General features: G+C 72.7%; 49 protein-coding genes (1 of these 49 cut by a window edge). 9 read left to right on the top strand and 40 right to left on the bottom strand.

Going from position 1 to position 56,616, the window contains the following annotated elements; genetic code table 11:
- Positions 1-642, top strand: the 3' portion of a protein-coding gene (locus tag AC069X_RS16370; protein WP_478729198.1) for a PucR family transcriptional regulator. It extends 585 nt beyond the left edge of the window; the window shows 642 of its 1,227 coding nt (coding positions 586-1,227); the start codon falls outside the window, past its left edge; the stop codon is at positions 640-642.
- Here the strand turns inward: AC069X_RS16370 and AC069X_RS16365 are convergent.
- The 8 genes from AC069X_RS16365 to AC069X_RS16330 all read right to left on the bottom strand — a co-directional run bounded on the left by AC069X_RS16365 (position 617) and on the right by AC069X_RS16330 (position 11,777).
- Positions 617-1,180 (bottom strand): RDD family protein, encoded by a 564-nt coding sequence (locus AC069X_RS16365; protein WP_478729196.1) that lies wholly within the window; start codon positions 1,178-1,180, stop codon positions 617-619. The genes AC069X_RS16370 and AC069X_RS16365 overlap by 26 nt on opposite strands.
- A 7-nt stretch (positions 1,181-1,187) precedes the next feature.
- Positions 1,188-1,796 (bottom strand): TetR/AcrR family transcriptional regulator, encoded by a 609-nt coding sequence (locus AC069X_RS16360; RefSeq protein WP_478729194.1) that lies wholly within the window; start codon positions 1,794-1,796, stop codon positions 1,188-1,190.
- A gap of 172 nt (positions 1,797-1,968) precedes the next feature.
- A complete protein-coding gene (gene serA, locus AC069X_RS16355) occupies positions 1,969-3,558 on the bottom strand; it encodes a phosphoglycerate dehydrogenase (RefSeq protein WP_478729192.1) in 1,590 nt (529 codons plus the stop codon).
- Positions 3,559-3,853: 295 nt separating this feature from the next.
- Positions 3,854-4,855, bottom strand: a complete 1,002-nt coding sequence (gene ilvC, locus AC069X_RS16350; RefSeq protein ID WP_478729190.1) for a ketol-acid reductoisomerase — start codon at positions 4,853-4,855, stop codon at positions 3,854-3,856.
- Between the two features lie 126 nt (positions 4,856-4,981).
- Positions 4,982-5,506 (bottom strand): acetolactate synthase small subunit, encoded by a 525-nt coding sequence (gene ilvN, locus AC069X_RS16345; protein ID WP_007266740.1) that lies wholly within the window; start codon positions 5,504-5,506, stop codon positions 4,982-4,984.
- A 32-nt stretch (positions 5,507-5,538) separates the two neighbouring features.
- Positions 5,539-7,425, bottom strand: coding sequence for an acetolactate synthase large subunit (locus tag AC069X_RS16340; protein ID WP_478729188.1), 1,887 nt, complete (start codon positions 7,423-7,425; stop codon positions 5,539-5,541).
- A gap of 227 nt (positions 7,426-7,652) precedes the next feature.
- Positions 7,653-10,523, bottom strand: coding sequence for a putative bifunctional diguanylate cyclase/phosphodiesterase (locus tag AC069X_RS16335; RefSeq protein WP_478729186.1), 2,871 nt, complete (start codon positions 10,521-10,523; stop codon positions 7,653-7,655).
- Positions 10,524-10,829: 306 nt separating this feature from the next.
- A complete protein-coding gene (locus AC069X_RS16330; RefSeq protein ID WP_478729184.1) occupies positions 10,830-11,777 on the bottom strand; it encodes a 2-hydroxyacid dehydrogenase in 948 nt (315 codons plus the stop codon).
- Between the two features lie 84 nt (positions 11,778-11,861).
- Between AC069X_RS16330 and AC069X_RS16325 the strand changes: the two genes are divergently transcribed.
- The 3 genes from AC069X_RS16325 (at position 11,862) to AC069X_RS16315 (ending at position 14,579) form a co-directional block, all read left to right on the top strand.
- A complete protein-coding gene (locus tag AC069X_RS16325) occupies positions 11,862-12,869 on the top strand; it encodes an aldo/keto reductase (protein ID WP_478729182.1) in 1,008 nt (335 codons plus the stop codon).
- A 181-nt stretch (positions 12,870-13,050) separates the two neighbouring features.
- Positions 13,051-14,298, top strand: a complete 1,248-nt coding sequence (locus AC069X_RS16320; protein ID WP_478729180.1) for a PQQ-dependent sugar dehydrogenase — start codon at positions 13,051-13,053, stop codon at positions 14,296-14,298.
- Positions 14,299-14,348: 50 nt separating this feature from the next.
- The gene (locus AC069X_RS16315; protein WP_478729272.1) at positions 14,349-14,579 is read left to right on the top strand and encodes a DUF6191 domain-containing protein; all 231 of its coding nucleotides are present in this window, start codon (positions 14,349-14,351) and stop codon (positions 14,577-14,579) included.
- On the opposite strand, the gene AC069X_RS16310 is transcribed toward AC069X_RS16315, so the two are convergent.
- The 6 genes from AC069X_RS16310 to AC069X_RS16285 all read right to left on the bottom strand — a co-directional run bounded on the left by AC069X_RS16310 (position 14,576) and on the right by AC069X_RS16285 (position 22,229).
- Positions 14,576-17,650, bottom strand: a complete 3,075-nt coding sequence (locus AC069X_RS16310) for a helix-turn-helix transcriptional regulator (RefSeq protein ID WP_478729271.1) — start codon at positions 17,648-17,650, stop codon at positions 14,576-14,578. The two genes, AC069X_RS16315 and AC069X_RS16310, sit on opposite strands and share 4 nt — an antisense overlap.
- An 80-nt stretch (positions 17,651-17,730) precedes the next feature.
- Positions 17,731-17,898 (bottom strand): hypothetical protein, encoded by a 168-nt coding sequence (locus AC069X_RS16305; protein ID WP_478729178.1) that lies wholly within the window; start codon positions 17,896-17,898, stop codon positions 17,731-17,733.
- 189 nt (positions 17,899-18,087) lie between these two features.
- A complete protein-coding gene (locus AC069X_RS16300; RefSeq protein ID WP_478729176.1) occupies positions 18,088-18,708 on the bottom strand; it encodes a hypothetical protein in 621 nt (206 codons plus the stop codon).
- Positions 18,709-18,811: 103 nt separating this feature from the next.
- A complete protein-coding gene (locus tag AC069X_RS16295) occupies positions 18,812-19,366 on the bottom strand; it encodes a GNAT family N-acetyltransferase (RefSeq protein WP_478729174.1) in 555 nt (184 codons plus the stop codon).
- A 27-nt stretch (positions 19,367-19,393) separates the two neighbouring features.
- Entirely contained in the window at positions 19,394-21,628 is a 2,235-nt protein-coding gene (locus tag AC069X_RS16290) for an MMPL family transporter (RefSeq protein WP_478729172.1), read from the bottom strand.
- 208 nt (positions 21,629-21,836) lie between these two features.
- Positions 21,837-22,229, bottom strand: coding sequence for a cupin domain-containing protein (locus tag AC069X_RS16285; RefSeq protein WP_478729170.1), 393 nt, complete (start codon positions 22,227-22,229; stop codon positions 21,837-21,839).
- 61 nt (positions 22,230-22,290) lie between these two features.
- Between AC069X_RS16285 and AC069X_RS16280 the strand changes: the two genes are divergently transcribed.
- Positions 22,291-23,103 carry a GNAT family N-acetyltransferase gene (locus AC069X_RS16280; protein WP_478729270.1) on the top strand — a complete coding sequence of 271 codons (813 nt, stop codon included), beginning with the start codon at positions 22,291-22,293 and terminating at the stop codon, positions 23,101-23,103.
- Between the two features lie 16 nt (positions 23,104-23,119).
- On the opposite strand, the gene AC069X_RS16275 is transcribed toward AC069X_RS16280, so the two are convergent.
- Positions 23,120-23,854 (bottom strand): siderophore-interacting protein, encoded by a 735-nt coding sequence (locus tag AC069X_RS16275; protein WP_478729168.1) that lies wholly within the window; start codon positions 23,852-23,854, stop codon positions 23,120-23,122.
- A 72-nt stretch (positions 23,855-23,926) separates the two neighbouring features.
- Between AC069X_RS16275 and AC069X_RS16270 the strand changes: the two genes are divergently transcribed.
- A complete protein-coding gene (locus tag AC069X_RS16270) occupies positions 23,927-26,062 on the top strand; it encodes a penicillin acylase family protein (protein ID WP_478729166.1) in 2,136 nt (711 codons plus the stop codon).
- Positions 26,059-26,670 carry a GNAT family N-acetyltransferase gene (locus AC069X_RS16265; protein ID WP_478729164.1) on the top strand — a complete coding sequence of 204 codons (612 nt, stop codon included), beginning with the start codon at positions 26,059-26,061 and terminating at the stop codon, positions 26,668-26,670. The genes AC069X_RS16270 and AC069X_RS16265 overlap by 4 nt, the downstream gene beginning before the upstream one ends.
- Here the strand turns inward: AC069X_RS16265 and AC069X_RS16260 are convergent.
- The 13 genes from AC069X_RS16260 to AC069X_RS16200 form a co-directional block, all read right to left on the bottom strand.
- Entirely contained in the window at positions 26,648-27,457 is an 810-nt protein-coding gene (locus AC069X_RS16260) for an alpha/beta fold hydrolase (RefSeq protein ID WP_478729162.1), read from the bottom strand. The two genes, AC069X_RS16265 and AC069X_RS16260, sit on opposite strands and share 23 nt — an antisense overlap.
- 68 nt (positions 27,458-27,525) lie before the next feature.
- Complete coding sequence (locus AC069X_RS16255; RefSeq protein ID WP_478729269.1) at positions 27,526-28,119, bottom strand: isochorismatase family protein; 594 nt, start codon at positions 28,117-28,119, stop codon at positions 27,526-27,528.
- Positions 28,120-28,293: 174 nt separating this feature from the next.
- Positions 28,294-29,286: a GlxA family transcriptional regulator gene (locus AC069X_RS16250; RefSeq protein WP_478729160.1), complete on the bottom strand. Its 993-nt coding sequence runs from the start codon at positions 29,284-29,286 to the stop codon at positions 28,294-28,296.
- A 136-nt stretch (positions 29,287-29,422) separates the two neighbouring features.
- A complete protein-coding gene (gene gatB, locus AC069X_RS16245; protein ID WP_478729159.1) occupies positions 29,423-30,934 on the bottom strand; it encodes an Asp-tRNA(Asn)/Glu-tRNA(Gln) amidotransferase subunit GatB in 1,512 nt (503 codons plus the stop codon).
- A 16-nt stretch (positions 30,935-30,950) separates the two neighbouring features.
- Positions 30,951-31,130, bottom strand: coding sequence for a hypothetical protein (locus tag AC069X_RS16240; protein WP_478729268.1), 180 nt, complete (start codon positions 31,128-31,130; stop codon positions 30,951-30,953).
- A gap of 62 nt (positions 31,131-31,192) precedes the next feature.
- Positions 31,193-32,692 carry an Asp-tRNA(Asn)/Glu-tRNA(Gln) amidotransferase subunit GatA gene (gene gatA, locus AC069X_RS16235; RefSeq protein WP_478729157.1) on the bottom strand — a complete coding sequence of 500 codons (1,500 nt, stop codon included), beginning with the start codon at positions 32,690-32,692 and terminating at the stop codon, positions 31,193-31,195.
- 5 nt (positions 32,693-32,697) lie between these two features.
- Positions 32,698-32,994: an Asp-tRNA(Asn)/Glu-tRNA(Gln) amidotransferase subunit GatC gene (gatC, locus tag AC069X_RS16230; RefSeq protein ID WP_007266718.1), complete on the bottom strand. Its 297-nt coding sequence runs from the start codon at positions 32,992-32,994 to the stop codon at positions 32,698-32,700.
- A 212-nt stretch (positions 32,995-33,206) separates the two neighbouring features.
- Entirely contained in the window at positions 33,207-35,405 is a 2,199-nt protein-coding gene (locus AC069X_RS16225) for a putative bifunctional diguanylate cyclase/phosphodiesterase (protein ID WP_478729155.1), read from the bottom strand.
- Positions 35,406-35,788: 383 nt separating this feature from the next.
- On the bottom strand, positions 35,789-38,029 hold the full coding sequence (gene ligA / locus AC069X_RS16220) for an NAD-dependent DNA ligase LigA (protein ID WP_478729153.1): 2,241 nt from the start codon (positions 38,027-38,029) through the stop codon (positions 35,789-35,791).
- Between the two features lie 31 nt (positions 38,030-38,060).
- A complete protein-coding gene (locus AC069X_RS16215; RefSeq protein WP_478729151.1) occupies positions 38,061-39,044 on the bottom strand; it encodes a methionine synthase in 984 nt (327 codons plus the stop codon).
- Positions 39,041-39,730, bottom strand: coding sequence for an SDR family oxidoreductase (locus AC069X_RS16210; protein ID WP_478729149.1), 690 nt, complete (start codon positions 39,728-39,730; stop codon positions 39,041-39,043). Before AC069X_RS16210 ends, AC069X_RS16215 begins: the two co-directional genes overlap by 4 nt.
- 66 nt (positions 39,731-39,796) lie before the next feature.
- The gene (locus AC069X_RS16205; protein ID WP_478729147.1) at positions 39,797-40,141 is read right to left on the bottom strand and encodes a DUF1330 domain-containing protein; all 345 of its coding nucleotides are present in this window, start codon (positions 40,139-40,141) and stop codon (positions 39,797-39,799) included.
- A gap of 88 nt (positions 40,142-40,229) precedes the next feature.
- A complete protein-coding gene (locus AC069X_RS16200) occupies positions 40,230-41,261 on the bottom strand; it encodes a GlxA family transcriptional regulator (protein WP_478729145.1) in 1,032 nt (343 codons plus the stop codon).
- 125 nt (positions 41,262-41,386) lie between these two features.
- Between AC069X_RS16200 and AC069X_RS16195 the strand changes: the two genes are divergently transcribed.
- Positions 41,387-42,310, top strand: a complete 924-nt coding sequence (locus AC069X_RS16195) for an NADP-dependent oxidoreductase (protein WP_478729143.1) — start codon at positions 41,387-41,389, stop codon at positions 42,308-42,310.
- 43 nt (positions 42,311-42,353) lie between these two features.
- Here AC069X_RS16195 and mnmA read toward each other — a convergent pair whose 3' ends face one another.
- Positions 42,354-43,487 carry a tRNA 2-thiouridine(34) synthase MnmA gene (gene mnmA, locus AC069X_RS16190; protein ID WP_478729141.1) on the bottom strand — a complete coding sequence of 378 codons (1,134 nt, stop codon included), beginning with the start codon at positions 43,485-43,487 and terminating at the stop codon, positions 42,354-42,356.
- Between the two features lie 68 nt (positions 43,488-43,555).
- On the opposite strand from mnmA, the gene AC069X_RS16185 reads away from it, so the two are divergent.
- The gene (locus tag AC069X_RS16185; RefSeq protein ID WP_478729139.1) at positions 43,556-44,221 is read left to right on the top strand and encodes an N-acetylmuramoyl-L-alanine amidase; all 666 of its coding nucleotides are present in this window, start codon (positions 43,556-43,558) and stop codon (positions 44,219-44,221) included.
- On the opposite strand, the gene AC069X_RS16180 is transcribed toward AC069X_RS16185, so the two are convergent.
- The 11 genes from AC069X_RS16180 to AC069X_RS16130 all read right to left on the bottom strand — a co-directional run bounded on the left by AC069X_RS16180 (position 44,214) and on the right by AC069X_RS16130 (position 56,457).
- Entirely contained in the window at positions 44,214-45,377 is a 1,164-nt protein-coding gene (locus AC069X_RS16180) for a cysteine desulfurase family protein (RefSeq protein ID WP_478729137.1), read from the bottom strand. The two genes, AC069X_RS16185 and AC069X_RS16180, sit on opposite strands and share 8 nt — an antisense overlap.
- Positions 45,378-45,486: 109 nt before the next feature.
- Positions 45,487-46,338: a thioesterase family protein gene (locus AC069X_RS16175; protein ID WP_478729135.1), complete on the bottom strand. Its 852-nt coding sequence runs from the start codon at positions 46,336-46,338 to the stop codon at positions 45,487-45,489.
- 59 nt (positions 46,339-46,397) lie between these two features.
- On the bottom strand, positions 46,398-47,054 hold the full coding sequence (locus AC069X_RS16170) for a trimeric intracellular cation channel family protein (protein ID WP_469110986.1): 657 nt from the start codon (positions 47,052-47,054) through the stop codon (positions 46,398-46,400).
- Between the two features lie 225 nt (positions 47,055-47,279).
- Entirely contained in the window at positions 47,280-48,326 is a 1,047-nt protein-coding gene (locus AC069X_RS16165) for an ABC transporter ATP-binding protein (RefSeq protein WP_478729133.1), read from the bottom strand.
- Positions 48,327-48,331: 5 nt separating this feature from the next.
- Positions 48,332-49,393: an ABC transporter ATP-binding protein gene (locus AC069X_RS16160; protein ID WP_478729267.1), complete on the bottom strand. Its 1,062-nt coding sequence runs from the start codon at positions 49,391-49,393 to the stop codon at positions 48,332-48,334.
- Positions 49,394-49,422: 29 nt separating this feature from the next.
- Positions 49,423-50,424 (bottom strand): ABC transporter permease, encoded by a 1,002-nt coding sequence (locus AC069X_RS16155; RefSeq protein ID WP_478729131.1) that lies wholly within the window; start codon positions 50,422-50,424, stop codon positions 49,423-49,425.
- A 208-nt stretch (positions 50,425-50,632) separates the two neighbouring features.
- Positions 50,633-52,342 carry an ABC transporter substrate-binding protein gene (locus tag AC069X_RS16150; protein WP_478729266.1) on the bottom strand — a complete coding sequence of 570 codons (1,710 nt, stop codon included), beginning with the start codon at positions 52,340-52,342 and terminating at the stop codon, positions 50,633-50,635.
- Positions 52,343-52,436: 94 nt separating this feature from the next.
- Positions 52,437-53,429 (bottom strand): ABC transporter permease, encoded by a 993-nt coding sequence (locus tag AC069X_RS16145; RefSeq protein ID WP_478729129.1) that lies wholly within the window; start codon positions 53,427-53,429, stop codon positions 52,437-52,439.
- A 631-nt stretch (positions 53,430-54,060) separates the two neighbouring features.
- Positions 54,061-54,801, bottom strand: a complete 741-nt coding sequence (locus AC069X_RS16140) for an enhanced serine sensitivity protein SseB C-terminal domain-containing protein (RefSeq protein ID WP_478729127.1) — start codon at positions 54,799-54,801, stop codon at positions 54,061-54,063.
- 62 nt (positions 54,802-54,863) lie between these two features.
- Positions 54,864-55,598, bottom strand: a complete 735-nt coding sequence (locus AC069X_RS16135) for an enhanced serine sensitivity protein SseB (RefSeq protein ID WP_478729125.1) — start codon at positions 55,596-55,598, stop codon at positions 54,864-54,866.
- A gap of 199 nt (positions 55,599-55,797) precedes the next feature.
- Positions 55,798-56,457: an AAA family ATPase gene (locus tag AC069X_RS16130; RefSeq protein WP_478729264.1), complete on the bottom strand. Its 660-nt coding sequence runs from the start codon at positions 56,455-56,457 to the stop codon at positions 55,798-55,800.
- Positions 56,458-56,616 lie beyond the last annotated feature (159 nt).

Genomic DNA, 56,616 nt, shown 5'->3' with positions numbered 1-56,616 from the left:
GGGGCGGCGGCGGTGTGCGTGGTTCCGGCCGGGGTCCCCGACCCCGACCGGGCGGGGAGCGGCCCCGGGCCCGGTGCCGGGCGGGGCCCGGGCGCGCTCGCGGTACTGGTCCGGCTGCGGTCCGGGGACGCGCTGGCTCCGGCCCTGGCGGCGGTGGGGCGGCTGCTGCCGCGCGCGCCGGCTCCGGGGTCGCCCGGCGCCCGGGGTCCCGCCGGGGCGGGCCACGCCGTCACCGCCGGGCTCTCCGACCCGGTCCGGGCCCTCTCGGAGCTGCCCGCCGCCTGGGCGCAGGCCACCGCCGCCGCGCGGGCGGCCGCCGGGCAGCCGGAGCTCGGGCCGGTGGCCCAGTGGGGCGGGATCGGGCCGTACCGGATGCTGGCCGCGCTGGGCGGGGGGCCGGCGGACGACCCGGCGACGCGGGCCCTGCTGGGTCCCGCCCACCGGGAACTGGCCCGTACGGCCGAGGTGTTCCTCGACTGCGCGGGGCAGGCGGGCCGCGCGGCGGCGGAGCTGGGCATCCACCGCCAGACCCTGTACTACCGGCTGGGGCGGGTGGAACAGCTGACGGGGCTCGACCTGGACGCGGGCGAGGACCGGCTGCTGCTGCACATGGCGCTCAAGGCCGCGCGCCTGCGGGCCTGAGCGCCGTTCCAGCGGGGGTTCGGCGGCGGTGGACCACCGCGCTGCCGACGGCCTTGTCGTGGATGCCGAGGGCGTCGGGGCTGAGCGCCATGGAGGACGCGTTCGCCACGCTCAGCACGGGGATGCCGGTGACCACCAGGTTCGTGAGGTGGCGGACCACGGCCCGGCCGTAGGGGAGGCGCCCTCCCCCGCGGGCCACGACCTCCAGGCCCATCACCCTCTTGCCCGGCGTCGCCCCCCGGCGCGAGACGCACAGCGGCGAGTACAGCAGCAGGAAGGCCGCCGTCCAGGCGGCCGCCGCGGCCTGCCAGGCGGTACGGGCCTCCGCGTCGGGGACGGCGAGCGCGCCGAGCACCCGGTCGAACCCGAGGAGCGGTACCACCACCGCCACGATGCCGATGGCCAGGTCCACCGCCGTGGCGGCGCCGCGCCGGACGATCCCGGCCGGGGAGCCGGGCAGCGGCCGGGCGTCCGGGGCGCGGCCCACGGGCGGCAGGGGGGCGAGGTCGCCCCCGCCGGACAGGAATCCCGTACCCATCGCGCGCCTACTCCCCCGCCGGGCCGGCGGCTCCGGCCCGTGCGGCCGCCGTCAGCCCCTCCGCGATCCGGCGGAGCCCTTCGGTGAACTCCTCGGCGGAGGCGGCGGTGCCGGGGTCGAGCAGCCACTGGATCATCAGGCCGTTGAGCAGTGCCTGGCAGACGGAGCCGAGGGTCCGCTCGTCGCGTTCGGTGAGCTCCTCCTCCGGGGTGCCGGTGAGGAGCGAGATCAGGCCCCGGCGGCCCTCGGCCTGGGAGGCGGCGAGCATCCCGCGCAGCTTCGGCAGCCGTTCGCCGCTGAGCGCGACCTCCATGCTGGCCGCCCAGACGGGGGCCGAGGTGTCGTGCTGGGCGAGGACCCCTTCCCACATGGCGCGCAGGCGCTCCAGGGAGCCGTCCTCACCGGGCATGCCGTCCTGGAAGGCCGTTTCGCCCCACTGCTGCATCAGGGCGATGAACGCCTGGGTGAGCAGGGCGTCCTTGGAGCCGTAGTGGTAGCCGATGGAGGCCAGGTTCGTGCCGGAGGCGCCGACGATGTCGCGCGCGGTGGTGCGTACGAACCCCTTCTCGACCAGGCACTTCTTGGCGCCTTCGAGCAGATCCTCTTTGTGTCCCATGGCCGTCACCGTAACAAGGCGGCCGTCCTGGGCGAAGGTCCCGGCCGCATGCTTTATACATCCGTCATATACGGGCGTTCACGGTGCTCGCCCGCGCCTCGGACGGGGGGGCGGGGGGCACGCGGAAGGGCCCGGGGCTGACGCCCCGGGCCCTTCCGGCGGTGTGCGGCGGTCAGACCAGGTTGACCGTACGGGCCGAGGCGGCGCCGATCTCCGCCGAGATGGCCGCGAGGACGTCCACCGGGACCTCCGCGTCGACGGTGAGGACGACGAGGGCCTCGCCGCCCTCCTCGGCGCGGGCGACCTGCATGCCCGCGATGTTCAGGCCGGCCTCGCCGAGCAGCTGGCCGACCTTGCCGACCACGCCCGGGCGGTCGGTGTAGCGCAGCACGATCATGTGGTCGGCCAGGGCCAGGTCCACGTCGTACTCGCCCACGCCCACGATCTTCTGAAGGTGCTTCGGGCCCGCCAGGGTGCCGGAGACCGACACCTCCTGACCGTCCGACAGGGTGCCGCGGACGGTCACCACGTTGCGGTGGTCCGGGGACTCCGAGCTGGTGGTCAGGCGGACCTCGACGCCGCGCTCCTGCGCGAACAGCGGGGCGTTGACGTAGGAGACCGTCTCGTCGACGACGTCCTCGAACACGCCCTTGAGGGCGGAGAGCTCCAGCACCTTGACGTCGTGCTGGGTGATCTCGCCGCAGACCTCCACGTCGAGGCGGACCGCGACCTCGCCCGCGAGGGCGGTGAAGATGCGGCCGAGCTTCTCGGCGAGCGGCAGACCGGGGCGCACGTCCTCGGCGATGACACCGCCCTGGACGTTGACCGCGTCCGGCACGAGCTCGCCGGCGAGCGCGAGGCGCACCGACTTGGCGACCGCGATGCCGGCCTTCTCCTGGGCCTCGTCCGTGGACGCGCCGAGGTGCGGGGTGCAGACGACCTGGTCGAGCTCGAAGAGCGGGGAGTCCGTGCAGGGCTCCTTCGCGTACACGTCGAGGCCGGCGCCGGCGACGCGGCCCTCCTTGATGGCCGAGTACAGCGCGGCCTCGTCGACGATCCCGCCGCGCGCGGCGTTGACGATGCGGACGGACGGCTTGACCTTGTGCAGGGCCTCGTCCCCGATGAGACCGACGGTCTCGGGGGTCTTGGGCAGGTGCACGGTGATGAAGTCGGCGACCTCCAGCAGCTCGTCCAGCGTCAGCATCTTGACGCCCATCTGGGCGGCGCGCGCGGGCTGTACGTAGGGGTCGTACGCGACGACCTTCATGCCGAAGGCCGACATGCGCTGGGCGACCAGGACGCCGATGCGGCCGAGGCCGACGACGCCCAGGGTCTTCTCGCTGAGCTCGACGCCCGTGTACTTGTTGCGCTTCCACTCGCCGTTCTTCAGCGCGGTGTTGGCCTGCGCGATGTTGCGGGCGGTGGCGACGAGGAGGCCGCAGGCCAGCTCGGCGGCGGTGACGATGTTGGAGGTCGGGGCGTTCACGACCATCACGCCGGCCTTGGTGGCGGCGGAGACGTCGACGTTGTCGAGACCGACACCGGCGCGGGCGACGACCTTCAGCTTCTTGGCGGCGGCGATGGCCTCGGCGTCCACCTTCGTGGCGGAGCGGACGAGGATCGCGTCGACCTCGGCGATCGCGGGGAGCAGCTCGGCGCGGTCGGCGCCGTTGACGTGCCGGATCTCGAAGTCCGGACCGAGCGCGTCCACCGTGGCGGGCGACAGCTCTTCGGCGATGAGTACGACAGGTTTCGAGCTCACGTGGGTCCTCACAAGTCCAGTGCGGACGGCCGTCCCGACGGCCGCAGGCGGTGGAGGGGGTAGCCGCGTGGAAGACGCACGACACTGTGGGCCTGACGCGTTGTGTTGAGCAGTGTAGTGGCGGATCGGGTGCGGATTTCCGCCTGTACGGAAGGATCACCCGTCCGGGATTGGCCGGGGTGGACAATCCGTCCTGTCCCAGGGCTACATTCCGGCGGTCTCCGGCCGGAGCCGGAGCGGAGGCGCATGTGCGGCGGGGCCGGGACGCACCGTCCCGGCCCCGCCGTTCACGAGATCAGCTCTCGTCGCTGTCGACCCAGCTCATCAGCTTGCGCAGCTTCTTGCCGGTGGTCTCCAGCAGGTGCTCGGAGTCCGCCTTCTTGTACTCGTTGTACTTCGGCAGGCCGGCCTTGTACTCGGCCATCCACTCCTCGGCGAACTTGCCGCTCTGGATCTCCTCGAGGACCTTCTTCATCTCGGCCTTGGTGGCGTCGGTGATGACGCGCGGACCGGTGATGTAGTCGCCCCACTCGGCGGTCTCGGAGACCGACCAGCGCATCTTCTCCAGGCCGCCCTCGTACATGAGGTCGACGATGAGCTTCAGCTCGTGCAGGCACTCGAAGTAGGCGATCTCCGGCTGGTAGCCGGCCTCGGTCAGGGTCTCGAAACCGGCCTTGACCAGAGCGGAGGCGCCACCGCAGAGGACGGCCTGCTCACCGAACAGGTCGGTCTCGGTCTCCTCGGTGAAGGTGGTCTTGATGACGCCGGCGCGGGTGCCGCCGATGCCGGCCGCGTAGGAGAGCGCCAGGGCGAAGGCGTTGCCCGAGAAGTCCTGCTCGACGGCGGCGATGCACGGAACGCCGCGGCCCTCCTCGTACTGGCGGCGGACCAGGTGGCCCGGGCCCTTCGGGGCGACCAGGGCGACGTCCACGTTGGCCGGGGGCTTGATGAAGCCGTAGCGGACGTTGAAGCCGTGGCCGAAGAAGAGCGCGTCGCCCTCCTGGAGGTGGTCCTTGATGGACGCCTCGTAGATCTCGGCCTGGAGCGGGTCCGGGGTCAGGATCATGATGACGTTGGCCCACTCGGCGGCCTCCGCCACGGAGACGACCTTCAGGCCCTGGTCCTCGGCCTTGGCCTTGGAGCTGGAGCCCTCCTTGAGGCCGACGACGACGTCGACGCCGGAGTCACGGAGCGACAGCGCGTGGGCGTGGCCCTGGCTGCCGTAACCGATGACCGCGACCTTGCGGCCCTGGATGATGGACAGGTCGGCGTCGTTCTCGTAGAACAGCTCGGCCACTGGGATATCTCCTTGGTGCGCTGGTGTTGCTCCCACCGTACGGCGGGGAACGGAATAAGAGTTTCTCGGTCTCGCTATGCGGGCCGGCGTGTCAGCCGCCGCGTCCTGAACCGGATGTCGCGGAGGTCAGGCGCTGCGTTCGAGCGAACGCAGGCTGCGGTCCGTGATGGACCGTCCGCCACGCCCTATGGCGATGGTGCCCGACTGGACCAGTTCCTTGATGCCGAAGGGCTCCAGCATCTTGAGCATGGCGCCGAGCTTGTCGGCGCCGCCGGTGGCCTCGATGGTGACGGCCTCCGGGGAGACGTCGACGGTCTTGGCGCGGAACAGCTGGACGATCTCGACGATCTGCGAGCGGGTCTCGTTGTCGGCGCGGACCTTCACCAGGACGAGTTCGCGCTCGATGGCGTTCGACGGCTCCAGCTCGACGATCTTGAGCACGTTGACCAGCTTGTTGAGCTGCTTGGTCACCTGCTCCAGCGGGAGGTCCTCGACGTTCACCACGATGGTGATGCGGGAGATGTCGGGGTGCTCGGTGACGCCGACCGCGAGGGAGTCGATGTTGAACCCGCGGCGGGAGAACAGCGCGGCGATCCGGGCGAGGATGCCGGGCGTGTTCTCGACCAGGACGGAGAGCGTGTGCTTGGACATGTGAGTCGTTCTCTCTCTCAGGCTCTCTCGGCTCAGTCGTCTTCGTTGTCGCCGAAGTCGGGACGGACGCCCCGGGCTGCCATGACCTCGTCGTTGGAGGTGCCGGCGGCGACCATCGGCCACACCATGGCGTCCTCGTGGACGATGAAGTCGACCACGACCGGACGGTCGTTGATCGCGTTGGCCTCGGCGATGACCTTGTCCAGGTCGGCCGGGTCCTCGCAGCGCAGGGCGACGCAGCCCATGGCCTCGGACAGCTTGACGAAGTCCGGGACGCGGGTGCCCATGCGGGGCGAGGAGGACTCGCCGAGCTGGGAGCCCACGGTGTCGTGGCCCGTCTCGCCCGCGTGCAGGACCGTGTTCGAGTACCGCTGGTTGTAGAACAGGGTCTGCCACTGGCGGACCATGCCCAGCGCGCCGTTGTTGATGATCGCGATCTTGATCGGGATGTTGTTCAGCGCGCAGGTGGCCAGTTCCTGATTGGTCATCTGGAAGCAGCCGTCGCCGTCGATCGCCCAGACCGTGCGGTCCGGCATGCCGACCTTGGCCCCCATCGCGGCGGGGACCGCGTAGCCCATGGTTCCGGCGCCGCCGGAGTTCAGCCAGGTGCGGGGCTCCTCGTAGTTGACGAAGTGCGAGGCCCACATCTGGTGCTGGCCGACGCCGGCCGCGTAGATGGTGCCCTTCGGCGCCAGCTGACCGATCCGCTCGATGACCTGCTGCGGCGAGAGGCTGCCGTCCTCGGGCAGGTCGTAGCCCAGCGGGTAGGTCTCGCGCCAGCGGTTGAGGTCCTTCCACCAGGCGGTGTAGTCGCCGGTGTTGCCCTCGCCGGCCTCGGCCTGGACGGCCTGGATCAGGTCGGCGATGACCTCGCGGGCGTCACCGACGATCGGGACGTCGACGGCGCGGTTCTTGCCGATCTCGGCCGGGTCGATGTCCGCGTGGATGACCTTGGCGAAGGGGGCGAAGCTGTCCAGCTTGCCGGTGACGCGGTCGTCGAAGCGGGTGCCGAGCGCGATCAGCAGGTCCGACTTCTGGAGCGCGGTCACGGCGGTGACGGAACCGTGCATGCCGGGCATGCCGACATTCTGCGGGTGGCTGTCGGGGATGGAGCCCAGGGCCATCAGGGTGGTGACGACCGGGACGCCGGTGAGCTCGGCGAGGACCTTCAGCTCGGCGGTGGCGCCGGCCTTCATGACTCCGCCGCCGACGTAGAGGACCGGCCGCTTGGCGGCGGCGATCATCTTCGCGGCCTCGCGGATCTGCTTGGCGTGCGGCTTGGTGACCGGCCGGTAGCCGGGGAGGTCCTGGCTGGGCGGCCACGAGAAGGTGGTCTTCGCCTGCAGGGCGTCCTTGGCGATGTCGACCAGGACCGGGCCGGGACGGCCGGTGGAGGCGATGTGGAAGGCCTCGGCGATGGTCTTGGCGATGTCCTCGGCCCTGGTCACCAGGAAGTTGTGCTTGGTGATCGGCATCGTGATGCCGACGATGTCCGCCTCCTGGAAGGCGTCGGTGCCGATCGCCTTGGAGGAGACCTGGCCCGTGATCGCGACGAGCGGGACGGAGTCCATGTGCGCGTCGGCGATCGGGGTGACCAGGTTGGTGGCGCCCGGGCCGGAAGTGGCCATGCACACGCCGACCTTGCCGGTGGCCTGGGCGTAGCCGGTGGCGGCGTGGCCGGCTCCCTGCTCGTGGCGGACCAGGATGTGACGGACCTTCTTGCTGTCCATCATCGGGTCGTACGCCGGGAGGATGCAGCCGCCCGGGATACCGAAGACGGTGTCGCACCCCACCTCTTCGAGAGAGCGGATGAGGGACTGGGCGCCCGTGACGTGCTCAACTGCGGCGGACTGCTGTCCGCCCGTACGGGGCCGCGGCTGCGGATGGTGGGCCCCGGAGGCCTGCTCGGTCATCGGCATTCTCTTCTCGAAGCTGAGGGTTTTACGAGGAGCGGGGGTGCTCCGGATCCGGTCCGGATGCGTGTGCCAGTGCAACAAAAAACCCCTCGTGCCGGGTGGCAAGCGAGGGGAGCGCGTCGGTGGTGTCGAGCGGGGACATGCAGGCCCCAGCTTCAGCCGACGCGCTTTCCAAGTACGAGAATTCGGGTGCGCATGGCATTGACCCTCCCTCCGGCGGGAGGTGGATGTCAAGCGGGTGGGACGGGCGTCTCATTATTTGAGCCTCTATGGATGACCATCGAGCCACCGGACGAGCCACCGGCCAAGGCCGGCTGGGCCGTACCGCCCGGTACTGGGAACGTACCTCTCACGAGCGCCCGCCGCAGCCTGTATTCGTCGAGCGGTCCGGAGAAGGCCGCTCCCTGGCCGTGGGTGCACCCCATCGCCCGCAGTGCGAGCACCTGCTCGGGGAGGTCCACGCCGTCGGCCACGGACTGCATGCCCAGGTCGTTTGCGATCCGCAACAATCCGGCCGTGATCTTGTGCAGCCTGGCCGATTCGACCACGCCTTCGACCAGACCCCGGTCCAGCTTCAGCAGGTCCACCGGGAGCCGGCGCAGGGCGCTGATGGCCGCGTAGCCGCTGCCGAAGCCGTCCAGGGCGATCCGTACACCGAGCCGGTGCAGGGCCGTCAGACGGCGCTCCAGCTCGTCGAAGGGCACTCTGGGGTCGGAGGCGGCCAGTTCCAGGACCAGGGCCCCGGAGGGCAGGCCGTGCCGGGTCAGGAGGGCCTCCACGCTGCCCCCGGGCACCGAGCGGTCCAGCAGCCGCTGGGCGGTCATCCGGACGGCCACTGGTACGTCGTGCCCGGCCCGGTGGCGCTCGGCGGCCCGCTCCACGGCCTCCTCCAGGAGCCAACGGCCCAGTTCGGCCGTACGGGAGCCGTCCGCCCCGGGCGGACCGCCCTCGCTGTGCTCGGCCACCCGGAGGAACTCGGCCGGGGTGAAGAGGATGCCCTGGGCGGAGCGCCAGCGGGCCTGGGCGGCGACGGCCGTGACCTCCCCGGTGGCCAGGGAGACCACGGGCTGGTGCAGCAGGGCGAACTCGCCCTCGTGCAGCGCGGTCCGCAGCCGTCCGGCCAGCTCGGCCTTGCGTACGACCTCGGCCTGCATCTGGGGGGCGTACAGCTCGACCCGGTCCTTGCCGCCGGCCTTGGCCCGGTACATCGCGAGATCCGCGTTGCGCATCAGGTCCGAAGGGGTGATGCCGGGGTCGGCGAAGGCGACGCCGATGCTCGCGGCCACCCGGACCTCGCTCCCGGCGATGCGGTACGGCTGGGAGAGGGTGGCGCGGAGCCGGTCGGCGATGTCGTGGACCTGGTACTCGCGGGCGCCGCGGTCCCGGCTGCCGTCGCCGAGGATCAGCGCGGCGAACTCGTCGCCGCCGAGCCGGGCGGCGGTGTCCCCGGCCCGTACGGCGTCCTGGAGCCGGCGGGCGGCCTCGACGAGCAGTTCGTCGCCGGCCTGGTGGCCGATGGTGTCGTTGACGGCCTTGAAGCCGTCGAGGTCGATGAAGAGCACGGCGGTGCTGTGGTCCCCGGCCCGGCGGCCGGTGAGGGCCTGGCGGACCCGGCGGGTGAACAGGGCCCGGTTGGGCAGGTCGGTCAGCGGGTCGTGCTCGGCGCTGTGCTGGAGCTGGGCCTGGAGGCGGACCCGCTCGGTGACGTCACGGCTGTTGAGGATGAGGCCGCCCTGGTGGCGGTTGACCGTGGACTCCACGTTCAGCCACTCGCCGCCGCCCGACTTGAACCGGCACTCGATGCGGGTGGTGGGCTCCTCGCCGGGCGGGGCGGCCAGGAAGCGGCGTACCTCGTGGACCACGCGGCCGAGGTCATCGGGGTGGATCAGGGAGGCGAGCTCGGTGCCGACCAGTTCCTCCGCCTCGCGTCCGTAGACCCCGGCGGCGGCGGGGCTGACGTAGCGCAGGGTCCCCGTGGGCGCGGCGATCATGATGACGTCGCTGGAGCCCTGGACCAGGGACCGGAAGTGGTTCTCCTTCTGGGCCAGTTCCTGGGTGAGCGCGATGTTGTCGAGGAGCATGATGCCCTGCCGGATGACGAGGGCGAGGACGACGGTGCAGCCGGTGAAGACGACCATCCGGTCCACCTTCCGGCCGTCCACGACGTTGTACAGGATGCCGAGGGTGCAGACGGCGGCCGCGAGGTACGGCGTGAGCGCGGGCAGGGAGCCGGTGATGGGGCGGCTGTGCGGGCGGTCGGGGCGCGGCGGACCGGAGCGCGGAACGGGTTCGGTCCGGCGGGCGCCCCAGGGGGCGTAGGCGAGCAGCAGGGAGCCCGCGAACCAGCCGGCGTCGAGGATCTCGCCCGACTTGTAACTGGTGTTGAGCAGCGGCGAGGTGAAGAGCGCGTCGCTCAGGACGGTCAGTGCGAGGGCCGCGATCGCCGTGTTGACCGCCGAGCGGTTGTTGGCCGAGCGCCGGAAGTGCAGCACCAGGACCGTGGAGACCAGCGCGATGTCGAGGAGCGGGTACGCGAGCATGAGCGCGGCGTGCAGGACGCTGCCCGGGGCGCCCGACTGGGCGGTGCGGGCGGCGCTGGCGAGGGCCAGGCTCCAGGACAGGGTCAGCAGGGAGCCGCCGATGAGCCAGGAGTCGAGGCCGAGGCAGACCCATCCGGCGCGGGTGACCGGTCGTTTGGCCAGGACGAGCAGGCCGACGATGGCGGCGGGGGCGAAGCAGAGGAAGGCGAAGTCGGCGAGCGAGGACTCGGGGACCTCCTCGTCGAGGACCACCTCGTACCAGCCCCAGACGGCGTTCCCCACGGCCCCCATCAGCGAAGAGAAGGCGAACATCAGCCAGGCGGGGCGTTCTCGCCGGCCGATCGCGCGGGCGTAGTGGTAGCAGGAGGCGGCGGCCAGTAATCCGGCGGCGCTGAGCCCGAAGTCGCCCATGATCTTGGCGAGTTCGCCCGAGCCCCAGCCGAGGGCGGCGCCGACGGCGTAGCCGCCGCAGACCACTGCGAGGAGGAGCTGCGCCGCGAGGCCCCGGCCGCCGCCCGTGACGGGCTGGCGGGTCAGGAGCGCCGCCCCCGGGGCGCTCACCGGTGCCCCTCGCCGGCTGGTTCCGGCGCAGTCCAGTCTCGGCAGCGTCGCCTCCGGCGGCCCTGCCGGAGCGGATCCTTCGTCCATTGGCCGTGCATCGCCCGTCGCCCCCCAAAGTGTCCGATCACTCCCCAGCGCCAGACGTACGTGGCGCAGCCCCTTGTTCCGGACGATACACCACTTTCGTCACTCAGCGACATAGCTCCTCTACGCTCAGTCACCAAGAGGGGGGTCGTGGCCACCGGTCGCGTGCGGGTGATCACCCTGCGTGAGCGGCCGGGCGGCTCCCCGCTGCCGGGGGCCGCCTCAGTCCTTGGTGAGCACGATGTTGTGGACCTCTTCACCGGCGGCGAAACGGGTGAGCTGCCGGGCCACGAGCCGCTTCGCCCTCGGCTCGAACGCGGAGCTGCTGCCGCCCACATGAGGGGTGATCAGGACGTTCGGGGCGTGCCAGAGGGGGTGGCCGGCCGGCAGCGGCTCCGGGTCCGTGACGTCGAGCGCGGCGCGCAGCCGGCCCTGCTCCAGCTCGGCCAGCAGGGCCCCGGTGTCGACGACCGGGCCGCGCGAGACGTTCACGAGCAGGGCGCCGTCCTTCATCCGGCCGAGGAAGGCGGCGTCCGCCAGCCCCCGGGTCGTCTCGGTCAGCGGGGTGGTGAGGACCACCACGTCCGCGTCCGGGAGCAGGGCGGGGAGGTCGGCGAGGGCGTGGACCGGACCGTGCGGGGCGGTGCGGGCGGAGCGGGCGACGCGGGTGATCCGCCCGCACTCGAAGGGGACGAGCCGGTCCTCGACGGCCGTGCCGATCGCCCCGTAGCCGACGATCAGGACGGACTTGTCGGCGAGGGCGTCGTAGAAGCCGCCGCGCCACTCCTCGCGGTCCTGGCCGCGCACCATGCCGGGGATCCCGCGCAGGGAGGCGAGCACGAGGGTGAGGGCGAGCTCGGCGGTGCTGGCCTCGTGGACGCCGCGGGCGTTGCACAGCCGTACGCCCGGGCGGAGGTCACCGAGGCCGGGCAGGACGTGGTCGATGCCGGCGGTGAGCGTCTGCACCACCCTCAGGGCGGGCATCGCCGCGAGCGGGCGCAGCGTCACCGCCTGGGACTTCATGTACGGGGTGACGTAGAAGACGCAGTCGGCCGGGTCGGCCGGAAAGGTGTCCTCGCCGTCCCACTGGCGGTAGCGGAAGGAGTCGGGGAGGCCGTCGATCTCTCCGGGCGGGAAGGGGAGCCAGACGTCCCCGGTCGTTGCAGTCATGATCGCGAGGCTATGCCAAGGGAACTGGATCAAGCCGTTAGTTTGAAGGCCGGACCGGGACCGGGCCGGGAGGGGGACGCAGGGGTGGAGCACAGGTCGATCGGGTCGGGACCGCTGACGGTGGGCGCCATAGGGCTCGGCTGCATGCCGATGAGCTGGGCCTACGCGCCTTCGCGGCGGCGGGGTGAGGAGTCGCTGCGCACCCTGCACACGGCGCTGGACCTGGGGGCGAACCTGCTGGACACGGCCGATCTGTACGGGCCGTTCACCAACGAGCTGGTGCTGGGGCGGGTGCTGCGGGAGCGGCGTTCCGAGGCCTTCGTGTCCGCCAAGGTGGGGCTGCGGGCGGGTGAGGGGCACGTGGTGGCCGACGGGCGGCCGGGGTACGTCCGGCGGGCGTGCGACGCCTCGCTGCGGCGGCTGCGGACCGACGTCATAGACCTGTACCAGTTGCACCGGGTGGATCCGGAGGTGCCGGTGGAGGAGACCTGGGGGGCCATGGCGGAGCTGGTCCAGGCCGGGAAGGTGCGGGCGCTGGGGTTCTGCGCGCTGGGCGCGGGGGCCGGGCCGGGCGCGGGGCGGCGCGGGGACCGGGGGTACCGCGCGACGCTCCGGCAGCTGGACCGGGTGCAGCAGGTGTTCCCGGTGACGGCGGTGCAGGCGGAGCTGTCGGTGTGGTCGCCGGAGGCGGCGTGGCAGCTGCTGCCGTGGTGTGCGGCGCGGGGGGTGGGGGTGCTGGCGGCGATGCCGCTGGGCAGCGGGTTCCTGACCGGGACGCTGACGCCGGGGGAGGGTTTCGAGGAGGCCGACGTGCGGGCGCGGCACCCGCGGTTCACGGCGCACGCGATGGCCTCCAACCAGGTGCTGGTGGCGGGGCTGCGGCGGGTGGCCGGGCGGCACGGGCCCGGGGTCACGGCGGCGCAGGTGGCGCTGGCGTGGGTGCTGGCGCAGGGGCCGCACGTGGTGCCGGTGCCGGGGGCGGAGCGGGCCCGGTGGGCGGCGGAGAACGCCCGGGCGGCGGAGGTGCGGCTGACGGCCGGGGAGCTGGCCGAGATAGCGGCGCTGCCGGCGGCGGTGGGAGCCTGGGACTAGAGCCCCCGTCCCGGGCTTCCCCCCGAGGTCCACTCGATCGGGTGTACGAGGGATGGAACTTCGGGACCGTCCGGGTCTGTTGGGTCTGGTGAAGGGCAGGACTGGAGGACACGGGACACGGACGCGGACGGTCGGCCGGCCGGTCGGCCGGCCGGTCGGTCGCTCGGAGGGGAGCGGGATCATGCGGTACGGACAGTTCCACAGGGGCGGGGCGCAGGCCTTCGAGGCGGCGCCGGGGTACGGGGGCGGGCGCGCGCGGCGCCCTGGGGTGCTGGCGGCGCTCGCACTGGCGGGGTGCGGAGCCCTGCTGGCGGCGGGCTGTTCCCCGTCGGCCGGCGGAGGGCCCGGGCCGGGCGGCTCCCCATCGGGCTCACCACCGGCGGGAGCGGCGTCCCCGGGGGCCTCGGGGCGGCCGGAGGAGTCGGGGCCGCCCGCGAAGGGGTCGGTGACGGTGACCGGCGAGGCGGCCAAGGGGCTGGAGTCCCCCTGGGGCGTGGCACCGCTGCCCGGCGGGGACCTGCTGGTCGCCTCCCGGGACAAGGGCACCATCAGCCGGGTGCGGGCGGACACGGGCGCGGTGACACAGATCGGCCGGGTCCCCGGGGTGGCCCCCGGCGGGGAGGGCGGGCTACTGGGTCTCGCGCTGTCCCCGTCCTTCGCCTCGGACCGGATGGTCTACGCGTACTTCACGACGGAGTCCGACAACCGCATCGCCCGGATGCGCTACGACGAGACGAGACCGGCCGGGCAGCAACTGGGGGCGCCCGACACGGTGTTCCGGGGCATCCCCAAGGGGCTCATCCACAACGGCGGCCGGATCGCCTTCGGCCCGGACCGGATGCTGTACGCCGGGACGGGCGAGACCGGGGACACGGGGCTGGCCCAGGACAAGAAATCACTGGGCGGGAAGATCCTGCGGATGACACCGGACGGACAGCCGGTGCACGGCAATCCCGAGGCCGACTCGGTCGTCTACTCCTACGGCCACCGCAATGTGCAGGGGCTCGCCTGGGACAAGGACAAGCGGCTGTGGGCGGCAGAGTTCGGCCAGCGCGCCTGGGACGAGCTGAACCTCATCGAGCCGGGGGGCAACTACGGCTGGCCGGAGGCGGAGGGCAAGGCGGGCAAGGCGGGCTTCCGTGAACCGGTCGCCGTGTGGAAGACGGACGAGGCCTCGCCGAGCGGGATCGCCTGGGCGGAGGGCTCGATCTGGATGGCCGGGCTGAAGGGCGAGCGGCTGTGGAGGATCCCGCTGAAGGGCACCGCTCCGGCGGCGGAGCCGGAGGCCTTCCTCCAGGGGAAGTACGGCCGGCTGCGCACGGTGGTGCCGCTCGGCGGGGACGGACTGCTGCTGGTCACGAGCGAGACGGACGGGCGCGGCTCGCCGGAGGCGGGCGACGACAGGATCCTGAGACTGACGGTGCGGTGACCTGAGAGGCCCCGAGAGGGGCGGAAGGCTGGGAGGGCGCGGTGTTCAACATGATCGAGGAGCTGTTCAACCCGGGGCGCAGGCACACGGACGAGGAGAAGAAGCGCCTGGAGCTGTCCCGGACCGACGTCGGTGACGGCGACCCGGGGCGGGGGCCCATAGACCTCGACTCCGGCAAGGTGCTCATACGCCCCGCCGGGGACCCCGGGGAGACCGGGGAGACCGGGGAGACCGGAGCCCCCGGGGACCCCGGCGCCGGGGGCTCGGCCGGCGGGGCTTAGGGACGGCCCGCCCGGGCTGCGGGGGGCGCCCCGGCGGCCTGGGCGAGCGGGGCGGTGAAGAGGCGCAGCCGGTGGGCGAGGGCCGCGGCCTCGCCCCGGCCGGCGACCCCGAGCTTGGCCAGGATGTTCGAGACGTGCACGCTGGCCGTCTTCGGGGAGATGAAGAGTTCCTCCGCTATCTGCCGGTTGGTGCTGCCGGTGGCGACTAGGCGCAGGACGTCCCGCTCACGGCTGGTCAGGCCCAGGGCCTCCATGGGGTCGGAGTCCGGTGCCGGTGCGGCCGGGTGGGACTCCTCGGCGGTCAGCGGGAGCCGGGCGCGCTGTGCGAGCAGGGCCAGGTCCTCGCGGAGCCGTCGGGCGCCGAGCCGGTCGGCGGCGGCGTGGGCGTCGCGGAGCAGGTCGGCGGCCGTCTCGCGGTCCCCGCCGGAGACGAGCAGGGCTTCGGCGAGGCGGTGGCGGGCCCGGGCGAGGACGTACGGGCGCTGGAGGGGGCGTACGGCCGCTTCGACCTCGGTCCAGTCGGCGACGGTGTCGCGGGCCTGGGCGCGCAGCAGCTCGGCCTCCAGGTACCGGGCGTGCGCGAGCCAGACCGGGGCCGGGGTGGCCAGGGTGCGGGCGGCGGTGCGCAGGACGTCCAGGGCGGCGTCGCGGCCGGCGTCGGCCACCGGCAGGCCCCGGGCGTCGGCCTCGGCGGAGGCGGAGGCCAGCAGCAGGGGCCAGGCGTAGCGGTGGTGGCCGAGCGGGAAGCCGTGGGCGACGGCCTCGGCGGTCTCGGCGCGGACGTCGGCGATGCGGCCCTCCGCCTCGGCGACGCCGATGGCCAGCCGGTAGAGCGGGAGCCGGTGCTGGGGCTGGCTGTCGTGGGTGCCGAAGTGGGCGTGGGCGGCGGCGATCTGCTGGGCGGCTTCGGTGAGTTCGCCGCGGGCCAGGGCCAGGTAGGCCAGGCGCGCGGAGGCGGAGCCGCGCGGTGCGGCGCTCTGGCCGACGCGCAGGGTACGGCGGGCGGCTTCGGCGGCCTCGTCCCAGCGGCCCAGGCTGTACAGGCTCTCGGCCATGTTCCCGCAGACCCAGGCCTCGGTGTCCAGGAGCCGGGACCTGCTGACGAGTTCGACCCCTTGTTCGGCCAGTTCCACGGCTTCGCGGGACCGGCCCATGGATTCGAGTTGAGAGGTGATGTTGACATGTGCGCGGCCCGCTACCACGGTGAATCCGAGGTCGGTGGCGCGGTCCTTGACCGCGTGCAGTTCGGCGAGGCCGGTGGTGCCGTCGCCGGAGTCGATGAGCAGACAGCCGTAGGTGATCCGGGCGTTGAGCTCGGTCTCCTCGGCGCCGATCATCCGGGCGTACTCGACGGCCCGTTCGGCGGCGGCGAGGTTGCCGGGGCCCGGGTTGTGGAGCATGCCCCAGCCCGCGGCCCGGACGAGGACGTCGGCGTGCACCTGGGACGGGGGCAGCCCCTTGACCAGTTCCTGGGCGGTGGCGATCTCCTCCCAGCCGTCACCCCGGCCGAGGTTGGCGACGAGGCGGGAGCGCTCGGTCCAGAACCAGGCGGCGCGCAGGGGGTCGTCTCCGTCCTCCTCCAGGGTCCGCAGGGCCAGCTTGGTGAGTTTCAGGGCGCGTTCGCGTTCGCCGCCGAAGCGTGCGGCGACGGTGGCCTCGGCGAGCAGGTCGAGGCGCTGGAGCGGGGTGGTGGCCGGGTCGCAGCCGCAGGGCGGGTAGACCTCGGTGTAGTCGGCGGGGCGCAGTTCGGCGCGGACCTCGTCGGGGACGCTGTCCCACAGGTCCATGGCCCGTTCCAGCAGGCTGAGCTGCTCGGAGTAGGCGTGCCGGCGGCGGGCGGTGACGGAGGCGGCGAGGACGGCGGGCAGGGCCTTGGCGGGGTCGTTCGCGGCGTACCAGTAGTTGGCCAGCCGGATGACCCGCTCCTCGGCGCGGACCAGGGATCCGTCGGTCTCCATGGCCTCGGCGTAGCGGCGGTTGACGCGGGCGCGCTCGCCGGGCAGCAGGTCGTCGCTGACGGCCTCGCGGACCAGGGAGTGGCGGAAGCGGTAGCCGTCCCCGTCGGCGGAGGCGAGGAGGATGTTGGCCCCGACGGCGGCCCTGAGGGCCTCGATCAGTTCGTCCTCGCCGAGCTGGACGACGGCGCGCAGCAGGGCGTATTCGACGGTGGAACCGCCCTCGGCGACGATGCGCACCACGCGCTGGGCGGCGTCGGGCAGCACTTCGACGCGGACGAGCAGCAGGTCGCGCAGGGATTCGGTGAGGCCGGTGCGGCAGCCGCTCTCCCGGGAGGCGACGAGTTCCTCGACGAAGAAGGCGTTGCCGTCGGAGCGGTCGAAGACCGATTCGACGAAGCTCTCCTCGGGCCGCGAGGCGAGGATCCCGGCGAGCTGGCGGCGCACCTCGGCGCGGTTGAAGCGGGCCAGTTCGATGCGGTGGACGGTGCGGAGCCGGTCGAGTTCGGCGAGCAGCGGGCGCAGCGGGTGGCGGCGGTGGATGTCGTCGGCCCGGTAGGTGGCGACGAGGACGAGCCTGCCCCGGGCGAGGGTGCGGAAGAGGTAGGCGAGCAGGTGCCGGGTGGAGGTGTCCGCCCAGTGGAGGTCTTCCAGGACGAGGACGACGGTGCGGTCGGCGGCGAGCCGTTCGAGCATCCTGGCGGTGAGCTCGAAGAGCCGCGCGGTGCTCTCCTCGTCGTGGGGGCCCCGTGGGGTCTCGCCGAGTTCGGGGAGGATGCGGGCGAGTTCGTCCTCCTGTCCGGCCGCGGCCGCCGCCAGCTCGTCGGGGAGCAGGCGCAGGAGGGTGCGCAGGGCAGTCGAGAAGGGGGCGAAGGGAAGTCCCTCCGCCCCGATCTCCACGCAGCCTCCGACGGCCACCACGGCTCCGCGGCGGGCGGCCTCCGTGAGGAACTCCTCGGTCAGGCGGGTCTTGCCGACGCCGGCCTCTCCTCCGATGAGCAGGGCTTGCGGCTCCTGGTCCGCGGCGCACGCAAGGGCGTCCACGAGTGCGGCCAGTTCGTCGGCTCGGCCGACGAACACCGGGCTGACAGATCTGGTCTCCACGCCGCCGAGCATCGCACACGGGTCCGGCCCGGCGGCAGTCGTTATCGGTGTGCTCGTCATCTCGCGTCGGTCCACGTGGTCCGCGGCGCGGGTTACGCGGCGCGGGTGAACAGGCTCCGGTGTCCCCTCACCGTCCTCTCGGATTCCTGGCCGCGAGAGGAGGCGCGGGAGGCCTTCTTGGCCTCCTGGGCGATCCGGTACAGCTCGGCCTCGCGGATGAGGTCGGCGCGGCGGGCGGTGGCGATCTCGTACTCGAACATCTCGTTCTCCCTGGTCGCTCTTCTCGGGCACCTCGTTCGGTGTGATCCAAGATTCGCCTCCCAGAGGGGTGCGGCACATGGGGCTCATGCCGGATCTCCGCGGTGCCGGGGGCCTTAGGCCGGGGGCCGGGGACCCTGAGGCGGCCTGGGGCGGCCTAAGACCGGGCGGGAGATCCCGTAAGGCGGTGCCTACTCGGCTGCCGTGGGGAGGGGGAAGAGGAGGTCGAAGTACATGAGGCCGAAGAGCAGGACGCCGAGCAGGCCGAGGGCGACGGCGGCCCAGGAGACGGAGCGGACCCAGGCGGGGTGGACCCTGCCGGGGGCGCCGAAGGCGGGGCGGGCGAGGACGAAGGCGGCGAGGAGGAGGGCGAGGGTGGACAGGACGCCGTTGACGAGGGCGGTCATGTGCCAGGCGTCGGCGTACAGGGCGGCGATCTTCTCCTTGGCCGTGGTGGCGCTGACCGACTCGATCTGGCCGATGAGCGTCTGGCGCTCGGCGGCGACGCGGGAGACCCAGCTGCCGCTGAGGGCGACGAGGCCCAGGCCCGCGGCGACGACGGCGGAGGCGGCGGCACCGACGCCGGTGCTCTGCTCGGGGAGCTCCGCGCCGAGGTCCTCGTCGACGGCTCCGTCCTCGTCGGCGGCGTCCTCGTCGGCGGCGGCCGTGGCGGCCTCGGCCGTGTCGGCCGTCGTCTCGTCGCGGTCTGCGGCGGGGGCGGCTGCCGGGGTGGGAGCGGCGGCCGGGTTGTCCCCGGGGGTGTCCGCGTCCGCGTCGGGGGCGGCCGGGACGGGGGTCTTCGTGGTGTCCATGCCGGGCACCGTAGGCGGCGTTTCTGAGAGGTTCCTGAGAGGTCTCGGGAGGCTGCGCCGCCGGTGGGCCGCGGGCCCCGGGCGGGGCCCGCGGCGGTGGGGGTCACGGCTGGCGGGAGGCGGTCCGTTCGTGGGCGAGGACGGCCCAGACCTCGGTGTCCTGGCGCACGCCGCGGTGGAGGTGGTTCTGCCGCATGACGCCGTCGCGGGTGAGCCCGAGGCGTCGGGCGGCGGCGATGCTCTTCTCGTTGCCGGCGGCGACGTGCCATTCCACGCGGTGCATGCCGCGGACGTCGAAGGCCCAGTCGATCAGGATCCGGCAGGCCTTGGTGACGAGGCCCCGGCCGGCCGCGGCGGGCTCCAGCCAGCAGCCGACCTCGCAGGTGCCGGCGTCGGCGTCGAAGGTGCGGAAGAGGACCCCGCCGACGAGGGTGCCGTCGACCCGGATGCCGTAGAGGCGGGCGCCGTCCCGGGCGGCCTCCTCCGCCTTGGAACCGAGCAGGTGCCGCGCCGATTCGAGGTCGGTGACCCGGTCCGGCAGGCTGATGAACTCGCCGATGAACGCGCGGCCCCGGTCCATGTGCGCCAGGAACTCCTCGGCGTGCCAGACCTCCAGCGGGAACAGCTGGGCGTCGTCGGCCAGGTCTATCGCGAACATGAGTGCTTCCTTACGGCTCGTGACCGGTCAGCGGGACGTGCGGGCCGGTTCGGCGTGGTCGGCGTCCGGCCGCTGCGACGGAAGTGTCGCACGGGGCGTGGCGTGTTCCGGCGGCTCGATGCTGATGCGGGGGAGCCTGCGGTCCAGCCAGGCGGGGATCCACCAGTTCGCGCCGCCGAGCATGTGCATGAGCGCGGGGACGAGCAGGGTGCGCAGCACGAAGGCGTCGAGGGCCACGGCCGCGGCGAGGGCGATGCCGAACATGGCGATGAGGCGGTCTCCGCTGAGCACGAAGGCCAGGAAGACGGAGATCATGATGACGGCCGCCGAGTTGATCACGCGGCTGGTCTCGGCGAGGCCCACGCGGACGGCCCGCCGGTTGTCGCCGGTCTCCAGCCATTCCTCGTACATCCGGCTGACGAGGAAGACCTGGTAGTCCATGGACAGTCCGAAGAGCACGGACACCATGATCACCGGCAGGAAGGGCTCGATCGGGCCGGCGCTGCCCAGCCCCATCGGCTCGCTCCCCCAGCCCCACTGGAAGATCACGACGACGACGCCGAAGGAGGAGGCGACGGCCGCGACGTTCATGGCGGCGGCCTTGAGCGGGATGCCTATGGACCGGAAGGCGAGCAGCAGCAGGACGCAGCCGAGGGCGATGACCACCCCGACGAAGAGCGGCAGCTTGCCGACGATCACCTCGGCGAAGTCGTCGTAGCCGGCCGTCACCCCGCCCACGTGGACGTCCATGGAGCTGCCGTGCGCGGCGCGCGGGATGACCTCGCCGCGCAGGGTGTCGACCAGTTCGCTCGTGGCCCGGGACTGCGGCGCGAAGTCCGGTACGACCGTCAGGACGGCGGTGTCCCCGCTGCGGTTGAGGACGGCGGGGCCGGCGGAGGCGACGCCGTCGGTGGTGCGCAGGGCATCGGCGAGGCGCTCGACGGCGACGCGGTCCCCGGCCCCGTCGAGGCGGGCGACGACGGTGAGCGGTCCGTTCGTGCCGGGCCCGAAGCCGTCGGCCAGCAGGTCGTAGGCCTTGCGGGTGGTGGAGGTGGCCGGGTTGTTGCCCTGGTCGGAGGTGCCGAGGTGGAGCGAGAGGGTCGGCAGCGCGAGCACCGCCATCACCAGGGTCGCGGCCAGTCCGAGCAGTTTGGGGCGCCGTTCGACGAAGGCCGACCAGCGGGCGGCGAAGCCGGTGGGCGTCTGGGGCCGGGGGCCTTCGGCGGCGAGCCTGCGCCGTTCGCGGCGCGAGAGGGCCCGTATGCCGATGTAGGAGAGGAGGGCGGGCAGCAGGGTGACGGAGGCCGCCACGGTCAGGATCACGGTGAGGGACGCGGCTATCGCGACCCCGGTGAGGAAGTTCAGCCGCAGGACGAGCATGCCGAGCAGCGCGATGCAGACGGTGGCTCCGGCGAAGACGACGGCCCGGCCGGTGGTGGCGACGGCGCCGGCGGCGGCTTCCTCTACGGTGAGGCCGCCGGCCAGGCCCTTGCGGTGCCGGGTGACGATGAACAGGGCGTAGTCGATGCCGACCCCGAGGCCGACGAGGGTGCCCAGCATCGGGGCGAAGTCGGCGACGGGCATGGCGTGCCCGAGGAGGGTGATGCCGAAGTAGGCGCTGCCGACGCTGACGAGGGCGGTCGCGATGGGCAGGAGGCTCGCGGCGAGGGAGCCGAAGGCGAGGAAGAGGACCACGGCGGCGATGGCGACGCCGATGACCTCGGCGAGGTGCGCGGTGGGCGCCTCGGTGAGCCCGATGGCGCGGCCGCCGAGTTCGACCTGGAGGCCGTCGGCCTGGGTGGCGGCGTTCTTCGCGGTGTCGACGACTGCCTTGGCCTGGGCCTTGGGTACGGAGTCGGCCGGCCGGTCGAAGGTGACCACGGCGTAGGCGGTGCGGCCGTCGGGGCTGATCCGGGCGGCGGCGGCCGGGCCGGGTCCGTAGGGGCCGGCGACCGAGGCCACCCCGGGGAGGGCCGCGACGGCGTCCAGGGCGCGGGTCATGCGCTGTTCTATGTCCGGGGTGCGTGCCGTCCGGTGGTCCGGGGCCCGCCACACGATGGTGTCGGTGTCGCCGCCCTGTCCGTGGAACCCTTCGCGCAGGAGGGCGTGGGCCTTGGCGGACTCGGTGCCGGGGACCTCGTAGTCGTTGGAGAACGCGGTCCCGGCGGCTCCGGCCGCCGCGGCGGTCCCGCCGAGGGCGAGCAGCCAGATCAGGACGGTGACCAGACGGTGCCGCAGGCACCACCGTGCGATTGCTGCCAACGGACGTGCTCCCTGGTGGTTCGGATCTTCACCGGGAGGTGGCCCGACGCAAAGAACTCATGAACTCGTGGACTTGTGAAGGTGCGGCCGCGAGGTCCACCGCGGCCGGGGTGGTCTACACCTCGATTGACACGATTCCACCCTTTCGTGATCGTTGGCTGGTTTCGTGTTGATCGTCACAGCCTTGCGGCGAGATGCGGGACCTTGGTCACTGGTGCGCGGGGACGGAGGGCTCGTCGGCCCGGTATCCGGGGACCGAGGGCCAGCGCACGGTGAGCACCACCGTGTCCTCCTCCGCGTACCAGGAGTGGTCGACCCCGCGCCCCCAGACCACGTAGTCGCCCTGTTCGGCGAGGACGACGGTGCGGCCGGGGAACTCCAGCCGGAACCGGCCGCTGATGAGCACCTGGAGGGCGGTGCGCCGTTCGCCGGTCACCCAGCGGTCGCGTTCCTCGCCCTTGGGGTGGACCCCCCACTTGATCTCGACGTCCTCGCTGTGGCGGGGATCGCCGGGATTCTTGAAGTGGCCGAGGAGCCAGCCCCGGTCGGCGGCGGCGTCGGGGGTGGCCTTGCCGGTGTAGATGGCGGAGTCGTCGTTCACGGGACGAGGCTAATCCAGTTGTATGCACGGCCGGACAGCTGGTCAGGTGACCCCCATGACGATGGATCCCGATGAACTCCTGAAGGTGCGCGACCGGTACGACCGGGAGATGCGGCGCGACGCCCGGCCCGACTCCTCCCACGCGCGGGTGGAACGGGTGGGCCCGGTGGTACGCCAGACCGTGCCGGGGCTCGGCTGGAACGGCGTGCTCTGGTCGGACCTCGACGAGGACACCGCGGACGCGGAGATCGCGGCGCAGGTGGCCCACTTCGGCGCGCGCGGGGACGAGGAGGGCGGGCCGGAGTTCGAGTGGAAGCTGTACTCCCACGACCGCCCGGCGGACCTCGGGGACCGGCTGCTGGCGGCCGGGTTCGTGCCGGAGCCGCCGGAGACGCTGCTGGTGGGCCGGACGGCCGACCTCGCCGCCCTGCCGGTGGAGCCGCCCGAGGGAATCACCCTGCGGGTGGTCACGGACGAGGCCGGGGTCGATCTGATGATGGAGGTCCACCGGCGGGCCTTCGGGACCGAGCGGCCCCGGATCCGGGAGCAGATGCTGCGGCTGGTGCTGGACGAGCCGGAGACGATCGAGGCCGTGGTGGCGATGGCCGGGGACGTCCCGGTCAGCGCGGCCCGGATGGAGATGCGGCCCGGCAGTGCCTTCGCCGGACTCTGGGGCGGTGGCACCGACCCGCAGTGGCGCGGCCGCGGCATCTACCGCCTGCTGGTGGCCCACCGCGCCCGCGTGGCCCGGGAGCTCGGGATCCCGTACCTCCAGGTGGACGCGTCCGACGACAGCCGCCCGATCCTGGAGCGCCTGGGCTTCGGCGTCCTCGGGGTGACGACCCCGTACGTCTGGCCCGGCCGCACCGCCTGACGCGCCGCGAGTCCTCTCAGCTCGCGCGCCAGTACCCCAGGCTGTTCACCCGCTGCCTGGGCAGGCCCAGGTCCTTCCTGAGGTACGCCGTCAGGCCGCGGGTGGTGGCCGTGTCGCAGGCCAGCCAGACGTACGCGGCGGCCGGGTCCGGGCCCAGCAGCTCCGGCAGTTCGGCCCTGACCCGGTCGGCCAGCGCGCTGCCGTCCCGGGCCACCCGGCGGATGTCGTGCCGGCCCGCCTCGGCCCGTACCGGCAGGTCCGCGTCGGAGGCGTGCTGGGTCTCGAACCAGACGGTGGCCGGGGTCCGCGGATAGGCGTCCAGCAGGGAGTTGACGGCCGGCAGCGAGGCCGGGTCGCCGATCACGAGCAGCCGCTCCGGCTCCGGGTCCGGGGCGCTGAAGCCGGTGCCCTGGACGGTGGCCTCCAGGGTGTCCCCCGGCCGGGCCGAGCGTGCCCACCGGCTGGCCAGCCCGTCGTGCAGGGCGAACTCGAAGGCGAAGGTCCCGGCGGCCGGGTCGGGGTCGACCAGCGTGTAGGCCCGCTGGTGCGGACGGCCGCCGCCCTGGAACCAGACCCGGACCCACATGGTCGGGTGCAGGGAATCGCCCGCGGCCGCCAGGAGGCCGCCGTCGGTGAAGCGGACCCGCCGGAAGTGCTCCGTGACCTCCTCGGCCCCCGTGACCGTGAACGTGAAGTCCTTGCCGCGCAGCAGCTTGAGGACCACGCCCTCCCAGCCCTTGCCGACCGCCATGTCCGCCCCTTCCCCCGACGCCCTTATAGTTAGGCCAGCCTAACCTAAGACGCCTGGGGAAAAGTGAGCAGCGTGACTACAGAGCCCTACGAGGTCTACCGCGACAGCTGGGGGATCCCGCACCTGCGCGCCTCCGACCCTATCCGCCTCGCCTACGCCCAGGGCCGCGTCACCGCCCTCGACCGGGCCTGGCAGCTCGAGGTCGAGCGGCACCGCGCGCAGGGCTCCAGCGCCGCGTTCCTCGGCGCCGACTGCGTCCCCTGGGACCGCTTCGCCCGCCAGGCCCGCCTCGACGACACCGCCCGCCGCTGCCACGAGGCCCTCGACCCCGAGACCGCCGCCTGGCTCCGCGCCTACGTCGACGGCGTCAACGCCGGGCTCGCCGAAGGCGCCTCCCGCGACGAGCGCTTCGCCCGCACCGGCCACATCCCCACGCCGTGGGAGCCCTGGGTCCCGCTCTCCGTCTGGATCGCCACCCACATCCTCTTCGCGGGCTTCGCCACCAAGCTCTGGCGCGAGCGCGTCGCCTCCGTCCTGGGAGACGGGGCCGCCACCCTCTTCGCGACCGACGGCCCCGGCACCGCCGGCAGCAACGGCTGGCTCGTCCCGGGCGACCGGACCACCACCGGTGCGGCGATCATCGCGGGCGACCCGCACCGCTTCATCGAAGACCCGGGCGTCTACCAGCAGATGCGCATCTCCTGCCCCGAGTACGACGTGCTCGGCCTCGCCGTCCCCGGGGTCCCCGGCCTCGCCCACTTCGGCCACGCCGGCGGTGTCGCCTGGGCCATCACCAACGCCATGGCCGACTACCAGGACCTCTACGCCGAGCGGCTGCGCCCCACCCCGGACGGCCTGGAGGCGCTGGGCCCCGACGGCGTCTGGGAGCCCGTCGCGCGCCACACCGAGACCATCGCGGTGGCCGGCGGCGATGACGTCGAGGTCGAGGTCCTGGAGACCGCGCGCGGCCCGGTCGTCGTCCGGGAGCACGCGGAGGGCGCGCAGAACCCGGAGGGCGCTGAGGGCGCTGAGGGCGCTGAGGGCGCCGGGAACGCGTCGGGCCTCGTCCCCGCGGGCGCCGACGCCCTCTCCCTGCGCTACCCGCCGCGCGTCCGCCGCGACCTCGGCTTCGCCGCACTGCCCGCCCTGCTGCGTGCCCGTACCGTCGCCGACGTCGACCGCGCCCTCGACGGCTGGGCCGAGCCGGTCAACGTCGTCCACGCCGCCGACTCCGAAGGCGGCCTGCTGCACCGGGTCGCGGGAGCCGTACCCCTGCGCGAGGCCGCGAACCGGCTCCGGCCGGTGCCCGCCTGGGACGCACGGCACGCCTGGCGGGGCTGGGCGCCCACCCCCGCCGAGCCGGTGCAGGGCTTCGCCGTCATGGCGAACGCGCGCGGCATCGCCTCCCCCCTCGGCGTGGAGTTCGCGCCCCCGCACCGCGCCGACCGGATCCGGGAGCTGCTCAGCGGCTCGGCGGACTGGTCCCCGAAGGCCATGGCCGACGTACACCGCGACACCTACCTGGGCTCAGCCGGACCCCTGCTCGCGCTGCTGCCCGCCCCGGACGGCCTCTCCCCCGCCGCCGCCCGGCTCCGCGAACGCCTCCTGGCCTGGGACCGGCACATGGACGCCGACAGCACCGACGCCGCCGTCTTCGCCGCCTTCCGGACCGCGACCGTACGCCGGTTCGCCGCCGATCCCGTCTTCGCGGGCCTGGCCCCGGCCCCCGCCGGCCCGGAGGTGTTCCACCCCTGGCTGTACCTGCTGCCGCGCGTCGGCTACGCCCTCGAAGGCCTGCTGACCACCCCGCTCCTGCCCGGACTCGACCGCGCCGCGCACGTGCGCGCCGCCCTGGAGGAGACGGCCGCCGCCGACGCCCCCGACACCCCGTGGTCGCGGCTGCACGTCCTCGCCCCCTGGTCGGCGCTGCCGGATCCGGACGCCGAGTGGCCGGGCCTGGGCGGGGACCACGACTGCGTCAACGCCACCTCCTCCGTGCCCGGTTTCACCGACCTCGCGGCCCGCGCCTCCGCGGCCCGCTACGTCTGGGACCTGGCCCGCCGCGAGGACAGCCTCTGGGCGGTCCCGCTGGGCGCGGACGGCGTCTCCGGCTCCCCCCACCACCGCGACCAGCTCCCCCTCTGGGCGCGCTGCGAACTCGTACCCGTCGTCACCGACTGGGCCCGCCTCACCAAGGAATCCGCATGATCACCGGCTCCCCCGCCCCCGCCCCCGCCCGTACGCCCGTCCACACCCAGCAGGTCGAGGGCTTCGGGACGGTCACGATCACCCCCGTCGACCCCGCCGCCGACTCCGCGCTGATCCACAGCTGGGTCACCGAGGAGCGGGCACGCTTCTGGGGCATGGCCGAGGCCAGCCGCGAACTGGTCCAGGAGATCTACGAGGACGTCGACCGGCGCACCACCCACCACGCGTTCATGGTCGCCCGCGACGGAGAGCCGGTCGCGCTCTTCCAGACGTACGAGTGCTCCGAGGACCGGGTCAGCGAGTGCTACGAGGCCCGGCCCGGGGACGTCGGCGTGCACCTGCTGATCGGCCCCAGCCAGGGCGGGGTCCAGCACGGCTTCACCGGATCCCTGATGACGGCCTTCATCACCTACGTCTTCTCCGACCCGGCCGTCCGGCGCGTCGTCGCCGAGCCGGACGCCCGCAACGCCAAGGCCATCGGCCTGCTGGAGCGGACCGGCTTCGTGCTCGGCCCGGAGGTCGAGCTTCCGGAGATCGACCTGCCCGAGGTCCACCTCCCGGCCAAGCCGGCCCGCCTGGCCTTCCTCAGCGCGCCGGCCGCCCGCTGAGGAACTCCGTGACCAGCGACGCCCACTCCGCCGGGCGCTCGGCGAACGGAAGGTGCCCGGTGGGCAGTTCCGCGCGCCGCGCGTCCGGCAGGGCGTCCGCCAGCTCCCGCTGGAGGGCGGGCGGCACGAGCCGGTCCAGGGTCGTCTCGACGACCAGGACCGGTACGCCGATCCCCGCGAGTTCCGCGCGCAGGTCCATGCCCTTGATCAGCGCGGCCTGGGCCCAGCCCCCGGGCGTCACCGAGGACGCGGTCCCCCGCACCGCGTCCTCCAGCTGCTCGGCACTCAGCGCCTCCAGCTGCTCCTGACCGAGCACCAGCGGTACGAGGAGCCGCGCGAGCAGCTCGTTCTCTCCGCGCCGGCCCAGCTCGGACCACATCTCCCCCAGCAGCCCGAACGCGTGGCCGGCCCGCGCGAAGGCCGCGGTGAGCACGAGCGCGCTCACCCGCTCCGGGTACCGGGTGGCGACCCTGACGGCCACGCTCCCGCCGAGGGAGTAGCCGAGCACGGCGAACCGCTCCAGCCCCTCGGCGTCGGCGGCGGCCATGAGCTGGTCGGCCAGCTCGTCGAGGCTCAGCGGCCCCTCCGCCTCCGGGGTGTCCCCGGCGCCCGGGTAGTCGACGCCGACGACGCTGTGCCGGGCGGCGAGGGCGTCCAGCAGCGGCCCGAAGTTGGCCTCCACCGACCCGCCCGCTCCGTGGGCGAGCAGCAGGCCGGGGCCGCCGCTCCCGGTGCGGGCGGTGCGGGCGTAGTGGGCGCGGCGCACCCCGGACGTGATCGCGGACATGAGGATCCCCCGTTTCTTTTCGTAGCGGTCGCTACAGAAAGAAACCTACCCGATTTGACTAGCGACCGCTACAGAAGGTCGTCCACCCCGGGCACCACCAGGCCGAAGAGGTCGCCGACCGTGGTCAGCGCGGCGGCCTGGAGGGCGGCGGCGGGCAGGACCGAGCCGTCCGGGGCGGCCAGGGGACGGGTGGCGGTGGCCTCGGCGACCACGGTGGGACGGTAGCCGCGGTAGAAGGCCCCCTCGGCGGTGAAGGTGACGCACATGTGCGTCATGAACCCGGCCAGCACCAGGTCCTTGCCGCTGCCCGCGCCGCATCCGAGGCCGGTCAGGACCTTCTCCAGCTCGGTGGCGTGGAAGGCGTTGGGGGCCCGCTTGACCACCACCGCCTCACCTCCGGCCGGGGCGACCTCGTCGCTGATGGCGCCGATGCGGGCGCGGATGTCGTACGGGGTGCCCTCGCCGCCGTCGTTGACGACGTGGACCACCGGCGCACCGGCGGCACGGGCGTGCTCCAGCAGCCGGGCGCCCGCCGCGAGCGCCTCCTCGGCGCCGTCCAGGGCCATCACGCCGGTGCGGTAGGTGTTCTGGAAATCGATCATCACCAGAACGGAGTCCGCCAGCCGGGCCGGACGCCCCTCCAGCCCGCTCACCTCGCGCAGCGTCGCGGAAGCGGCGCTCGCGGCGGCACCCGCGCCCGCGCTCCCGCTCCCGCTCCCGTTCGTGCTCGTGTTCGTGTTCGTGTTCGCGCTCATGAGAAACCTTCCAAAAGGGAGAAATTGCATGGAAGAAGGCATGGCAAGGCCGCCCTTCCTCCTCCAACGGGTCGGTGCGGCTCAGCCGGCCTGCGTACGGAACCGGCGGCGGTAGGCCGCCGGGGTCGTCGCGAGCTGCCGGCGGAAGGCCCGGTGCAGGGTCTCCGCCGAGCCGAGACCGGCGGCGGCCGCGACCTGGTCGAGCGGGCTGTCGGTGGTCTCCAGCACCCGCCGGGCCACCTCGATGCGGGCCGCTTCGACGTAGGCGGCGGGACTGGTGCCGGTCTCCTGGGTGAAGACGCGGGCGAAGTGCCGCTCGCTCAGGCACATCCGGGCCGCGAGGGCGGGGGCGGACAGGTCCGCGTCGAGGTGGTCGGCGATCCACAGCCGAAGGTCGTCGATGTCCCGCCGCCCGGCGGCCGGCCGGCTGAGCGGAACCGAGAACTGGCTCTGGCCGCCCTGCCGCTTGAGGTACATCACCAGCTGCCGGGCCACCGCCAGCGCGGCCTGCTCGCCCAGGTCCTCCGCGACCAGGGCCAGCGCCAGGTCCAGACAGGCGCTGATCCCCGCCCCGGTCCAGAGCCGGCCGCGGTCGGTCCGTACGAAGATCGGATCGGGGTCGACCGCGACCTCCGGGTGGTCGGCCGCCAGCTGCGCGGCCGTCGACCAGTGCGTGGTCGCCGTACGCCCGTCCAGCAGCCCCGCCGCCGCCAGCAGGTGCGCCCCCACGCACACCGACGCCACCCGCCGGGCGTGCGGGGCGGTCTCCCGCACCCACGCCACGACGGAGTCCTCGATCCGGGCGACGGGCCCGGACTCGGTCATGTCGACCGCGCCGGGCACCAGCAGGGTGTCCACCCGCCCGCCGACCTCCCCGAAGGCGACGTCGGTGAGCAGCCGCACCCCGGCCGAGGTCCGCACCGGCCCGGCGACGGGCCCCGCGAGGAGGACCTCGTAGCCGGCCCGCCCGCCGGTCTCCCGGTTGGCCAGGGCGAAGACCTCGGCCGGACCGGTGACGTCGAGGAGGTCGACATCGGGGAAGACCGCGATGACGACCCGGTGCGAAGTGGGCATGCACCCATCCTCACGTGACCCCCGCATGGCGGCAATGACGATTCCCCGTCACATCCGGACACGCCCCGGCGGGCCCGGGCACGGCGAAGGCCCCGCACCGGATTCCGGTGCGGGGCCTTCGTCGGGAACCGGTGGCTCAGCCCTCGACGCCGAGGCGTTCCAGGATGAGCTCCTTGACGCGCGCCGCGTCGGCCTGGCCGCGGGTGGTCTTCATGACCGCGCCGACCAGGGCGCCCACGGCGGCGATCTTGCCGCCGCGGATCTTGTCGGCGATGGCCGCGTTGCCCGCGATGGCCTCGTCCACGGCCGCGCCGAGCGCGCCCTCGTCCGAGACGACCTTCAGGCCGCGCTTGTCGACGACCTCGTCCGGGGTGCCCTCGCCGGCGAGGACGCCCTCGATGACCTGACGGGCCAGCTTGTCGTTCAGGTCGCCGGCCGCGACGAGCGCCGCGATCCGGGCCACCTGGGCCGGGGTGATCGGCAGCTCGTCGACCGAGACGCCCTGCTCGTTGGCGTTGCGGGCCAGCTCGCCCATCCACCACTTGCGCGCGGCGGCCGAGTCGGCGCCCTCCTCGATGGTGGCGACGATGGAGTCCACGGCGCCCGCGTTGAGGATGGACTGCATGTCGTGCTCGCTGACGCCCCACTCCTCGCGGAGACGGTTGCGGCGCACGCGCGGCATCTCGGGCAGACCGGCGCGCAGCTCCTCGACCCACTCACGGGCCGGGGCGACGGGGACCAGGTCGGGCTCCGGGAAGTACCGGTAGTCCTCGGCGTTGTCCTTGATGCGGCCGGCCGTGGTGGAGCCGTCCTCCTCGTGGAAGTGCCGGGTCTCCTGCACGATCGAGCCGCCGGAGGACAGCACCGCCGCGTGCCGCTGGATCTCGAAGCGCGCGGCGCGCTCGACGGAACGCAGCGAGTTGACGTTCTTGGTCTCCGAGCGGGTGCCGAATTCCTTCGTCCCGTTGGGGCGCAGCGACAGGTTCACGTCGCAGCGCATCTGGCCCTTGTCCATGCGGGCCTCGGAGACGCCGAGCGCCTTGATGACCTCGCGCAGCTCGGCCACGTACGCCTTGGCGACCTCGGGGGCCCGCTCGCCCGCGCCCTCGATCGGCTTGGTGACGATCTCGATGAGCGGGATGCCGGCGCGGTTGTAGTCCAGCAGGGAGTGGGACGCGCCGTGGATGCGGCCGGTGGCGCCGCCGACGTGCAGCGACTTGCCGGTGTCCTCCTCCATGTGGGCGCGCTCGATCTCCACGCGGAAGACCTCGCCGTCCTCCAGCTGGACGTCCAGGTAGCCGTTGAAGGCGATGGGCTCGTCGTACTGGGAGGTCTGGAAGTTCTTCGGCATGTCCGGATAGAAGTAGTTCTTCCGGGCGAAGCGGCACCACTCGGCGATCTCGCAGTTCAGCGCGAGACCGATCTTGACGGCGGACTCGACGCCGATCGCGTTGACGACCGGGAGGGAGCCGGGCAGACCGAGGCAGGTCGGGCAGGTCTGCGAGTTGGGCTCGGCGCCCAGCTCGGTGGAACAGCCGCAGAACATCTTGGTCTTGGTGCCGAGCTCGACATGGACCTCAAGGCCCATGACGGGGTCGTACGACGCGAGGGCGTCCTCGTACGACAGCAGTTCGGTGAAGGTGGTCACGGTGAAACTTTCCCTCTCAGCCCAGCAGGACGTCGTCGTCGCCGAGGCGCTTCAGCTCGCGGTACAGGATCGCGAGGCCGGTGACGATGGCGGCTGCGGATACGACGGCGTCGACGAGCTGGAGCGTGTCCTGCTCGGTGCGGGCCTTGCGGACCTGCTTGATCACGCTGATGGCACCGAAGGCGGTGGTGCCCATCGACAGGTACGTCCCGGTCCTGGACTTCTTGAAGCCCTTGGCCTTGGACAGTGCACTGGAACTCACAGCGACGGAGCCTCCTCAAGCAGCGGGTGGCCCCAGCGCTCGACGAAGGCGGCCTCGACGGCGGCACCGACCTTGTACAGGCGGTCGTCCTTCATCGCCGGGGCGATGATCTGCAGTCCGACCGGCAGGCCGTCCTCCGGTGCCAGGCCGCAGGGCAGCGACATGGCGGAGTTGCCGGCCAGGTTGGTCGGGATGGTGCACAGGTCCGCGAGGTACATCGCCAGCGGGTCGTCGGTGCGCTCACCGATGGCGAAGGCGGTGGTCGGGGTCGTCGGGGAGACGATCACGTCGACCTGCTCGAAGGACTTCTCGAAGTCCTTCGTGATGAGCGTGCGGACCTTCTGGGCGGAGCCGTAGTACGCGTCGTAGTAGCCGGAGCTGAGCGCGTACGTGCCGAGGATGATGCGGCGCTTGACCTCGTCGCCGAAGCCGGCCTCGCGGGTCAGGGCGGTGACGTCCTCGGCGGACTTCGTGCCGTCGTCGCCGACGCGCAGGCCGTAGCGCATGGCGTCGAAGCGGGCCAGGTTGGAGGAGGCCTCGGACGGCGCGATCAGGTAGTACGCGGCCATGGCGAGGTCGAAGGACGGGCAGTCCAGCTCGACGATCTCGGCGCCGAGCTCCTTGAGGAGCTCCACCGACTCGTTGAAGCGCTGCACGACACCGGCCTGGTAGCCCTCGCCGGCGAACTGCTTGACGACACCGACGCGCATGCCGGCGACGGAGCCGTTGCGGGCGGCCTCGACGACCGGCGGGACCGGGGCGTCGATGGAGGTGGAGTCGAGCGGGTCGTGGCCGGCGATGACCTCGTGGAGGAGGGCCGCGTCCAGGACCGTACGGGCGCACGGGCCGCCCTGGTCGAGGGAAGAGGAGAAGGCCACCATGCCGTAGCGGGAGACGCCGCCGTAGGTGGGCTTCACGCCGACGGTGCCGGTGACGGCGGCGGGCTGGCGGATGGAGCCGCCGGTGTCCGTGCCGATGGCCAGCGGGGCCTGGAAGGCGGCCAGCGCGGCCGCGGAGCCGCCGCCGGAGCCGCCGGGGATCCGGGTGAGGTCCCAGGGGTTGCCGGTGGGGCCGAAGGCGCTGTTCTCGGTGGAGGACCCCATGGCGAATTCGTCCATGTTGGTCTTGCCGATGATGACGACGCCGGCTTCCTTCAGCTTGCGCGTCAGGGTGGCGTCGTACGGCGGGATCCAGCCCTCGAGGATCTTCGAACCGACGGTGGTCGGGACCCCGACGGTGGTGAAGATGTCCTTGAGCGCGAGCGGGACGCCGGCCAGCGGGCCGAGCTTCTCGCCGGCCGCCCGCTTGGCGTCCACGGCGCGGGCCTGCTCCAGGGCGCCCTCGCGGTCGACGTGCAGGAAGGCGTTGACCTTCTCGTCCGTCGCCTCGATGCGCGCGAGGTGGGCCTCGGTGACCTCGACGGCCGTGAGCTCGCCGGAGGCGATCTTCTCGGCGGTCTGGGCGGCCGTGAGCTTGATGATGTTGGTGTCAGCCATGGTGATTAGTCCTCCCCCAGGATCTGCGGCACCTTGAAACGCTGCTGCTCCTGGGCGGGAGCACCGGAAAGCGCCTGCTCGGGGGTGAGCGAGGGACGGACCTCGTCCGCGCGCATGACGTTCGTCAGCGGCAGCGGGTGGGAGGTCGGCGGGACGTCTTGGTCGGCGACCTCGGAAACGCGGGCGACCGCGCCGATGATGTCGTCGAGCTGTCCGGCGAAGTGGTCGAGCTCTTCGCTCTTCAGTTCCAGACGTGCCAGCCGAGCGAGGTGGGCGACCTCCTCGCGCGTGATGCCAGGCATGCAGCGATCCTCTGGGGTTGGAAATGTGGGCGTAGCCCCAATCCTAGAGGTCGCCGTTGCCCCGCATCGCACCAGATATTCATCCCCGCTTCCGCGGGGAGCGGAGCCGGCCGGCGAACCGGTCGGGCCCGTCGCTGGGATCAGCCCCTCGGGCGGCGGGGAGCACGGCGCTCGGCGCACGCGGAATCACCCGGCGCCACGCCCCCGACGGGTCACTGGGCCGGGGTTTCGGCGGCGGCCGCCGCGGCGAGCTCCGCCGTGATGTCGGCCGGGCGGCGCCAGCCGCGCTCGCCGCGGGCCAGCAGCCAGGCGGTGGCCTCCTGCGGGGGCATCGCGGCGGCGACCAGCCAGCCCTGGACGGCGTCGCAGCCCAGGTCCCGCAGGCGCTCCCAGGTCTCGTCGTCCTCCACGCCCTCGGCGACGACCAGCAGGCCCAGGGAGTGCGCGAGGTCGACCGTGCAGCGGACGATCTCCGCGTCCTGGGCGTCCACGGCCAGCCGTGCCACGAACGAGCGGTCGATCTTCAGCTCGCTCACGGGCAGCCGGCGCAGGTGCACCAGCGAGGAGTAGCCGGTGCCGAAGTCGTCGAGGGACATCTTGACGCCGTGCCCGGTCAGCCCGGCCATGGTGTCGGCCGCCCGCTGCGGGTCCTCCAGCAGGACGTGTTCCGTTATCTCCAGCTGGAGGCCGCTCGCCGGGACCCCGTGCCGGGCCAGCCGGGCGGCGACGGCTCCGGCGAAGCCGGGGGTGTGGACGTCGCGCGGCGAGACGTTGACGGCGACGGGGACCTTCAGGCCCTGGGCCCGCCAGCGGGCGACCTGGGCGAGGGCCGTCTCCAGGACGTACTCCGTCAGGTGCGGCATCAGTCCGGAGGTCTCGGCGATCGCGATGAACTCGTCCGGGGAGACCCGCCCGCGCTCCGGGTGCACCCAGCGGACCAGTGCCTCCAGGCCCGCGACCTGTCCGTCGAAGCGGACCTTCGGCTGGTAGTGGAGTTCCACCTCGCCGGCGTCGAGGGCCCGGCGCAGGTCTCCGAGCAGGCCGAGCCGGTCGGGGGTGTTGCTGTCGCGCTTGGACTCGTAGACCTCCACGCCCGTGCGGTCCCGCTTCGCCTGGTACATGGCCACGTCGGCGCGGCGCAGCAGCCCTTCGGCGTCGAGCGCGTGGTCGGGGAAGACGGCCAGCCCGGCGCTGGCCTCCAGGACCAGGGTCAGGCCGTCGAGGTCCAGCGGGGAGCTGAGTTCGGCGACCAGGCCGCGGGCGACCCGCTGGGCGCTGGTGGTGGAGTCGGTGGCGGGCAGCAGGACGGCGAACTCGTCGCCGCCGAGCCGGGCCGCCTCGGCCTCGGCGGGGAGGGCCTGGCGCAGCCGCTCGGCGATCTGGAGCAGCAGCCGGTCCCCCGCGAGGTGGCCCAGGGTGTCGTTGACGGCGCGGAAGCGGTCCAGGTCGATCAGGACGAGGGCCGACCGGGTGCCCAAACGTTCAGCCTCGTCCAGGGCGGACCAGGCCCGCTCCAGCAGCCACTGCCGGTTCGGCAGTCCGGTCAGCGGGTCGCGCAGCTGTTCCTCGGCGCGGGCGCGGGCGATCCACAGGGTGGAGTCGAGGGCGATGAGCGGTACGGCGAACAGCGGCAGCAGCACCGGCTGGGTGCTGGCGACCACGCAGATCAGCGGAGTGATGCCGAGCAGGGCGGCGGCGACCAGGGCCTGGCGCAGGATGGTCGCGCGGGCGACGGTGGGCAGCCCGCCGCCGCGCGGGGTGAGCGCGAACCAGAGCAGGATCCGGGTCACCAGCAGGTAGGAGAGGGCGACGAGGGCGACCTCGGGGGCGGCGGCGAGGTCCCAGTCCATGGGCAGCCAGGGCTGCTCGACGCTGGGCGCGTCGCCGAAGGCGGCCAGTACGAGGGCGCCCGCGCCGATGCCGAGGATGTCGACGGAGCCGTGCAGCAGGCCCTGCCGCCAGCGCTGCCGGCGCGCGGCCCCGACGAGGGAGACCACGGCCAGGGAGACCAGGCCTGCGGGGATCCATCCGTAGAGGACGAGCACCGCGAGGGTGAGCGCGGCACCGGATCCGGTGCCGCCCCACCAGCGGTCGCGGCCCAGGGCGACGAGGTGGCCGACGATGATGCCGGTGAGCAGGGCGAGTCCCCATCCCACGGGACCGCCGGGGAAGAGCGCCTGACGGTCGGTCAGGGCGGAGGCGATGCCGGCGGCGAGCACCACGGCGGCCAGGCCCACGAGGGCGAGCGGCAGTACGGTGCGCCGACGCTCCTGGCCCGGTCCGCCCGCGCCGGGTTCGAGGGCGCGGGTCTCCGGTGTCCTGGTACCCAGGACACCCAGCCGGCCCGCCCGCACGGGCGGGATCTCCCCGCCGAATTCAGGTGACGGGTCGGCGCTTTCGGTGGGTTTCATGCCCGTCCCTCTCACAGCCGGCGATGCCGATGTCACGCGATGGCCCCGATGTCATGCCATCACGGCTGAAAGCGCATCAGGCAGCCGCGCACGACAGGCGCACCCCACAACAGTAGGACGCGAGAGGCTCCCAGGGGCAGCGGTCGGCGGTGGTTGCCCGAATGCGGCCCAGCCATCCTCATCAGTACGGTATCCGCCGAACGGGTGAGTTTGGACCAGGACCCCCCCGTCACCCGTCCGATGATCCGACAGCTCACGGCCCCTCGACCAGCCTTGTACCAGCCGTTTACCACCGGGAACCGCGCCCGGCGTGCGCCCGCCCGTACGGCCGCACGCCACGCATCCGTTCGCCTGGCCCTCCCCCTGGACGACTCCCGTGTGGGTTACTGCCCGGCGTCTGCCGCCGCTCCGTCTCCCTCTCCGGCTCCGGCTCCGGCTCCGCCCTCCAGCGGGAGGGCCGCCGCGCGGGCGGCGTCGGGGCCCTGGGCGAGCAGGATCTCGAAGCCGGCGTCGTCGAGGATCGCGAGCTTCAGCTGTACGGCCTTGTCGTACTTCGACCCGGGGTTGTCGCCGACGACGACGAAGGAGGTCTTCTTCGACACGGAGCCGGTGACCTTGGCGCCCCGGCTCTGCAGGGCCTCCTTGGCGCCGTCGCGGGTGTGGTTCCGCAGCGTGCCGGTGACGACCACGGTCAGCCCCTCCAGCGGGCGCGGCCCCTCCTCCTCGGCGGAACCTTCCTCCTCCATCCGCACGCCGGCGGCCCGCCACTTGCGCAGGATCTCCTGGTGCCAGTCGACGGCGAACCACTCCTTGAGGGAGGCGGCGATGATCGCCCCGACGCCCTCGGTGGCCGTCAGCTCCTCCTCGGTGGCCTGCTCGATGCGCTCGATCGAGCGGAACTCGCGGGCGAGCGCCTCCGCCGCCACGGGCCCCACGTGGCGGATCGACAGGCCGTTGATGATCCGGGCCAGCGGGCGGTCCTTGGCGGCGGCGATGTTCTCCAGCATGGCCAGGGCGTTCTTCTTCGGCTCGCCCTTCTGGTTGGCGAAGACCGTGACGATCTTCTCCTCGCCGGTCTTCGGGTCCCGCTTGGGCAGCCCGCTGTCCGGGTCGAGGACGTACGCCTTGATCGGGAGCAGCTGCTCGATGGTGAGGTCGAAGAGGTCGCCCTCGTCGAGCAGCGGGGGCCGGGCGGGCTCCAGCGGGCCGGTCAGGGCGGCAGCCGCGACCATCCCGAAGTTCTCGATGTCCAGGCTCTGCCGGCCGGCCAGGTAGAAGAGCCGCTCGCGCAGCTGCGCGGGGCAGGTCTGCCCGTTGGGGCACCGGACGTCGATGTCCCCCTCCTTCATCGGCCGCAGTTCCGTCCCGCAGACGGGGCAATCGGCCGGCATGACGAACGCGCGCTCGGTGCCGTCGCGCAGGTCCACCACCGGGCCGAGGATCTCGGGGATGACGTCGCCCGCCTTGCGCAGGACGACGGTGTCCCCGATGAGCACGCCCTTGGCCTTGACGACCTCCTGGTTGTGCAGGGTGGCGAACTCGACCTCGGAGCCGGCCACCGTCACCGGCTCCACCTGGGCGTACGGGGTCACGCGCCCGGTGCGCCCGACGCCGACCTTGATGTCGACGAGCTTGGTGTTGACCTCTTCGGGGGCGTACTTCCAGGCGATGGCCCAGCGCGGGGCGCGGGCGGTGGAACCCAGCCGGCCCTGGAGGGCGACCTCGTCGAGCTTGACCACGACGCCGTCGATCTCGTGCTCCACCGAGTGCCGGTTCTCGCCGAAGTGGGCGATGAACTCGCGGACCTCGGCCAGGGTGGAGACCACCCGGTTGTGCCGGGCGGTGGGCAGGCCCCATTCGCGCAGCAGCTCGTACGCCTGGGACTGGCGCTCGATCTCGAAGCCCTCACGGGCGCCGATGCCGTGCACCACCATGTGCAGCGGCCGGGTCGCGGTGACCTTCGGGTCCTTCTGGCGCAGGGAACCGGCCGCCGCGTTGCGCGGGTTGGCGAACGGCTTGCCCTCGGCCTCGACGAGCCGGGCGTTGAGCTCCTCGAATTTCTCCATCGGGAAGTACACCTCGCCCCGGATCTCGACGAGGGCCGGGACCCGGTCGCCCTTCAGGCGGTCCGGGATCTCGGCGATGGTGCGGACGTTGGGCGTGATGTCCTCGCCGGTGCGGCCGTCGCCGCGGGTGGCGGCGCGGGTGAGGCGGCCGTTCTCGTAGGTGAGGTTGACGGCGAGGCCGTCCACCTTGAGCTCGCACAGGTAGTGGTAGTCCGGGGTGTTCACGTCCCGGGCCACCCGGTCGGCCCAGGCGGACAGCTCCTCGTCGTCGAAGGCGTTGTCGAGGGAGAGCATCCGCTCGCGGTGCTCGACGGAGGCGAAGTCCGTCTCGTACGCCCCGGCCACCTTCTGGGTGGGCGAGTCGGGCGTGCGCAGCTCCGGGTACTGCTCCTCCAGGGCCTCCAGGGAGCGCAGCAGCTGGTCGAACTCGGCGTCGCTGACGACCGGCTGGTCGTTCACGTAGTACCGGAAGCGGTGCTCCTCGACCTGCTCGGCGAGCAGCTGGTGCTGTTCGCGCGCCGCCGTCGGTACTGCCGTGTCCTGCTGTTCGGCTGCCATGCCGTGTCCTCCCGTGGCCCGTCCTCGACCGTCACTCAGGGTTGTCGGCGAGCGACCTCGCCGCCCTGACGCAATGGGCCTGCACCGCGCGGGCGTACGCGGGCGAGGCGCCCGCCAGACCGCACGAGGGGGTGACCACGACGGACTCGGCGAGAGTCCCCGGGGCCAGGCCCAGCCTGCGCCAGAGCTTCCTGACACCCATGACGCTACCGCCCGGGTCCGACAACGGGACGTCGGTGCCCGGCACCACTCCGGCGAAGAGCCGCACGCCGTCCTCGACGGCCTCGCCGATGGCGTCGTCCTCGCGCTCGGTGAGCAGGGAGAAATCGAACGACACTCCCGTGGCGCCGGCCCGGCGCAGCAGCGCGAAGGGGACCTCGGGTGCGCAGGAGTGCACGACGACCTCCCCGTCGTGCACGGCGAAGAGGTCGCGCAGGGTGCTCTCGACGACCTGCCGGTCGACGGCCCGGTAGGTGCGGTAGCCGCTGGCGGAGCGCACCCGGCCGCGCAGGACGGCGGTGAGCGAGGGTTCGTCGTACTGGAGGACGATCTCGGCGCCGGGGACGCGCTTGCGTACGTCCGCCAGGTGGTCGCGCAGTCCCTCGGCGAGGGATCCGGCCAGGTCGCGGCAGGCTCCGGCGTCCTGGAGCACGGCCTCGCCGCCGTGCAGTTCGAGGGCGGTGGCCAGGGTCCACGGGCCGACGGCCTGGACCTTGAGCTTGCCGGTGTAGCCCTGGGTGAACTCCTCCAGGGCGTCGAGGTCCTCACCGAGCCAGGAGCGGGCCCGCCGGGTGTCGCGGCCGGGTCGGTCGCTGACCCGCCAGCCGCTGGGCTCGACGTGGGCGTACATGTCGACGAGCAGCCCCAGCGAGCGGCCGATCATGTCCGCGCCGGGTCCGCGGGCGGGCAGTTCGGGCAGGTACGGGAACTCCTCGAAGGAGCCGGTGACGGTCTTGGCGGCCTCGCGGGCGTCGCCGCCCGGCAGGGAGCCGACTCCGGTGGCGCTCGCGGTCATCGGCCGGGCCTGACGGAGAGGTCGTTGACCTCGGCGTCGCGCGGCAGGTCGACGGCCATGACGATGGTGGTCGCCACGGACTCGGGGTCGATCCAGCGCTCGGGGTCGTACTCCTTGCCCTCCTGGGAGTGGACCTTGGCCTGCATGGGGCTGGCGGTGCGGCCGGGGTAGACGGAGGTCACCCGTACGCCGTTGGCCTTCTCCTCCTCGCGCAGGGAGTCGGCGAGGGCCTTGAGGCCGTGCTTGGAGGCGGCGTAGGCGCTCCATTCGGCGTGGGCGTGGAGTCCGGCGCCGGAGTTCACGAAGACGACCGTGGACTTGGAGGCGCGCAGGGTCGGCAGCAGCAGCCGGGTGACCTCGGCGGGGGCGATCAGGTTGACGTTGAGCTGCTGGTGCCAGGTCTTGGGGCGGAGCTCGCCGACCGGGCCGAGGTCGACGACGCCGGCGATGTGCAGGAGGGAGTCGATCCGCTCGGGCATGGGCTGCTTGGAGAACGCCCACGACAGCCGGTCGGGGTCCGCGAGGTCGCCCACGAGGGTCCGCGCGCCCGGGTAGCGCTCGACGAGCTGCCGGGCGCGGGCGGCGTCGCGGGCGAGCAGGACGAGGTCGTCGCCGCGGGCGTGCAGGCGGGCGGCGACGGCGGCGCCGATGCCGGATCCGGCACCGGTGATCAGGTGAGTAGGCATACGGCCCATGCTCGCATCCGTTCCGGCCCCGCCGCCGCCTCGGTCCGGCTCCTGCCGCCGGGAGGGTCAGAGTCCGGCGGCCTCGCGGAGGGCGCCGGCCGTCGCCGCGGCCTCGTAGCCGGCGGGGACCCCCTGGACGAGGACGGCCGTGCCGGGGATGTGGTCGGTGCGCAGCGGGAGGATGGCCTGGTAGGCCGGGGAGGCGTACCAGGCGCGGGCCCGCTCGATGTCGGGGAAGGCGATGACGACGACCCTGCCGGGGAAGGGGCCTTCCAGGACCTCGGCCTCCTCGCCGTGGACGAGGAAGCGGCCGCCGAAGGGGTCCATGGTCGCCTGGATCTCCTCGAGGTAGCGCAGGACGTCCTCGTTGAGGGTGGGCCGGTGCAGGTGGGCGATGGCGTACGCGGTCATGTGGGCCTCCCCTGTCGGTGGGCCGGGTGGTTCCGGCCCTCGCACCGATGCTGTCAGCGGGAGGCGGCGGTGGCGATTACCCCGGGGGTCATGCCCGGGCGGAGGGCTGGAAGGTGCGGCGGTAGGCGATCGGGGAGACGCCGATGGCGGCGCGCATGTGCTGGCGCAGGGAGTTGGCCGTTCCGAAGCCGGAGCGGTGGGCGACCAGGTCGACGGGGAGGTCGCTGGTCTCCAGCAGGTGGCGGGCGATCTCCAGGCGCTGGGCGGTGAGCCACTGGACGGGGGTCATGCCGACTTCGTCGCGGAAGCGCCGGGTGAAGGTGCGCAGGCTCATCCGGGCGTGGTCGGCGAGTTCGGCGAGGGAGATCGGCTCGCCGAGCCGTTCCAGGGCCCAGGCGCGGGTGGCGGTGGTGGTGGCGACGCTGGGCTCGGGGACCGGCCGGTCGATGAACTGGGCCTGCCCGCCGTCGCGCCAGGGCGGTACGACGCACATGCGGGCGGCCCGGTTGGTGACGGCGGCGCCGTGGTCGCGGCGGATGAGGTGGAGGCACAGGTCCACGCCGGCGGAGACCCCGGCGGAGGTCAGGACGTCTCCGTCGTCGACGAAGAGGACCTCCTCGTCGAGCCGGACCCGGGGGTAGGCCCGGCGGAACTCGGGGGCGAGGTTCCAGTGGGTGGTGGCGGGGCGGTCGTCGAGGAGTCCGGCGGCCGCGAGCACGTAGGAGCCGGTGCAGATGGAGACCAGGCGGGTGCCGGGCCGGATGCCGGCGATGGCCGCGGCCACCGCGGGGGGCAGCGGGCCGCCGAGCGCCAGCTCCGGCATGGCGTGGGTGGGCGGGACGATCACCGTGTCGGCGGCGGCGAGGGCCTCGGGGCCCGCGGCGGGCTGGAGGGTGAAGCCGGAGTCGCTGGGGACGGGCCCGCCGTCTACGGTGCAGACGACGACCTCGTACAGGGGTTCGCCGGCCTCGTCCACGGCCTGGCCGAAGACGCGCGAGGGGATGCCCAGCTCGAAGGGCGGGAAGCCGGGCAGGGCGAGCACCGCGATCAGGTGCCTGCCGTGCGGGCCGCTGCCGTCCGGGACGGTGCGCGTGCCGGGTGCCGTACGTTCCTCGCTCATGGCCAGATCCTGTCACATAGTGGCCGTACGGCCAATACCGCGCGGGCCCGCCGTGCCCGAATCTGAGTGATGTCGCCGGGCAAGGCCCGGAAAGGTACGGAATCAGTCGGAAAGAGGCAGTGAAGATGCGTGCGATCGTCGTGAACGGTTGGGGCGGCCCCGAGACCCTCGTCGAGCGGGAGATCGACCGGCCCGAGCCCGGGCTGGGCGAGGTCCTGGTCCGCGTCCACGCGGCCGGCGTCAACCCGGTCGACTGGAAGACGCGGGCCAGCGGTGCCCTGATCGCCTGGGGCGAGACCCCGGTCGTGGGCTGGGACGTGTCCGGCACCGTCGAGGCGGTCGGCCCCGGCACGACCGTGTTCCGGCCGGGTGACGAGGTGTACGGCATGCCGCTCTTCCCCCGGCAGGCCGGCGGCTACGCCGAGTACGTGGTCGCCCCGGCCCGGCAGCTGGCGGCCAAGCCCGCCTCGCTGAGCCACGTCGAGGCCGCGGCCCTGCCGCTGGCCGCGCTGACCGCCTGGCAGGCGCTGGTGGACACCGCGGACGTGCGTCCCGGCGAGCGGGTCCTCGTCCACGCGGCCGCCGGCGGCGTCGGGCACCTGGCGGTGCAGATCGCCAAGGCGCGCGGGGCCTACGTGATCGGCACGGCCAGCGCGGGCAAGCACGAGCTGCTGCGCTCGCTGGGCGCGGACGAGGTCGTCGACTACCGCTCCGTGGCGTTCGAGGACGTCGTCGCGGACGTGGACGTGGTCCTGGACGGCCTCGGCGGCGAGATCGCCGAACGCTCCCTCTCGGTGCTCCGCGAGGGCGGCCGGCTGGTCACCCTGCCGGGCCCGGACGACGTCCCGGCCGACACCCGCGGCTTCCGGGCCGACTGGGTGCTGGTCGAGCCGGACCGGACGGGGCTGCGCGAGATCGCGGCGCTGGCCGACAGCGGCGCGCTGAAGCCGCTGGTGGACACGGTCCTGCCGCTGGAGGAGGCCGCGAAGGCCCACGAGATCGGCGAGCGCGGCCGGACCACCGGCAAGATCGTCCTGACGGTGGCCTGAGCGGGCCCCGGACCACACCGGGCCCGGGACCCCGCCGGCCGGCTCAGACGGCGGCGGTGGCGGCCCGGGTGGTGGTGGCGATGGTGGCGGAGCCGACCACGCGGGTGTCGTCGTAGAGGACGATCGCCTGGCCCGGCGCCACGCCGCGGACCGGCTCGGTGAAGGTGACGCGCAGCTCGCCGTCCACGACCTCGGCGAAGACCTCGGTCTCGCCGCCGTGGGCGCGCAGCTGCGCGGTGTAGGTGCCCGGGGCGGCGGGCGTGGAGCCGCACCAGCGGGGGCGGATCGCGGTGAGGGCGGTGACGTCGAGGGCCTCGACGGGGCCGACGGTGACCGTGTTGTTCACCGGGGAGATGTCGAGGACGTAGCGGGGCTTGCCGTCGGGGGCCGGGTGGCCGATGCGCAGGCCCTTGCGCTGGCCGATGGTGAAGCCGTAGGCGCCCTCGTGGCTGCCGATCTTCTCGCCGGTCTCGTCGACGATGTCGCCCTCGGCCTTGCCGAGGCGCTTGGCCAGGAAGCCCTGGGTGTCGCCGTCGGCGATGAAGCAGATGTCGTGGCTGTCGGGCTTCTTCGCGACGGCCAGGCCGCGGCGCTCGGCCTCGGCGCGGATCTCGTCCTTGGTGGTGATCGTGTCGCCGAGCGGGAAGAGGGCGTGGGCGAGCTGCTTCTCGTCGAGGACGCCGAGGACGTACGACTGGTCCTTGGCCATGTCGGAGGCGCGGTGCAGCTCGCGGGAGCCGTCGGCGTTCTCGACGATGGTGGCGTAGTGGCCGGTGCAGACGGCGTCGAAGCCGAGGGCGAGGGCCTTGTCGAGCAGCGCCGCGAACTTGATCTTCTCGTTGCAGCGCAGGCAGGGGTTCGGGGTGCGTCCGGCCTCGTACTCGGCGATGAAGTCCTCGACGACGTCCTCGCGGAAGCGCTCGGCGAGGTCCCAGCAGTAGAAGGGGATGCCGATGACGTCGGCCGCGCGGCGGGCGTCGCGGGAGTCCTCGATGGTGCAGCAGCCGCGGGCGCCGGTCCGGAAGGACTGGGGGTTCGCGGAGAGCGCCAGATGGACCCCGGTGACGTCGTGCCCGGCTTCGACGGCGCGGGCGGCGGCGACGGCGGAGTCCACACCGCCGGACATGGCGGCCAGGACGCGGAGGGGGCGGGCGGTGCGCGGCAGGTTCTCAGTCATAGCACCGTCCAGGGTACGGGGAACCGAGCGGCGTCACAGCGCGTTATCGGCTGTGGGGGGTGGATCACATGACCGAGCAGGTGGAGAAGCGGCCGCGCCGGACCCGGCGGGCGGTGCTCCTGGGCGGGCTGGGAGTCCTCGCGGCGGCGGGGTTCGCGGCCCGGGACGAGATCGGGCGGGCCTGGTGGCTGCTGCCGGGGGTGTCCAAGCCGCGCAAGGAGGGCGAGCTCGACTACGCGGCTGCGCGCTGGACGGCGGCGTCGCCGGCGAACTGGCGGCTCGCGGACCGGCCCGACGACTACCGGGTGGACCGGATCGTCGTCCATGTCACGCAGGGCGGCTTCGAGTCCTCGGTCGACGCCTTCAAGAACCCCTTTCACAAGGCGTCGGCGCATTACATAGTGCGCCAGGACGGGCATGTGGAGCAGATGGTGCGCGAGCTGGACGTGGCCTTCCACGCGGCGAACCGGAACATGAACGAGCGCAGCGTCGGCATCGAGCACGTGGGCTTCGTCGACCGCCCCCGGGACTTCACCGACGCCATGTACGCGTCCTCGGCCAGGCTGGCCGCCGACGTCTGCCGGAGGTACGGCATACCGGCGGACCGGGAGCACATCCTCGGGCACAACGAGGTCCCGGGCGCCGACCACACGGACCCGGGCCCGCACTGGGACTGGGACCGCTACGTCCGCATGGTCCGCCAGGAGCTCGGGGCGAAGACCGCCGCTAGCTGAGACCCGCGGTGCGGGCGCGCTCCACGGCGGGGCCGATGGCGGCGGCGACCGCGGCGACGTCCTCCTTGGTGGAGGTGTGGCCCAGCGAGAACCGCAGGGTGCCGCGGGCCAGCTGCGGGTCGGTGCCCGCCGCCAGCAGGACGTGGCTGGGCTGGGCGACGCCCGCCGTGCAGGCGGATCCGGTGGAGCACTCGATGCCCTGGGCGTCCAGGAGCAGCAGCAGGGAGTCGCCCTCGCAGCCGGGGAAGCTGAAGTGGGCGTTGGCCGGGAGCCGGTCCTGCGGGTCGCCGCCGAGGACGGCGTCGGGGACGGCGGCCAGCACGGCCCGGACCAGCTCGTCGCGCAGGGCGCCGACCTCGGCGGCGAACCGCTCGCGCCGCTCGGCGGCGAGGACGGCCGCCACGGCGAAGGCGGCGATGGCCGGTACGTCGAGGGTGCCGGAGCGGACGTGCCGCTCCTGGCCGCCGCCGTGCAGGACGGGTACGGGGCTCTGGTCGCGGCCGAGCAGCAGCGCGCCGATGCCGTAGGGGCCGCCGACCTTGTGCGCGCTGACGGTCATGGCGGCGAGGCCGCTGTCGCCGAAGCGGACGTCGAGCTGCCCGAAGGCCTGGACGGCGTCGGAGTGCAGGGGGAGGCCGGACTCGCGGGCGATGGCGGCCAGTTCGCGTACCGGCATGACGGTGCCGATCTCGTTGTTGGCCCACATCACGGTGGCCAGGGCGATGTCGTCGGGGTTGCGCTCGACCGCCGCCCGGAAGTCCTCGGGGTGCACGCGGCCGTAGCGGTCGACGGGGAGGTACTCGACCTCGGCCCCTTCGTGCTCGGCGAGCCAGTGCACGGCGTCGAGGACGGCGTGGTGCTCGACGGGGCTGGCGAGGACGCGCCTGCGGGCCGGGTCGGCGTCGCGGCGGGCCCAGTAGAGGCCCTTCACCGCGAGGTTGTCGGCCTCGGTGCCGCCCGCGGTGAAGACCACCTCGCTCGGGCGGGCGCCGAGTGCCTCGGCGAGGGACTCGCGGGCCTCCTCGACGGTACGGCGGGCCCGGCGGCCGGCGGCGTGCAGGGAGGACGCGTTGCCGGTGGCGGCGAACTGCGCGGTCATCGCCGCAGCGGCTTCCGGGAGCATCGGCGTGGTCGCGGCGTGGTCGAGGTAGGCCATGATTTTTTGATTCTACGAGCCCGTTGCCACGGCGGGTCCCGTCCGGGTGGGGTTGGTCCGACCACGGGCCCGGACCGGCGGGGCCGGAACCGGCCCCGCCGGACACCCGCTAGCGGGGGGCGCGGGCCAGTTGGCGGGACTGGGCGACCAGGCGGTCCGCGGAGTCCCAGACCTCGGCGTCCTCCTCCAGGAAGCCGCCGGCGAGGTTGCGGGTGACGATGCCCACGCGCAGCGGGCCCGGGGCCGGGCGGTGGCGGATGTGGGTGGTGAGCTCGACGGTCGGGGCCCAGCCGAGCAGGCCGAGGTCGAAGGCGGTCGGCGGCAGCGCGTCCACCGCGAGCAGCAGCGACAGCGGATCGGCGTCGCGGCCGTCGGCCAGCTCGAACCAGGCCCGCATCTCGCCCTTCCCCGAGGGCGCGCCGACCGCCCAGCCCGCCGTCGCCGGGTCCAGCCGCAGCCGGAGCCGGTCGACGATGGCGTTGCTCCCCGGGATGGGGGCGGGGCCGGCCTCGGCGCCGAGGCAGTCCTCGTACGCCGGCATGACCGGAGGCCGCGCCACCGTGTGGACGGTGTCGGGGAGCGCGGCGAGGTCCCCGTACGAGGCGAGGACGCGGATGCGCTCGACCTCGGCACCGTTCTCGTCGTACTGGAACAGCGAGGCCTGGCCCGTGGAGAGGGTGCGGCCGACGCGGACGACCTCGGTGCGGATGACGGCGGGGCCGGGCACGGAGGAGGTCAGGTAGTGGGCGGAGACGGTGAAGGGGTCCGGGTGCGGCAGGGCCGCCGCGAGGGCCCGGCCGACCAGGGCCAGCAGATAGCCGCCGTTGACGGCGGTGATGATCGTCCAGCCGGCGGACAGCTCCGCGTCGTACACACCGGGCTCGCCCGCGCGGGCGGTGATGGTGGTGTCGCGGTCGAATTCGCTGTCGCCGATGGAGGCCTGGGCCGCTGCGTAAGACATGCCGATGACGGTACACCGGCAAGCTACTAAGCGGTAGCTTTTCTTTCCGAGGTGTGCGCCTACACCTCTTCGGCCACCGAGGAGCGGCGGTTCCAGGCCAGCGGGGCCCGCCAGTGGTAGCGCATCGCGAGCAGGCGCAGCACGAAGGTGGTGACGATGGCGATGCCGGTGGTCACGGGGTTGAGGACCTCGAAGCCGATGAAGACGGCCACCATCGCGGCGCCGACGACGGCCGGCACGGCGTACATCTCGCGGTCGCGCAGCAGCGAGGGCACTTCGTTGGCGAGCACGTCGCGCAGCACACCGCCGCCGACGGCCGTGGCCAGGCCCAGCGCGGCGGAGGCGGTCAGGCCGAGGCCGTACTCGTAGGCCTTGGTGGTGCCGGTCACGCAGAACAGGCCGAGGCCCGCGGCGTCGAAGACGTTGATGGCGCGGTTGATGCGCTGGACCTCGGGGTGGAGGAAGAAGACGATCGCGGCGGCGATCAGGGGGGTGACGAAGAAGCTGAGTTCGCTGAAGGCCGCGGGCGGGACGGCACCGATGCAGAGGTCCCGCAGGAGGCCGCCGCCGAGGGCGGTGACGAGTGCGAGGACGCAGATGCCGAAGACGTCGAAGTTCTTGCGGACCGCGAGGAGGGCGCCGGCGGTGGCGAAGACGAAGATGCCCGCGAGGTCCAGGGCGTGCTGGATGCCGGGCGGGAAGAGATCGTGGAGCACCTGGTCATTGTCGCCCGACAGCGGGGCGGCGGCGTCCCGCCGTTGCGCTGCCGCGCGGCATGCGGGCTCGGGGTGCCGCTGCGCGGGGCGTCCCCCACCCGCCCTTCCACCGTTCCCAGGGGCGCTGCCCCTGACCCCGGTACGGGCGCTGCGCGCCCGTCGCCTCAAGCGCCGGCGGGGCTGGATCTTCCAGCCCCGCCGGCGCCGCACCGCGCGAGCGGCGCGTCAAGAAGACGCGGGCGCGTTCTCCGGGTGGTGGCAGGCCGTCTGGTGGCCCGGCTTGATGGTCAGGAGCGGCGGGTCCTGCTTCGCGCAGAGCTCCGTCGCCTTCCAGCACCGCGTGTGGAAGCGGCAGCCGGCCGGCGGGGAGATCGGCGACGGCACGTCGCCCTTCAGCAGGATGCGGCCGCTCTTCGCGCCCCGCCGCCTCGGGTCCGGCACGGGGACGGCGGAGAGCAGGGCGTTCGTGTACGGGTGCATCGGGGACTCGTACAGCGACTTGCGGTCCGCCAGCTCCACGATCTTGCCGAGGTACATCACCGCGATGCGGTCCGAGACGTGCCGGATGACCGACAGGTCGTGCGCGATGATCACGTACGTCAGCCCGAGCTCCTCCTGGAGGTCGTCCAGCAGGTTCACCACCTGGGCCTGGATCGACACGTCCAGCGCGGAGACCGGCTCGTCCGCGACGACCAGCTTCGGCTTCAGGGCCAGGGCCCGGGCGATGCCGATGCGCTGCCGCTGGCCGCCGGAGAACTCGTGCGGGTAGCGGTTGTAGTGCTCCGGGTTCAGGCCGACCAGGGAGAGGAGGCGCTGGACCTCCGCCTTGATGCCGCCCTCCGGGGTGACCCCCTGGAGCTTGAAGGGAGCCGAGACGATCGCGCCGACCGTGTGGCGCGGGTTCAGCGAGCCGTACGGGTCCTGGAAGATCATCTGCACGTCGCGGCGCAGCGGCCGCATCGCCGCGACGCCGAGGTGCGTGATGTCCCGCCCCTCGAACTCGATGCGGCCGCCGGTCGGCTCCAGCAGCCGGGTGATGAGGCGGCCCATCGTCGACTTGCCGCAGCCGGACTCGCCGACGACGCCGAGGGTCTCACCCCGCCGGACGTCGAAGTCGATCCCGTCGACGGCCTTGACGGCGGCGGTCTGGCGGCGCAGCAGCCCCTTGTTGATGGGGAAGTGCTTGACCAGGCCGGTGACCTTCAGCAGCGTTTCCGCCTCGGCGACGGCGGTCGCGCCGGCCGAGTCCTGGGCGGCGGTGTCCTTCTTCATGTCCGTCACAGCTTCGGCGCAATCTCTTCGGTCCAGATCCGGGTCCGCTCCTCCTGCGACATGTGGCAGGCGGACCAGTGCCGGCTGTCGTCCTGGGTCAGCTCGGGCCGCTGGGTGCGGGTGATGCCCCCCTTGGGCACGTCGGCGTAGGGGCAGCGGGGGTTGAACGCGCAGCCGCTCGGGATGTTGATGAGGCTGGGCGGCGAGCCCTTGACCGGGATCAGCCGCTCGGTCTGGTCGCGGTCGATGCGCGGCATGGAGCCGAGCAGTCCCCAGGTGTACGGGTGCCGGGGCTCGTAGAAGACCTTCTCGGCGGTGCCCCGCTCGACGCACCGGCCGCCGTACATCACGAGGATGTCGTCGGCCATCTCGGCGACCACGCCGAGGTCGTGCGTGATCATGATGACCGCGGAGCCGAACTCCTTCTGCAGGTCCCGGATCAGGTCGAGGATCTGCGCCTGGACGGTGACGTCCAGGGCGGTGGTCGGCTCGTCCGCGATGAGCAGTTCGGGGTTGTTGACCAGGCCCATGGCGATCATGGCGCGCTGGCGCATGCCGCCGGAGAACTCGTGCGGGTAGGCGTCCACGCGCTTGGCCGGCTCGGGGATGCCGACCCGGTCGAGCATCTCGACCGCGCGCCGGCGCGCGGTCTTCTTGTCGACGTCGTTGTGGTTGCGGTACGCCTCGATGATCTGGTGGCCGACCGAGTAGTACGGGTGCATCGCGGACAGCGGGTCCTGGAAGACCATGGCCATCTTGCGGCCGCGCAGCCGGCGGACGTGGTCGGCGTCGGCGCTGACCAGCTCCTCGCCGTCGAGGATGACCTCGCCGGAGATCTGCGGGCGGCTGCGCGCGTTGCCGGTGCGGTGCAGGCCCATGATGGCCAGCGAGGTCACGGACTTCCCGGAGCCGGACTCGCCGACGATGCCGAGGGTCTTGCCGCGCTCCAGGTCGAAGGAGAGGCCGTCGACGGACTTCACCAGGCCGTCGTCGGTCGGGAAGTGCACCTTCAGGTCGCGCACGGAGAGGAAGGGGGCCGTGTCGGGCGCGCCGCCCTGTTCGGGCACGAAGGCCGGACGGCCGGAGTCGTTCTTGGTCACGTCAGCCTCACGCGCGGGTCGATGACGGCGTACAGCAGGTCCACGATCAGGTTGGCCATCACCACGAACAGTGCGGCGAGCAGGGTGACGCCCATGATCACGGGGAGGTCGCCGGCGCTGATGGCGGCGACCGCGGCCGTACCCAGGCCCTGGAAGTTGAAGGTGGTCTCGGTGAGCACCGCGCCGCCGAGGAGGCCGCCGAGGTCGAGGCCGAACATGGTGACGACCGGGGTGAGCGTGGAGCGCAGGGCGTGCTTGCGGATGACCACGCCCTCCTTGAGCCCCTTGGCGCGGGCGGTGCGGATGTAGTCCTCGCCGAGGACCTCCAGCATGGTCGCCCGGGTGATGCGGGCGTAGGTCGCGGCGAAGAGGAAGGCGAGGGTGACCCAGGGCAGGATCAGGCTGTTGAGCCAGGCCAGCGGATCCTCGGTCAGGGGTTGGTAGTTGGAGACGTCCAGCCAGCCGAGGCTGTAGACGAAGATCGCGGGGGCCACCATGCCGGTGAAGAAGATCGGCAGGGAGACGCCGGCGAGCGCGCCGACCATGACGGTGCGGTCGATGGCGGTGCGGCGCTTGAGGGCGGAGACCACGCCCGTGGCGACACCGGCGATCACCCAGATCACGGCCGCCCCGAGGGCGAGCGAGAGGGTGACCGGGATCCGGTCCATCATGGTCTCCCAGACGGGCGCCTCGGTCTTGAAGGAGTAGCCGAAGCAGGGTGCCGCGCAGTGGGTGATCTCGGTGCCGCCGTCGTAGTCACGACCGGCGAAGACTCCCTTGACGAAGAGCAGGTACTGCTCGGAGATGGGCTTGTCGAAGCCCATCTTCACGCGGATGCCCGCCAGGGCGGTCTCGTTGGTCTCGCGTCCGGCGTACATGAGCGCGGGATCGCTGCCGGTCAGCTTCGGGACCGCGAAGAAGATGCCGAAGGTGACCACGGAGACCACCAGCAGCGTGGCGGCGACGTTGAACAGCCGCCGTATGAGGTAGACGAGCACTGCAGTCGGCCGCCCGGGGCGGGTGGCCGCCGCCCCTCGTGGGGACGGCGGCCACCGCCTGCGGCCTTCACCTGCCCTTCGGACTAGCGCATGTGCGGTGAAGGCACTTACTAACGTGCTGAGTTGCGGTTGCGGGCCCGGCGGTCGGCCGGGCTGCGGGGCTGCCCGGCTCATCGCCGGGCAGCCCGCTGGTCCTGCTGCTCTGCTCCTACTGCTTGATGCCCACGGTGGCGAGGTCGATCTTGCCGAAGGACTCGTTGAAGAAGACGTTCGTCAGACGCGGGTTGTGGTAGACGAGCGCCTTGTCGAAGTTGATCGGCAGGTAGAGCGCCTTGTCCATGACCTTCTTGTTGATCTCCGTGTAGAACGGAGCGGCCGCGTCCGGAGTGGCGGCGGAAGCGGCCTTGTCGAAGAGGCCGTTGATCTCCGGGTCGTTGACCTCGGTGTAGTTGTTGTTGCCGTTCGGCAGGATGAACGATCCGTCGACGAGCGGCTGCAGGAAGCCCGCACCGGAGTTGTAGTCGGCGCCCCAGCCCATGACGATGATGCCGTAGCCCTTCTTCTTCACGTTCTCGGGCGAACCGATCGTGGAGGAGGAGAGCTTGCCGTCGAACTGGTCGATCGTGGCCTTGATGCCGACCTTGGCGAGCGAGGCCTGGAGGGACTCGGCCGTCTTCACCTCGGGGGCGCGGTTGTTGCGCACGGCGATGGTGGTCTCGAAGCCGTCCGGCTTGCCGCAGGCCTTGAGGGCCTCCTTGGCCTTGGCCTCCTGCGGCTTGCCCTTCGTCAGGCCGAAGGGGTCGTAGCTCTTGTCCGAGCCGGGGACACCGGCCGGGAGCATGTTGGCGCCGAGGTCACCGCTGGTCGGGCCGCCGCGGGCGGTCTGGAGGGACTTCGGGTCGGCCGCGTAGATGACGGCCTTGCGGCACTCGATGTTGTCGAACGGGGCGACCGTCTGCGGGAAGGCGAAGTAGCGGATGTAGCCCGTGAACGGGTTGTCCGCGTTGGCCTTGAGCTTCTCGTCCTTGAGGATCTTGTTCTTCGCGGCCTGCTGGACACCGGTGCCGTCGACGGCCATGTCGATGTCGCCGGAGAGCAGGCGCTGGTCCATGTCGTCCGGGTTGGTGGTGACCGTGAAGGAGACCTTGTCCGGCAGACCCTTGCGGATCGGGTCCGTCTTCGGGTCCCAGTTCTCGTTGCGGACGAAGGTCGCGCCCTTGCCGGCGGTGAAGCTCTCGACCTTGTAGGGGCCCGTGGATATCGGCTTGTTGGTGTACGTGGCGCCCGTGTCCTTGGCCGCCGGGACCGGCGAGGAGGACGGCATGGCCAGCAGGTAGCTGAAGTCGGAGTTCGCGCTCGCCAGGTTGAAGACGATCGTCTTGTCGTCCGGCGTCTCGACGGACTTCAGACCCATCTTGTTCGGGTCGGTGTCCTTGTACGGGCCGGGGTACTTCTGGCCCTGGTCGAGGAGGTCGATCAGGTAGGTCGGGCCGCCGGACAGGACGTCCTGCGCGAAGACGCGCTCGACGCCGTACTTGATGTCCTTCGAGGTGATCGGCGTGCCGTCCTCGAACTTCACCCCGTCCTTGAGCTTCAGGGTGTAGGTCTTGCCGTCGTTGCTGATGACCGGCAGGGCCTCGGCGAGGTCCGGGACGACCTTCGTGCCGTCCTTGCCCGGCTTGGCGTCGTAGGCCAGCAGGCTGCGGACGTAGAGGCGCTGCATGTTCCAGACGAAGCCGTAGTAGGCGCGCGCCGGGTCGAGGTAGTCGACGTCCTGCGGGGACCAGAGCTTCAGCTCGCCGCCCTTGGCGTCCGAGGGGTTGATCACGGCGGTGGCGGCACCGCTGTAGCCCTTGCCGCTGTCGCCGTCGGCCTTGTCGTCCTTCTTGTTCTCGGTGCCACCGCACGCGGCGGTCATCGAGAGGGCGGCGATCACGGCGGTGATCGCGAGAGCCTGCTTTCTGCGGATCACGGTTGTCCAACCTCCATAGGTGGTGAATCGAAGAAGCGGTTCAGCTGCCCTTGGGGTCGAGTGCGTCACGCAGCCCGTCCCCGAAGAGGTTGAACGCCAGGACGGTGATGAAGATCGTCATACCGGGAACCACCATGTACATGGGGTCGTCCTGGTAGATGGGGACGGCGTCGGAGAGCATCTTTCCCCAGGAAGCGGTGGGCGGCTTGACGCCGGCACCCAGGAAGCTGAGGGCCGCCTCGGTCAGGATGTTGGTCGGGATGATCAGCGTGGCGTAGACGAGGATCGGCGCGACCAGGTTCGGCAGCAGCTCCTTGACCAGGATGTGGCCGCGGCCTGCTCCGAGGCTGCGCGCGGCCTCGACGTACTCGCGCTCCCGCAGGGAGATCGTCTGGCCCCGGACGATGCGGCCGATGTACGGCCAGCCGAAGAAGCCGATGACGAGGATGAGCACGCCCATCCGGACACCGGAACCCTCGAACCCCCAGACGGAGTTGGGGACCACGGACACCAGGGCGATGGTGAACAGCAGCTGCGGGAAGGCCAGCAGCAGGTCCATCAGGCGGCTGATGACCCCGTCCACCCAGCCGCCGAGGAAGCCGGCGAGGGCCCCCAGGAAGCTGCCGAGGACGACCGAGACGAAGGCCGCCAGGAAGGCGACGACCAGGGAGATGCGGGCGCCGTAGACGATCCGGCTGAACACGTCGCGTCCGTTGGTCGGTTCGACGCCCAGCAGGAACTCGGAGCTGATGCCGCCGAAGGAACCGAGCGGTGTGCCCAGGTCCGGGTCGATCATGTCCTCGTGGAACTCGTTGGGGTCGTGCCCCAGGAGGCCCACGATCACCGGCGCGAAGACCGCGACCAGGATCAGGAAGATCACGACCACCCCGCCCGTCAGCGCGACCTTGTCGCGCTTGAGCCGCATCCAGGCGATGCGGCCGGGCGAGCGGCCTTCGATGGCCTTCGCAGGGACGTCGGCTACGGACACGGGTGCGGGTGATTCCGCGCTCGTGTCGTGCAGTGGTGCCGTCATCGTGGTGGGGACCCCTCTCGGCCGACGGGTGGTCGGCCCATGCCCGCCGCTGTGGCGGCGTTGGTGCGGAGTGGCGCTCGGGTGCTCGGGGCACGTGAACGCGTACGAGGTGCGAGGTGCTGGCAGTGCTGGCGGTGCTGGCGGTGCGGCCGTGCTGTGAGTGGAGCAGGGTGCGGTGCGGGCGGTGCGGTGCAGCTGAGGTGCGGGAAGTGCGCGGAACACCGCATCGGGACGAATGGCGGGCTCCACGTGCCGAACCGCGTCCTGGAGGACTGACCGGCTCTTGGGTGGGGAGTCTTCATCGGGCGCTCGACCAGCCGCCAGACCCGCAGATGAATGGATGCGCAACCGTGATCTGAGGCCTTGGTTCCCGTTATCCGGACTCCGCGCACGGCTCAGCGGAGCAAGACCGTCCGTTCGGTACGCAAACGGACATCACGGCCAACTCCTTGGAGGAGTGCGCCAATTGGGCGCCCACCTGCGGTGATATCCGGACAAGACGAAGGCCGCCGGGAACCGTGGTTCCCGGCGGCCGGATGTCCGTCGGACGGGTTCGTCTCAGGGTGCGGGCGCACTCCTGGAAACCCTGTAGGAGGCTCGGGGAAAGCGTCCCCGGAGCCCTCTGAGCGGCTCAGTAGGCCGCCGCCTGCCCCTCGCGGTCGTAGAACGGCCGGGTCTGCGCGCGCAGCCACATCGCGACCGGATCGTGCTCGTCGGCCAGCGCGACCGTGCACACCGGGACCCCGTCGGGCACGGCGCCGACCGACTGGCGCATCATCTCCCGTACGGATTCCAGCGCGGGCGGCGAGGCGTCGTACAGGTCGAGCCCCACCGCGAGGTACGCCGACCCGAGCGAGGGCTGCACCCAGGCGCGGCGCAGCGACCTGACGGCCGGCGTGCGGTGCGCGTGCTGGGTCAGCAGCCCGTAGAACTGCGGGAGTTCCAGCGCCGGCTCGGAGAGCCGCAGCGGCCCCGCCGGCATCCGGTCGAGGCCGGTGGCGACCCGGCGCAGGTCGGCCCACGGTACGCCGAGTCCGCCGCCCTGGGCGTGCGGGTTGACCCACAGCCCCCAGCGGTCCGGGTAGAGGGCGCGGGCGATGTCCCGGCCGGTGACCACCTCGTAGCCGCGGTTCCAGCCGCTCGCGGCGAGCTCCTGCGGGGAGGTCACGCAGGGTGCGTAGCCGAGGCCGTCGACCTCCATGCCGCCGTACTGGGCGTCCGGCGATCCCGGCTGCCCCTGCCACAGGAGCATCCACAGCCTGCCCTCGGCGAGGGCGTGCAGGAATGACTCATAACTCTCATAGCGCCCGGGAGTCACCTGGCGCAGCATGTGCTCGACCTGCCCGGCCGCGGCCGTGCCTGACGCACTCACCCGGTACCCCTCTTCGTCTTCGTCCGCCCGTCGTCCACACGTCCCAACCAGCTTAAGCGGCGCTACGGGAGGTAGAAGGGGCGTACGCGCTCACGAATCCACTCCGTGACCGGGTCCTCGGCGGCGTCCAGCAGGATCAACTGCACCGGCCAGGGCGCCGGTACGCGGGCCAGGGCGCGGCCGAGCGCCTCCAGCGGGGCGCCGCGCGACCCGGAATCCCATCCCAGCAGGCGGACACCGATGTAGAGCTGCGGGTCGCCGCCCTCGACGCTGGCGAGGCAGCGGTGCGCGGCGGCGACGGCTCCGGTGGCCCGGAACTCCTCGGCGGCGGCGGTGAGGAAGTCCACCGGGTCGTCCTGCCAGTCGGGCTCGAAGAGCCGGACGCGGCCGCCGGTGGCCGGGCCGTCGAGCTCGGTGCGGCCGGCGCGGCAGAGCTCCGCGACGGCGGGCGGGGGCAGCGGCACGCCGACGGCGCCCTCCGGGTTCAGGGCGATGCCGAGCTGCGGGGGCAGGCCGCGGGCGAACTCGACGGCGGGGGCGACCGCGCAGTCCATGGCGGGGCCGGCGGCGAAGCGGAACTGGGCCTCCGAGCTGTAGACGGGGACGTACGCCGCGCCGTCGATCAGCATCGTGGGGAGGTCGAGGGAGGCGCTGTCGGGCCCGCCGCCGTTGGGGAGCGGGACCCAGACCTGGCTGCGGCCGAGGACCTCCAGGATCCGCGGGCCGGCGTCCGCCTGTCCGAGCGCCGCCCCGAGCACCTGCTCCAACTCGTTCGCCGGCCAGCCGTTGCCTTGCATGTGCGCCGCTCTCCCTGTGTCCGCGCCGGATGTCGCCCCGAGGCTATCGCGGCCGCCGCGGGTGGCTCGTGCCGGTGGGGCCGCTGCGCGGGCGAGGTCCCCTCCCTCCCCCACTTCGCCCGTTCCCCGGAGCTCCGCCCCGGACCCCGCGCCTGAACGCCGTGTCTTGAGCCGCGCCCGGCGGCGGGCGGCGGCTCCGTCAGGCGTCGAAGGCGATGCGGGTGACCGCGGCGGCCGAGCGGCGGTCCAGGAGGGTGACCGAGGCGCAGCCGCGCGGGGGCCGGCCGGCTTCGGCGGAGCGCAGGAGACGGGACACCGCCCCCCGGTGCCGGGCGAAGGCGTACGCCGACACCCGCCGCCCCCGGACCGCCTGCCCGGACAGCGCCTCCTCGGGGGTGGTGTCCAGCAGCAGCAGGTGCAGCGCCCGCCCCCGCCGCCGGGCGACGGCGGCCAGCAGGCCGCGCACCCACGGCTGGGTGCCGCAGTCGTGGACCACCACAGAGGCGCCGGAGCGCAGCTCGCGCCACAGCCCGAGGTAGTGCGCGGCGCGGACCAGCGGCCGGTACACCGCGTACGGCAGGCCGGCGGGCATCCGGCGCTCCCACCGCTCGCGGGTGTCCTGCGAGTCGATGCCCGCCTCCGCGGCCCGCTTGATCAGGGTGCTCTTGCCGCCGCCGGGCAGCCCGGACACCACCACGACGTCCCCGGCGGCATAGCTCAGCCGGTGCGGCCGCGCGGGCCGTCCCCGCAGGTCGCGGACGGGATCGCCGCCCGCCGCGGGCAGGGCGTCGCTCCGCTGCTCGGGGACCGCCCTGACGGTGCCTGTAGTCGTAGCCACTCCGAGTCTCCGCACAGTGATCGTCTCCCCCGATTCGGGCCGCGAGGGCCCCATGCCCACTGAATGTAAAGAGACGGTAATCCGACGGCCCCGGTTGCGGCGGGACGTTCCACAGCGCGGACGGCCGGTCCCGCCCGGATCGCACGTTCTTCCGGGCCCCACTGCCCCCTCCCGCCCGTC

Source organism: Streptomyces sp. NPDC043896, from assembly GCF_056435605.1.
Note: the sequence above shows the minus strand (reverse complement) of the source record. Positions and strands in the feature narration are given on the sequence as shown.

What these genes read in the sequence shown, in the direction of transcription:
- mnmA (WP_478729141.1), bottom strand. Translation starts at nt 43,487, where the DNA reads ATGACTGAGAACCTGCCGCGCACCGCCCGCCCCCTCCGCGTCCTGGCC.
- ilvN (WP_007266740.1), bottom strand. Translation starts at nt 5,506, where the DNA reads ATGTCCAAGCACACGCTCTCCGTCCTGGTCGAGAACACGCCCGGCATC.
- AC069X_RS16215 (WP_478729151.1), bottom strand. Translation starts at nt 39,044, where the DNA reads ATGACCGCGAGCGCCACCGGAGTCGGCTCCCTGCCGGGCGGCGACGCC.
- AC069X_RS16330 (WP_478729184.1), bottom strand. Translation starts at nt 11,777, where the DNA reads ATGACTGCAACGACCGGGGACGTCTGGCTCCCCTTCCCGCCCGGAGAG.
- AC069X_RS16315 (WP_478729272.1), top strand. Translation starts at nt 14,349, where the DNA reads ATGATCGAGGAGCTGTTCAACCCGGGGCGCAGGCACACGGACGAGGAG.
- AC069X_RS16365 (WP_478729196.1), bottom strand. Translation starts at nt 1,180, where the DNA reads ATGGGTACGGGATTCCTGTCCGGCGGGGGCGACCTCGCCCCCCTGCCG.
- AC069X_RS16295 (WP_478729174.1), bottom strand. Translation starts at nt 19,366, where the DNA reads ATGTTCGCGATAGACCTGGCCGACGACGCCCAGCTGTTCCCGCTGGAG.
- AC069X_RS16195 (WP_478729143.1), top strand. Translation starts at nt 41,387, where the DNA reads ATGCGTGCGATCGTCGTGAACGGTTGGGGCGGCCCCGAGACCCTCGTC.
- AC069X_RS16280 (WP_478729270.1), top strand. Translation starts at nt 22,291, where the DNA reads ATGGATCCCGATGAACTCCTGAAGGTGCGCGACCGGTACGACCGGGAG.
- AC069X_RS16145 (WP_478729129.1), bottom strand. Translation starts at nt 53,429, where the DNA reads ATGACGGCACCACTGCACGACACGAGCGCGGAATCACCCGCACCCGTG.
- AC069X_RS16340 (WP_478729188.1), bottom strand. Translation starts at nt 7,425, where the DNA reads ATGCCGATGACCGAGCAGGCCTCCGGGGCCCACCATCCGCAGCCGCGG.
- AC069X_RS16310 (WP_478729271.1), bottom strand. Translation starts at nt 17,650, where the DNA reads ATGCTCGGCGGCGTGGAGACCAGATCTGTCAGCCCGGTGTTCGTCGGC.
- AC069X_RS16250 (WP_478729160.1), bottom strand. Translation starts at nt 29,286, where the DNA reads ATGCCCACTTCGCACCGGGTCGTCATCGCGGTCTTCCCCGATGTCGAC.
- AC069X_RS16305 (WP_478729178.1), bottom strand. Translation starts at nt 17,898, where the DNA reads ATGTTCGAGTACGAGATCGCCACCGCCCGCCGCGCCGACCTCATCCGC.
- AC069X_RS16200 (WP_478729145.1), bottom strand. Translation starts at nt 41,261, where the DNA reads ATGAGCGAGGAACGTACGGCACCCGGCACGCGCACCGTCCCGGACGGC.
- AC069X_RS16150 (WP_478729266.1), bottom strand. Translation starts at nt 52,342, where the DNA reads ATGACCGCCGCGTGCGGTGGCACCGAGAACAAGAAGGACGACAAGGCC.
- AC069X_RS16135 (WP_478729125.1), bottom strand. Translation starts at nt 55,598, where the DNA reads ATGCAAGGCAACGGCTGGCCGGCGAACGAGTTGGAGCAGGTGCTCGGG.
- gatA (WP_478729157.1), bottom strand. Translation starts at nt 32,692, where the DNA reads ATGGCTGACACCAACATCATCAAGCTCACGGCCGCCCAGACCGCCGAG.
- AC069X_RS16185 (WP_478729139.1), top strand. Translation starts at nt 43,556, where the DNA reads ATGACCGAGCAGGTGGAGAAGCGGCCGCGCCGGACCCGGCGGGCGGTG.
- AC069X_RS16260 (WP_478729162.1), bottom strand. Translation starts at nt 27,457, where the DNA reads ATGTCCGCGATCACGTCCGGGGTGCGCCGCGCCCACTACGCCCGCACC.
- AC069X_RS16275 (WP_478729168.1), bottom strand. Translation starts at nt 23,854, where the DNA reads ATGGCGGTCGGCAAGGGCTGGGAGGGCGTGGTCCTCAAGCTGCTGCGC.
- gatC (WP_007266718.1), bottom strand. Translation starts at nt 32,994, where the DNA reads ATGCCTGGCATCACGCGCGAGGAGGTCGCCCACCTCGCTCGGCTGGCA.
- AC069X_RS16360 (WP_478729194.1), bottom strand. Translation starts at nt 1,796, where the DNA reads ATGGGACACAAAGAGGATCTGCTCGAAGGCGCCAAGAAGTGCCTGGTC.
- ligA (WP_478729153.1), bottom strand. Translation starts at nt 38,029, where the DNA reads ATGGCAGCCGAACAGCAGGACACGGCAGTACCGACGGCGGCGCGCGAA.
- AC069X_RS16300 (WP_478729176.1), bottom strand. Translation starts at nt 18,708, where the DNA reads ATGGACACCACGAAGACCCCCGTCCCGGCCGCCCCCGACGCGGACGCG.
- AC069X_RS16180 (WP_478729137.1), bottom strand. Translation starts at nt 45,377, where the DNA reads ATGGCCTACCTCGACCACGCCGCGACCACGCCGATGCTCCCGGAAGCC.
- AC069X_RS16205 (WP_478729147.1), bottom strand. Translation starts at nt 40,141, where the DNA reads ATGACCGCGTACGCCATCGCCCACCTGCACCGGCCCACCCTCAACGAG.
- AC069X_RS16240 (WP_478729268.1), bottom strand. Translation starts at nt 31,130, where the DNA reads ATGGGCACCACCGCCTTCGGTGCCATCAGCGTGATCAAGCAGGTCCGC.
- AC069X_RS16265 (WP_478729164.1), top strand. Translation starts at nt 26,059, where the DNA reads ATGATCACCGGCTCCCCCGCCCCCGCCCCCGCCCGTACGCCCGTCCAC.
- AC069X_RS16175 (WP_478729135.1), bottom strand. Translation starts at nt 46,338, where the DNA reads ATGTCTTACGCAGCGGCCCAGGCCTCCATCGGCGACAGCGAATTCGAC.
- AC069X_RS16210 (WP_478729149.1), bottom strand. Translation starts at nt 39,730, where the DNA reads ATGCCTACTCACCTGATCACCGGTGCCGGATCCGGCATCGGCGCCGCC.
- AC069X_RS16165 (WP_478729133.1), bottom strand. Translation starts at nt 48,326, where the DNA reads ATGAAGAAGGACACCGCCGCCCAGGACTCGGCCGGCGCGACCGCCGTC.
- AC069X_RS16320 (WP_478729180.1), top strand. Translation starts at nt 13,051, where the DNA reads ATGCGGTACGGACAGTTCCACAGGGGCGGGGCGCAGGCCTTCGAGGCG.
- AC069X_RS16225 (WP_478729155.1), bottom strand. Translation starts at nt 35,405, where the DNA reads ATGAAACCCACCGAAAGCGCCGACCCGTCACCTGAATTCGGCGGGGAG.